Raw genomic sequence first — 57671 nt, forward strand, 5'->3', positions numbered from 1 at the left:
GTGTGTCTGTATTTGGCATGCGCATGACTACGTGAAGGCTGTGTGCGCAGGTAGCGACTCCGTCGGTGCGCGCAGGTAACGACTCCGTTTCCGCGCGGTTTTCCTTCCGGTTCCCCCCTTGACGCCTGCCTTGGTCCGGTCCTACCTTCCTGCCATCCGATAGGAAACCTTCCTAACAGTCATCGTGGAACACCCACCGCCGGTGACCGTGAAAAACTGGGCGACGGAAAGGCAGGTGCAGACCCCCATGGCAGGAACCGCAGGCACGCCAGGCACCCCGCGCGTCCTGCGTGCCATGAACGACCGGGCCGCCCTGGACCTCCTCCTGGAGCACGGGCCCCTGTCCCGCACCCGGATCGGCAACCTCACCGGACTGTCGAAGCCGACCGCCTCCCAGCTCCTCGCCCGCCTGGAGGCCGCCGGTCTGGTCCTGGCCACCGGCACCAGCGAGGGCCGGCCGGGCCCCAGCGCCCAGCTGTACGCGGTGAACCCCGCCGCCGCCCATGTCGCCGGGCTCGACGTCACCCCCTCGGGCATCCGCGCGGCCGTCGCCGACATCACCGGCCGCACCGTCGGACACTTCGAGCTGCCCACACCCGGGCGCGGAACACAGGGTCCCGTCGACCGTGTGCTCCAGGCTCTCGACGGGGCGGTCAAGGACGCCGGTCTGCACCGCACCGATGTGCACCGGCTCGCCATCGGCACCCCCGGCGCCTTCGACCCCACCACCGGCAACCTCCGCTACGCCAAGCACCTGCCGGGCTGGCACTCACCCCGGCTGCTGGAGGAACTGGCCGCCGCACTGGGCCAGATCCCCTTCGAGGTGGAGAACGACGTCAACCTCGCCGCCATCGCCGAACAGCGCATCGGCACGGCACGCGGCCACGAGAGCTTCACCCTGCTCTGGGGCGAGCGCGGCTTCGGCGCGGCGGTCGTGATCGGCGGCCGACTGCACCGGGGCGCCACCGGCGGTGCGGGCGAGGTCGCCTTCCTCCCCCTGCCCGGCGCGCCACTCGTACGCAATGTCGCCCGCAGCAACGCGGGCGGTTTCGAGGAACTGGCCGGCCTGCGGGCCCTGTTGAACCTGGCCCGCGAGCACGGACTGACTCCGCCGCCCGGCGGCAGCCCCGCCGCGAAGGCCGCGGCCGTGGTCGCCGAGGCGGCCCGCGCCACCGACGGTCCTGGCGCGGCCGTTCTCGCCGAGTACGCCACCCGGCTGGCGACCGGACTCGCCGCGATGGTCGCGGTGATCGACCCCGAACTCATCATCCTGGCGGGCGGGGTGATCACGGCCGGCGGAGAACCCCTCCGTGCCCTGATCCAGTCCGAACTCGCCGAACTCGCCGTACCCCGTCCCGCCATCCGGCTCAGCACGATCCCCGACGGGCCCGTGCTGTGCGGAGCCCTGCAGGCCGCTCTCGCGGCCACCAGGGACGAGGTCTTCGACACCACGGATCGCACCCCCTGATCCGCCAGTCCTCCCTCTTGCCCTTCCTCCCCTTCTGACGCTCCCGTCACCACCCGTGCGCCCGCCCTGGCACCGGCATGCCCGCACGCCGAACGTCCGCCATCCCGAGAACACCCGTAGAACACCCCTCTGCCAAGGAGTTCCGTCATGCCCAGAATCAGCCGTGTCTGTCTCGCCGGCGCCCTCTCGGCGCTCGCCCTGACCGCGACCGCCTGCACCGGATCCAGCACCTCCGGCGCGACCGACGACCCGAACCAGAAGACGACCATCACCTTCTGGCACCCCTGGAGCGCCCCCACCGAGGTCAAGGCGATCGAGGCGAACATCGCGGCCTTCGAGAAGGTCCACCCCAACATCACGGTCAAGGTCGTCGGCAACGTCGACGCCGACAAGGTGAACCAGGCGCTGCGCGCCGGCGGTTCCAACGCCCCGGACGTGGTGGCCTCCCCCGAGACCAGCAACGTCGGCAAGTTCTGCTCCTCCGGTGTCTTCGCCGACCTCGACCCGTTCCTGAAGAAGTCGAACGTCGACACCGCGAAGACCTTCCCCAAGCCGATGCTGGACTACACCCAGTTCGAGGGCACCCGCTGCGCACTGCCCCTGCTCGGCGACGCGTACGGCCTCTACTACAACAAGACGGCGTTCAAGGAGGCGGGCATCACCTCCCCGCCGAAGACGCTGTCCGAGTTCAAGGCCGACGCCGTCAAGCTGACCAAGAGCAAGGGCGACAGCTACTCGCAGCTCGGCTGGATGCCGAACTTCCACGGCTACGAGGTCACCGTCCCGCACCTCGCGGCGCAGTGGAGCCCCGAGTACTTCACGGCCGACGGCAAGTCGAACGTCGCCAAGGACCCGGCCTTCAAGGAGCTGATGACCTGGCAGCAGGACATGGTCAAGTCGCTCGGCGGCTTCGAGAAGCTGGAGAAGTACCGCGCCACCTTCGGTGACGAGTGGTCGGCGCAGAACCCGCTGCACACCGGCCAGATCGCCATGAACATCGACGGCGAGTGGCGCGGCGGGATGATGAAGGACGCCGGGGTGAAGTTCGACTGGGGCGTCGCGCCCTTCCCGGTGCCGGACGACCAGGCCGACACCTACGGCAAGGGCTTCCTGACCGGCACGGTCATCGGTCTCGCCAGCACCAGCAGCAAGCAGAACGCCGCCTGGGAGCTGGTGAAGTACATGACCACCGACACCGACGCGGTCGTCTCCTTCGCCAACGCCATCAACAACGTCCCCTCGACGTTCGCGGCGCTGAAGTCCCCGAAGCTCAAGAACGACGCGACGATGCAGGCCTTCGTGAAGATCGCCGAGAACCAGTACAGCAACACCGCGCCCGCCGCGGTCAACGGCAGCGCCTACCAGGAGACCCTGCAGAACCTCGCGTACGACTACGAGTCCGGGAAGACCAAGGACCTGGACGCGGGGCTGAAGAAGACCGCCGCGCAGATCGACACCGACATCAACAAGGCGAAGTAGCCCATGGCCATCCTCTCCGGCCACTCGGCGGCGCTTCGTTCGAAGCGCCGCCGGGAGGGGCTGCGCACGCTGGCGTTCCTCTCCCCCTGGCTCATCGGTTTCAGCGTCTTCTTCGTCTATCCGCTGCTGTCGACCGTCTACTTCTCCTTCATGAAGTACGACGGCTTCAAGCCGCCCACCTTCAACGGCCTGGACAACTGGACGTACGTCTTCACGCAGTACCCCTTCTTCTGGGCCGCGATGCGCAACACCCTGTGGCTCGTGGTGATCATGGTGGCGTGCCGGGTGGCCTTCGGGCTCGGCGTCGGGCTGCTGATCACGAAGATCAAGACGGGCGCGGGGATGTTCCGTACCTTCTTCTACCTGCCGTACCTCGCCCCGCCCGTGGCCGCGACCCTGGCCTTCGCCTTCCTGCTCAACCCCGGTACCGGGCCGGTCAACCAGGTGCTCGGCGACCTGGGACTGCCGCAGCCCGGCTGGTTCAACGACCCGTCCTGGTCGAAGCCGGCGCTGACCCTGCTCGCGCTGTGGGGCATCGGCGACCTCATGGTCATCTTCATGGCGGCTCTGCTCGACGTGCCCAAGGAGCAGTACGAGGCGGCCGAACTCGACGGCGCCGGCTCCTGGAAGCGCTTCCGGTACGTCACCCTGCCGAACATCTCGCCCATCGTGCTGTTCGCCGTGGTCACCGGGGTCATCCAGACCATGCAGTACTACACGCAGCCCCTCATCGCCGGTAAGACGGCCAGCGGTGTCATCGGGGCCGGGGCCGGTCAGATCTACGAGCCCGGCTACCCGGGGAAGTCCACGCTGACGCTCCCCCAGCTCGTGTACACCCTCGGCTTCCAGCGCTTCGACACGGGCTCCGCGTGCGTGGTCGCCCTGGTGCTGTTCATCCTGTCCATGGCGTTCACCGCGCTGCTGATGCGCCGCCGCAGCGGCCTGATCACGGTGGAGGACTGATCCCCTTGACCAACACCGTCACCGCACGTCCCCCGGCCCCCGCCACGCACGGCCCGGCCGCCACGACCGGCCGGAGCCCGGCGGCCCGTGCCGCCCGCCGCAAGGAGCTGCTGCACTGGATCGCCGTGCACTCCCTCGGTATCGCGGCCGCACTGTTCTTCGTACTGCCGTTCGTGTTCATCCTCCTCACCTCCCTGATGGACGATCAGCAGGCGCTGACCAGCGCGCTGTGGCCGCGCTCCTGGAACTGGGACAACTACACGAAGGTCTGGAACGCCCCCGGCTTCCTCACCTGGTGGCGCAACACCCTGCTGTACGCCGGTCTGGGCACCCTCCTGACGGTGCTGTCCAGCGTCCCGGTGGCCTACGCCCTCGCCAAGTTCCGCTTCCGGGGACGCCGGATCGCGATGATGCTCGTCGTCTCCGCGATGATGCTGCCGCCGCAGGTGGTCATCGTCCCCATGTACCTCTTCTGGGCGAAGCAGATGCATCTGACGGGCACCCTGTGGCCGCTGATCATCCCGATGGCCTTCGGCGACGCCTTCAGCATCTTCCTGCTGCGCCAGTTCCTGCTGACCATCCCCGACGAGTACCTCGACGCGGCCAAGGTCGACGGCTGCGGCGACCTGCGCACCCTCGTACGCATCGTGATACCGCTCGCCAAGCCGGGGATCGCCGCCGTCGCCCTGTTCCAGTTCTTCTACTGCTGGAACGACTACTTCGGCCCGCAGATCTACGCCAGCGACAACCCGGCGGCCTGGACGCTCAGTTACGGGCTGGAGTCCTTCAAGGACAATCACCACACGAACTGGAACCTCACGATGGCCGCGACCCTGCTCGTCATGGCCCCGGTGATCGCCGTCTTCTTCTTCGCGCAGAGAGCCTTCATCGAAGGCGTGACCCTGACAGGAGTCAAAGGATGAAACTGGCGGTCGTCGGCGGCGGCTCGACGTACACACCGGAACTGATCGACGGTTTCGCCCGGCTCAGGGACACCCTGCCCATAGAGGAACTGGTGCTCGTCGACCCGGCCGCCGACCGGCTGGAGCTGGTCGGCGGGCTCGCCCGGCGCATCTTCGCCAAGCAGGGGCACAACGGGAAGATCACCACCACCGGCGACCTCGACGCGGGCGTCGCGGGCGCCGACGCCGTGCTGCTCCAGCTGCGCGTCGGCGGCCAGGCCGCACGGCAGCAGGACGAGACCTGGCCCCTGGAGTGCGGCTGCGTCGGCCAGGAGACCACCGGCGCGGGCGGACTGGCGAAGGCGCTGCGCACGGTGCCCGTCGTCCTGGACATCGCCGAGCGTGTCCGCCGTACCAACCCGGACGCCTGGATCATCGACTTCACCAACCCGGTGGGCATCGTCACCCGCGCCCTCCTGGAGGCCGGCCACAAGGCGGTGGGCCTGTGCAACGTGGCGATCGGCTTCCAGCGGAAGTTCGCCGCGCTGCTGGGGGTGACCGCCGCCGACGTCCACCTGGAGCACGTGGGCCTCAACCACCTCACCTGGGAGACGGGCGTCCGCCTGGGCGGCCCCGAGGGCGAGGACGTCCTCCCCCGGCTCCTCGCGGAACACGGCGACGCCATCGCCGACGACCTCCGTCTTCCGCGCCCTGTCCTGGACAGCCTGGAGACGGTCCCGTCCTACTACCTGCGCTACTACTACGCCCACGACAACGTCGTACGGGAACTACGCACCAAGCCCTCCCGGGCGGCCGAGGTCGCGGCGATGGAGGCGGAACTGCTGCGCATGTACGGCGATCCGGCCCTGGACGAGAAGCCGGAGCTGCTCGCCAAGCGCGGCGGCGCCTTCTACTCGGAGGCGGCGGTGGACCTCGCCGCGTCGCTGCTGGGCGGGGGCGGCAGTCCCTACCAGGTGGTGAACACGTACAACAAGGGGACACTGCCCTTCCTGCCGGACGACGCGGTGATCGAGACCCAGGCGGCGGTGGGCCCGAAGGGTGCGACTCCCCTTGCCGTCGCGCCGGTCGACCCGCTGTACGCGGGGCTGATCGCCCATGTCACCGCCTACGAGGAACTGGCCCTGGAAGCCGCTCTGCACGGCGGGCGGAACCGGGTCTTCCGGGCTCTTCTCGCCCATCCGCTGGTCGGACAGTACGACTACGCGGAGACCCTGACCGACACCCTGATCGCGCACAACCGGGAGCATCTCGCGTGGGCATGACCGCACACGTCCTCGCCGTCGACGCCGGCAACAGCAAGACCGACGTGGCGGTGGTCGCCGCCGACGGCGAGGTGCTGGCCACCGCGCGGGGAGGAGGGTTCCGGCCGCCGACCGACGGCCTCGACGTGGCGGTCTCCGGGCTGGCAGCCGCCGTCGACGAGGCCTTCACCACCGCCGGGGTCACCTCCGTCGACCGGGTCTCGGCGTGTCTCGCGAACGCCGACTTCCCCGTGGAGGAACAGCAGTTCACGGCCGCGCTGCGGGCACGCGCGTGGGGTGCGAGTGTCGACGTACGCAACGACACCTTCGCGATCCTGCGGGCCGGGATCACCGAGCCGCGCGGGGTCGCCGTCGTCTGCGGCGCCGGCATCAACTGCGTGGGGATGACCCCGGACGGCCGCACCGCCCGCTTCCCCGCGCTGGGGCGCATCTCCGGTGACTGGGGCGGCGGTTGGGGCCTGTCGGAGGAGGCCATGTGGCATGCGGCGCGGGCGGAGGACGGGCGGGGCGGTCCGACGGCGCTGCTCACCGCCCTGCCCGCGCACTTCGGGCTCACCTCCATGTACGCGCTGATCGAGGCCCTGCACCTGGGGCACGTCGACAACGCGCGGCGGCACGAGCTGACGCCGGTGCTGTTCGCGACGGCGGCGGACGGTGACCCGGTGGCGTGCGCGCTGGTGGACCGGCTGGCCGAGGAGGTGGTCGCCATGGCCACGGTCGCGCTGAACCGCCTCGGTCTCCTCGAAGAGGAGACGCCGGTTCTGCTGGGCGGCGGTGTACTGGCCGCCCAGCACGCCCGGTTGACGGACCGCATCACCGAACTGCTGGCCGCACGGGCGCCCAAGGCGGTCGCGCAGGTCGTCACGGCGCGGCCGGTGCTGGGCGCGGCGCTGCTGGGCCTCGACCACACGAACGCCCCGGCGGAGGTGCACGCGCGCGTACGGAGCTTCTACGAGGACTGAGAGGACCGACACCAGGTCCGATACGAGGTCTGACCCCCTTCGTACGGGAACCGAACAGATTCCGGCGGCGTATTCATGGGCAGAGGGGTGGTGCGGGGAGCGCGGGTATGTCCGAATGCAGGACAGCGCGCCCCCGCACAACGCCTCCGCACTGCAACACAACGCGGCCGCACTGCGATCCGATCAAGATCCAGTGAAGGCCGGTGCGGATTGTCAGTGCCGGGGGCGATACTGGCGGTGACGGATGACCATGGGGGAGGTCACAGTGACATCCACGAGCAGTGCGGCACCACCGGCGCCCAACTCGCCCGGCACAGTGGGCACGACCGGCACGCCCGCCGCCCCGCCCCCACCCGCCGTCCCGGCGCAGGCGGGCGCGGGTCCGGCCCCCGGCGTCCCCCAACCGCCGCGCCGCACCGCCTTCGCCGAGGGCGTCGACCAGCTGCGGGCCGCCGCGACCACCGAGCCGGGCCGGCTGCGGATCATCGGCGCCCTGCTCGCCGCGCTCGTCGTGGCGTTCGGCGCCGTCACCGCCTGGCAGATGACGGACCGTTCGTCCGCCGCCGACGACGTGCTGCACAACAGCCAGCCCCTCAGCTCCGCCGCCGCGGACATCTACAGCTCCCTCGCCGACGCCAACACCGCGGCCTCCAGCGGCTTCCTGGCCGGCGGTGACGAGACGGCGGACTCCCGCGAGCGCTACCAGCGGGACATCCGCAACGCCGCCGCCAAGCTTTCCAGCGCCGCGACCAACTCCGAGCCCGACTCCCCGTCGGCGGCGACCATCGCCAGGCTCAACGAGCTGCTGACGGAGTACACGGGGTACATCGAGCGGGCCCGCGCCAACAACCGGCTGGGCTTCCCCGTCGGCGGCTCGTATCTGCGCCTGGCCAACGAGAAGATGCAGGACGAGATGCTCCCCGAGGCGGAGAAGCTCTACGCCAGGGAGAACCAACGGCTGCGCTCCGACTACGCGGACGCGACCTCGTACCCATGGGCGGCGATCGGGCTCGGTGTCGTCGTGCTCGGCGCCCTGGTCTGGGCCCAGCGGCGCAACTACCGGCGGACCAACCGGGTACTGAACCACGGTCTGGTGGCGGCGACGGCCACCGCGACGGTCGTCCTGCTGTGGCTGGTCGCCGGGCAGAGCTTCGCCCGCTCGGGCCTCAACGACTCCTACGACCACGGCATCCGCTCGCTGAACGTCCTGCACGACGCCCGGATCGCCTCCCTGAAGGCGCGCGGCAACGAGAACCTGACGCTGGTGGCGCGCGGCGCGGAGACGACCGAGCTGAAGGACGGCTCGGTCGTCGACGCCTACGACAACGACTTCCAGGTGGACATGAGGACGCTCGGCAAGGGCCTGGCCGAGGCCGAGCGGCTCGCCGACGACCGGGCGGGCAAGGAGCCGGTCACCACGGCCGTCGGCGGCATGGAGGAGTGGGAGAACCGCCACAGGACCGCGCAGACGGCGTACAAGTCGGGTGACTTCCAGCAGGCGCTCGCCAAGGTCATAGGCGGCAAGGACGACAAGCCGACCGGCGAGTGCTTCGACAACGTCGACACGGCGCTGAAGACGGCCATCGGGCACGAGCAGACGGAGTTCCGGCAGGCCGCCGGAAACGGCCGGGACGCGATGACCGGCCTCCCGGTGGGCGCCGGTGCCCTCGCCGTCCTGGGGGCGGCGGGCGCGGTGCTCGGCATCGGCCGCAGGCTGTCGGAGTACCGCTGATGCGGTCCGACACGGTAGAGATGCGGTACGACGCAGTACAAGGGAGTGCGGCGGCAAGGAAGTTCGGGCGATGAGAGGGGGCGTGACGATGAACGCACAGCGGCTTCTGCGGGGTCCGCGCACCGGTCTCCAGGTCCTGCGGGCCGGTCTCCGGACGCTGCGGGCCGGACTGCGGGGCTGGGGCGGTGTCGGGGCGATGGCGGCCGTCTGCGCCCTCGCGGTGGCCTTCGCGCTGCTGCTCCCGCTGACCCAGTCGTCCGGCGACGGCAGCACGGGCACCGGCGGCCAGGGCGTCGCCGAGGGCATCCAGGCGAAGGCGGAGGCCTGCGTGAACGCGCAGGACCAGAGCCCGCCCCCGTCCGTCCTGGACGGGAAGACGATCGAGGCGATCAAGGCCCGCAAGGGCGAGGACCGCAAGCTGATCGTCGGCGTCGACCAGAACAGCTACCGCTGGGGCTACCGCGATCCGAACGGCGGCCCGGAGGCCTCGCTGGAGGGCTTCGACATCGACCTGGTCCACCGGATCGCGAAGGACATCCTCGGCGACGAGAACGCCGTCCAGTTCAAGGCCATCCCGACCAACCAGCGCATCCCGGCGATCAAGGCCGGCCTCGTCGACATGATCGTCCGCACGATGACGATCAGCTGTTCACGACTGGAGGACGTGTCCTTCTCCGCCCCGTACTTCCTCACCGGCCAGCAGGTCCTCGCGCCCAAGAGTTCCACGATCAAGGGGTACGACAAGACTCTCGACGGCAAGAGGATCTGCTCGGCGGACGGTTCCACGGCGCTGGAGAAGCTGACGGAGGACAAGGCAGCCAAGAAGGCCGCGGTCGCCTCCGCCGACATCGCCACCACCGTCCCCAACCAGCTCGACTGTCTCGTACAGCTCCAACTCGGCCTGGTGGACGCCGTGGTGACCGACGGCGCGCTCGCCGCGAGCCAGGCGGCCCAGGACCCGACGGTGGAACTGAAGGGCGCCACGTTCACCAAGGAGTACTACGGCGTGGCGGTGAAGAAGGGTGCGAACGACCTGGCGGCACGGGTCAATCGCATACTGGAGCAGTACCGCCAGGACGGCGGCTGGCAAACGTCGTACGACAAATGGCTGCTGCCCACCCTGGGCAGTGACTCCCAGTCGGCGAAGCCGCCGGTGCCACGCTACAAGTGACGGGTTCACCAACCAGGTTCACCAACCAACCAACCAACTGACCGCAGGGCCGACTAGTCGAGGTGATCGATGGGCGTCACGGGAGCCACCGGGCCGGTGATGGACCGGGACGAGGTGGACCGTGCGCTGGCGCGGCTCGGCGCGGAGCACGAGGCGATCGAGACCTCGCTCCTCGCCCTCCAGGACCACGCGGGCCGCAGACTCCTCGAAGGCGCCGAGCTGACCGGCACGACCAAGGAGCGCTGGACGTCCGCGGACGCGTCGATCACGCTGCTGTGGGCGTACTTCGACGCGTACTCGGACGCGTTGCGCTCCGCCCGTGAGATCCGTTCCCGCCGCCGCTGGTCCAGCCGCGAGGACCTGGTGGAGCTGACGGAGCTGCTGCGCGGCGAGTGCGTCACGGTCGCGGGCAGCGCGACGGCCACGGCCAACGCGCCCACCCTGCACGGCACCAGCCGGCTCAGCCAGGCGTACTCGCTGGCCGCCCTGGTGGAGCGGATGAACGAGCTGTACGCGAGCTCACTGGACATGGTCGTCACCGCCGACGCCGTCTGGTCGGCCCTGCCCGCGCGGATAGATTTACTGGCCGCGGAGCTGCAGCGCACCCGCCAGCTGGCGCACTCCGTGGGCGTGCGCCCCGGCGAGCACCCGGCGGGCGACGACCTGGAGCGCATCACGCGCACCCTGACCGCCCTGCGCGAGCGGGTGATCTCCGACCCGCTGGCGTTCTGGCTGCCCGCACAGGGCAGTTCGGCGCCCGGCGGCGGCCGTCCGGACACCACGGTCTACGACCGTGAGGCGCGCGCCCTGGAGGACGTCCGCCGGGAGATCGACGCCGTGCTGACGGTCCGCCAGGACGCGGAGGCGCGGCTCGTCAACCTGCGCGACCTGCTGTCCCGCGCGGACCGCACACTCGCCGAGGCGCGCAGCGCGCGCGGTGAAGTGCTGGCGAAGATCGCCGCGTCCGAGGTGCCCGCGGTGAGCGGCCCGCCCACCGCGCTCCAGGAGCAGCTGTCGACGGCCGCCGAGTACCGCCGACACGCCCAGTGGCACCGGCTCTCGCCGCTCCTGGAGTCGCTGGAGGCGAAGGCGGAGGACGAACTGATGCGCGCCCGCGAGTCGTTGACGGCGGTCACCCAGCCGCTGGCGGTCCGCGCGGAGCTGCGCGGGCGGCTCGACGCGTACAAGGCGAAGGTGGCCAGGCACGGCCTCGCGGAGGACCCGCTGCTGATCGAGCGGTACGACGCGGCGCGCCGCATGCTGTGGAGCGCGCCCTGCGACCTGCGGGTCGCGGAGCAGGCCGTGCTGCGTTACCAGCAGGCCGCCGCCGAGTTCTTCGGCGGCCCGCGGGTGCCCGGCCAGGCCGGGCCCAGTGACCGGAGGGGGGACTACTGATGAGCGAGACCGAGAGCGGGACAGAGCAGCAGAAGTGCCAGCGGCCCGACTGCGAGGGCAGTTACGAGGACATGGGCGGCGGCGAGCTGTACTGCGACACGTGCGGACTCGCACCGGTCGTGTCGGCCACCGGCATGGTCGGTTCACCGCCCACCGGGGTCACCGGGGGCGGCAAACGGGGCTCCGGGCGCGGCAGTTCGTCCTCGTCGAGCTCCCGCGCCTCCTCCCGTACCTCTCGGTCCTCGCAGTCCCGCCGCTCGGTCTCCGGGCGGCTCTCGCGAGCCCTGTCGGGGAAGTCGACGGGCCGTTCGGTGTCGGTGCGCAGCTCGGGGTCGACCGCCGGGTCCTCCGGGCGCGGGCGGCTCGGTGTGGGTCTGGTCGAGGTGCCGGGGGTGCCGCGACCCGACCCGCGCGCGATGGTGCTGGAGAACCCGGAGGTTCCCGAACGCAAGCGGTTCTGCTCGCGCTCCGACTGCGGGGCGCCGGTGGGGCGGGCGCGCGGCGAGGGCCGGCCGGGGCGCACGGAGGGGTTCTGCACGAAGTGCGGACACCCGTATTCGTTCGTGCCGAAGCTCGAGACCGGTGACATCGTGCGCGGCCAGTACGAGGTGGTGGGCTGTCTGGCGCACGGCGGTCTCGGCTGGGTCTATCTCGCCGTGGACCGGGCCGTGTCCGACCGGTGGGTGGTCCTCAAGGGCCTGCTGGACACCGGCGACCAGGACGCGATGGCCGCGGCGATCTCCGAGCGGCGCTTCCTCGCGGAGATCGAGCACTCCAACATCGTGCGGATCTACAACTTCGTGGAGCACCTCGACCAGCGCACGGGCTCGCTCGACGGCTACATCGTCATGGAGTACGTCGGCGGCAAGTCGCTGAAGGAGATCGCCAACGACCGCCGCACCCCGGCCGGCAAGCGGGACCCGCTGCCGGTGGAACAGGCGTGCGCGTACGGCATCGAGGCACTCGAAGCGCTCGGTCATCTGCACAGCCGCAACCTGCTGTACTGCGACTTCAAGGTCGACAACGCGATCCAGACCGAGGACCAGCTGAAGCTGATCGACATGGGCGCGGTCCGCAGGATGGACGACGACGAGTCGGCCATCTACGGCACGGTCGGCTACCAGGCGCCTGAGGTCGCGGAGGTCGGCCCGTCGGTGGCGTCCGACCTGTACACGGTCGCGCGCACGCTCGCCGTGATGACGTTCGACTTCCAGGGCTACACGAACGTGTTCGTGGACTCCCTGCCCGACCCCGACCACATCGAGGTCTTCCGCCAGTACGAGTCGTTCTACCGGCTCCTGGTCCGCGCCACCGACCCCGACCCGGCCCGCCGGTTCGCGTCCGCGCAGGAGATGGCGGAGCAGCTGACGGGCGTCCTGCGCGAGGTGGTGTCGCTCCAGACGGGGCGGTCCAGGCCCGCGCTGTCGACGCTGTTCGGGCCCGAGCTGAAGGTCACGGACTCGGAGCTGTTCGGGGCGCTCGACGGGGACGTGTCGCGGCTGGGGGCACGCGTGGTGACGCCGGGCAGAAAGTCCTCGGCGCCGGCCGCTCCCGCCCTCGGTGGCACCACCAGGGCGCTCACCGGCACCCCGCGGCTCGTGAAGGCCATCGCCGCCGGTGCCGCCGCGCTCGCTCTGCCCGTGCCCCGGGTCGACCCGACGGACCCCAACGCGGGCTTCCTGGCCGGGCTGATGGCCTCGGCGGCCGGTGAGCTGATCGCGGCCCTCGCGGTGGTCCCGGCGCAGTCGACCGAGACCCGGCTCCGGCAGGTCCGGGCCCAGCTGGAGAACGGCGACCCAGCGACCGCCCTGGCGTCGCTGGTCGAGCTGGAGGAGGAGCGGCCCGACGACTGGCGGGTGGTCTGGTACCAGGGCGTGGCCGCGCTGGTGACGGGCGATCACGAGAGCGCCGCGCTGTCCTTCGACGCGATCTACGACGCCTTCCCGGGCGAGAGTCCGCCCAAGCTGGCCCTCGGGCTGTGCGCGGAGGTGCTCGGGCAGCTCGACAACGCCGCCGAGTACTACCGCCTGGTGTGGACGACCGACCCTAGCTATGTGAGCGCCGCGTTCGGCCTGGCCCGCGTCCAGCTGGCGGCGGGCGACCGCCGTAGCGCCGTGAAAACCCTGGAGTCGGTCCCGGAGGCGTCGATCCACTACACGGCGGCCCGGGTGGCGGCCGTACGGGCGCGGCTGCGGCAGCGGACGGCCGCACCCGCCGACGCACCCTTCCTGGACGATCTGATCGCGTCCGCCGGGCAGGTGGAGGCGCTCGGCGGCTACGGTCTGGACGCGGTCCGGCGGGAGCAGCTGTCGACGGAAGTCCTCGGCTGCGCGCTGGACTGGATACTCTCCCAGGACCAGGCTTCCGCCCCTCCGGCCGTCGGGGGGCGGGTGCTGCTCGGCAGCGACCTGGACGAGCGTGGCCTGCGCTTCGGCCTTGAGCGTTCGTACCGGACGCTGGCCCGGCTCGCGCAGGGCGGCGAGGAGAGGATCGACCTGGTGGAACGAGCCAACCGTTACCGCCCCCGGACGTGGGTGTAGTTGATGTCCCAGATGCCCCAGCCACCCCAGCCGTCCCAGCCGACGGCCCTGTCCCGGTGCCCGAGCTGCGAGGAGCCCCTCGAATCCGGCGACCGGTTCTGCGGCGCGTGCGGGTACGACCTGTCGGCCGTGCCCCCGCGCCCCGGTGACTCTCCCACCCTCACCCTGAGCGGCGCGCTCGCCGCCGCTCAGCTCCCGCCTCCGGAGGCCGCTTCCGTGGACTGGCCCCGCGCCCCCGAGACCAGCAGCTCCGGCACCCCGGCGCCGGTGCACCTGGCGACCGACCTCCCGGGCTCCGATTCGGGCGAGACCCCGCTCCCACCGCTGCCCGGCGGTCTGCCGCCCACGGGCTCGCCGGTCTCCCCGGCCACGGGCGTCCGGTTCGACCGGCGGGACGGCGGTGAGCCCGACGAGTACCCGCTCCAGGCGCCCGTCCCGCGCCCCGCCGGGGCCTCGACGCCCCCGGCCGGCACCAAGGTGTGCGTGGCCTGCCGGGCGGGCCGTGTCGACCTCGACGGGTACTGCGAGAACTGCGGGCACGCCCAGCCGCGCGAGCGCGACCACATGGAGGACGAGGTCGGCCCGCTCGCCGCGGTCACCGACCGGGGCCTGCGCCACCACCGCAACGAGGACGCGTACGCGATCTCCCACACCACGCTGCCCGACCGCGCGCCCGCGCTGGTCGCGATCGTCTGCGACGGCGTCTCCTCGGCGACCCGCCCCGACGAGGCCTCGCTCGCCGCGTCCCGGGCGGCCGGGGACTCGCTGATGGCGGCCCTGCCCCAGGGCACGCACCCGCAGCAGGCGATGCACGACGCGATCATCGCCGCCTCGCACGCCGTGAACGCTCTCGCGGACGAGCCCGGCGGGGCCCGCGAGCACACCCCGCACCAGAACTCCCCGGCCTGCACCCTGGTGGGCTCCGTCGTCACCCCGACGCTGCTGGTCGTCGGCTGGGTCGGCGACAGCCGCGCCTACTGGGTGCCGCTGGACCGCTCCGCCGCCCCGGCCCGCCTCACGGAGGACGACTCGTGGGCCGCGCAGATGGTCGCCGCGGGCCTGATGAACGAGGCGGAGGCGTACGCCGACGAGCGCGCCCACGCCATCACGGGCTGGCTCGGCGCGGACGCGTACGAACTGGAGCCGCACACCGCTTCCTTCAAGCCGGACCGGCCAGGTGTAGTGGTGGTGTGCACGGACGGACTGTGGAACTACGCGGAGGCGGCGGACGAGTTGGCCGAGATTCTCCCGCCGGACGCCTCCGCGCGCCCGCTGCACGCCGCCCGGGTCCTGGTCGGTCACGCACTGGACGGCGGGGGCCACGACAACGTAACAGTGGCCGTCGTGCCGTTCCCGGCCCCTTCACAGGGGGCAGGATCGGCCTGAGGACACTGACACGGGGGTGTCCTCAGAAGGACCGGAGGGGACCGGTCCGCATCAGTCACCGCCCCACGGAGGTGGGGGTTTTCGAGGGGGAGCGAAGCACGCATGGCCAATTTCTCGAAGTCGAACGTGCCGCAGTTCTCGGTGGACGTCTACCAGAACGAGTACCTGCCCGAGGGCGGCCGTGAGGTCAGCGCGATCGTGACGGTCTCCGCCACCGGCGGCGGCACGGTCGGCACCGCCGTCGCGGCGCCTCACCTGTACTCGCCCGGCCAGGGCCCGGACGCGGCCGTGGCGATCATGGTCGACTGCTCGGGCTCCATGGACTACCCACCGACCAAGATGCGGGGCGCCCGGGAGGCGACGGCCGCCGCGATCGACGCCGTGCGCGACGGGGTGCACTTCGCGGTGATCGACGGCACACACGTCGCCAGGGAGGTCTATCCGGGCGGTGGGCGGCTCGCGGTCGCCGACGCGACCACCCGCGAGCAGGCCAAGCAGGCGCTGCGCCGGCTGAGCGCAGGCGGCGGCACCGCCATCGGCACCTGGCTGCGCCTCGCGGACCGGCTCCTCTCCTCGGTGGACGTCGCCATCCGGCACGGCATCGTGCTGACCGACGGCCGCAACGAGCACGAGTCGGCGGAGGACCTGAAGGCCGCCCTGGACTCCTGCGCCGGCCGCTTCACCTGCGACGCGCGGGGCGTGGGCACCGACTGGGAGGTCAAGGAGGTCACCGGGATCGCCTCCGCGCTCCTCGGCACCGCCGACATCGTCGCCGACCCGGCCGGCCTCGCCGCCGACTTCACGCAGATGATGGAGACGGCCATGGGCAAGGAGGTCGCGGACGTCGCCCTGCGGCTGTGGACCCCGGTCGGCACGGAGATCAAGTTCGTCAAGCAGGTCGCGCCCACCGTCGAGGAGCTGACCGACCGCCGCACCGAGGCCGGCCCGCGCGCCGGCGACTACCCCACCGGCTCCTGGGGCGACGAGTCCCGCGACTACCACGTGTGCGTCGAGGTTCCCTCCGCGAACGTCGGCCAGGAGATGCTGGCCGCCCGGGTCTCCCTGGTGATCCCGCAGCCCGACGGCAGCGCCCAGAACCTCGGCGCACAGGGCCTCGTACGGGCCGTGTGGACCGACGACATGGTGGCCTCGACGTCGATCAACCCCCAGGTCGCGCACTACACAGGTCAGGCCGAACTGGCACAAGTCATCCAGCAGGGTCTGGATGCCCGCAAAGCGGGTGATGTCGACGGCGCAACGGCCAAGCTGGGACGGGCCGTTCAGCTCGCCAGCGCCTCCGGAAACGCGGATACTGCGAAACTCCTTGCGAAGGTGGTGGACGTGGTCGACGCCGCGGCAGGTACTGTGCGACTGAAGGCGAAGGTCGAAGAGGCCGACGAGATGACACTCGAAACACGGTCCACAAAGACTGTTCGTGTAAAGAAGTAGCAACACAAAACGTAGCGAAGAGGAGAGGGGGAAGCGCCGACATGCCGACCTGCCCGAACGGACACCAGTCGGGTTCCGACGACTGGTGCGAGGTCTGCGGTCACCGCATGGCCGGTGCCGTGCCCCCGCCCCCGCCGCCACCCCCGGCGCCCGGTTACGGCTACCCGCCGCCGGGCTCCGCCACCGGCGCGCCCGGCAGCCGCTCGCATCTGTCCGCCGTACCGGACGCCGAGCAGGAGCTGTGCCCGCAGTGCCGTACCCCGCGTGAGGGGGGCGCTCCGTTCTGCGAGGAGTGCCGGTGGAACTTCCTGACGAACACGGCGACCTCGTACACCCCGGCCGCCCCGCGCCCGCCGGCGCCGGGCCCCGGCCAGGGCTTCGGCGGCGGCCCCGGTGGCGCGGGCCCCGGCCAGCGGTACCAGCCCCCGCCGCCCGGACCGTCCTACGGCGGCAGCGGTGACGGGTACGACTACCAGAGCTCGCGTCCGTCGCAGATGAACCGCCCCGCCGAACCGATCCCGCCCTTCGGCGGCGACCCGTCCCGCCCGGTCCCCCCGCCGCCGGGTCCCACACCCGGCGCGCCCGGTGGCCCCGGCAACGGCCCTGGTGGCACCTCCCCCGGCGGGCCGCAGGGCTTCGGTGGATCGCCGGGATACCCGCCTCCCACGTCCGGAGGGCCGCAGGGGTACCCGCCGCCCGGTGGCGGCCCCGGAGGGCCCGGAGGCGCTCCGCAGGCGTACCAGCCGTCCGGTCCGCCCTCCCCGCCCTCGTTCCCGCAGGAGACGGGCCGGCACGGTGGCCCGCAGCCCGGCGGCGGCTTCGGCGGTGACGACGACTGGGTGATCTCCCCGCCGTCCGGCGGCCCGAGCGGACCGCCGCAGCAGCAGGGTGGTGGCTACGGCTATCCGCAGCCCGGTTCGACCCAGGCCCCGCCCGGACCCGGCGGTGGCTACGGCCAGCAGCAGCCGCTGTCCTGGAGCGCGACGATCGGCCCGGACCGCGAGTACTTCATGGCGATGATGCAGCGCTCAGGACCCGAGGCCGCGGGCCTCAACCTGCCCGCGTACTCGCCGGAGCAGCAGCGTGCGCTCACCGGCAACCAGATCACGATCGGCCGCCGCCGCCACTCCACGGGCGAGTCCCCGGACATCGACCTCGCGGTGCCGCCGGAAGACCCGGGCGTCTCGCACCAGCACGCCGTACTGGTCCAGCAGCCCGACGGCAGCTGGGCGGTCGTCGACCAGAACTCGACGAACGGTACGACGGTCAACGGCTCCGAGGAGCCCATCCAGCCCTTCGTCCCCGTACCGCTGCAGGACGGCGACCGGGTGCACGTGGGCGCGTGGACGACGATCACGATCCGCCGGGGTTAGCGGCTCTCAGCCGGGGAGGGGCCAGGCGTACGGACCTGTGGGTTCGTCGAGCCAGGCCCACTCCCGGTCGCCGCTGACGGTGATCCCGTACCTCTCCCGCACCGGCCTGCCCTCGCGCTCCCACAGCGCGTACGCCTCCTGCGGGTCCAGGCTGCCCCGGGTGAGCGCCAGCAGGAACCGGAACAGCTCGTGCTCGCGCGTCCGGCGCGGTAGCGCGCCCAGGTGCGGGAAGTCGGGCTCCGGCCGGGTTCCGCCCCGCAGCGGCACGAAGTAGGCCGACGTGTGCAGGAAGCGGCCCTCCGCGTGCTCGGCGTCATGGACCGTGAGGGCGGCCAGGCCGGTGGCGAACGGTGTCAGGATGCGGGCGCCCGGGCGGCACTGGGCGAGCCAGGCCCGCGGGACCGAGGTGAGCGTGCAGGTCGCGATGATCCGGTCGAAGGGGGCCCGCTCGGGCACTCCACGGGCGCCGTCGCCGGTGACGACGACCGGGTGGTGTCCGGCGGCGGCCAGATGCCGCCGGGCCGACTCGGTGATCTCCGGGTCCAGATCGACCGTCGTGACGAGCGCGTCGCCGAGACGGTGCGCGAGCAGCGCCGCGTTGTATCCCGTGCCGGCGCCGATCTCCAGGACGTGGTGCCCGTCCTCGACCCGCAGCTCGGCGAGCATCACCGCCATGAGGGAGGGCTGGCTGCTGGAGGAGAGCAGCTCGCCGTCGCGCATCCGGGTCGCGAGCGGCGAGTCCGCGTAGGCGCCGCGCACCCAGCGCTCACGTGTGCGCCGGTCCGGGCTCTCGCCCCACAGCCGCTGCTGCCCGGTCACGGAGCCGGCGTAGTAGTACGGCACGAACAGATGCCTGGGCACCGTCTCGAACGCCTCACGCCAGACCGGGTCGCGGTCCCAGGCCCCGCTCGCCTCGATCAGCCGCACGAGTTCGGCCCGCGCCGTGGCGGCGAGGTCGTCGAGGTCCTTGTCCCTGCCCTCGTGGAGAGCGTGCGCGCTCATACATCCACTGTCCTGCGCCCCGGGCCGGGACGCGAGCGCCGATACCGGCCGAAACGGAAGCGGACGCTCAGTACGGCCCGGCAGGGGTCGGTTTGCGGGTGGTCCTAAGCCTTGAGTCCTCGGTCTCCCCGTCTGAGACCATGGTGGGGTGAACGAGATTCCGCGCGGCACGCTTCAGGAGCAGACCTTCTACGAGCAGGTCGGCGGCGAGGAGACCTTCCGGCGCCTTGTGCACCGGTTCTACGAGGGTGTCGCCGAGGACCCGCTGCTGCGGCCCATGTATCCGGAGGAGGACCTGGGCCCGGCCGAGGAGCGGTTCACGCTGTTCCTGATCCAGTACTGGGGCGGCCCCACGACGTACAGCGAGAACCGCGGCCACCCCCGGCTGCGGATGCGCCACGCCCCCTTCGCCGTCGACCGGGCCGCGCACGACGCGTGGCTGAAGCACATGCGGGTCGCCGTCGAGGAACTCGGCCTCTCCGAGGAGCACGAGCGGACGCTGTGGAACTACCTGACGTACGCGGCGGCCTCGATGGTGAACACGGAGGGCTGAGCGGGCCTCCGCCCGGCCGGGGCGTCAGCGGACGCTGACGTCCAGCGACCCGAGCCCGGCCCTGCGTACGGCGATCGATCCGTACGGGGTGCGCAGCCGCAGCCAGGCCCCGGAGGAGACGAGCGCGAGCCGTGTGTCACCGGAGGACTCCGGCCGCAGGAAGCCCAGGGACTGCGCCGCGTGGACGGCCCGTACCGGCAGGTGGGTGTCGCCGACCGTCCTGGTCCAGATCTCCCGCCCGATCCGGTCGAGTTCGGGGCGGGTACGCAGCTCCGGCGCCAACTCCCCCGTACGGGACCGGAATTCGGCGACCGCCGCGGCGACCATCGCCCGCAGCGCGTCCGGTGCGGGCAGGCCCGGCTCCGGTCGCCAGCCGCCGCGCGGGGGCAGTACGCCGGCCCACGGCGGGCCGGTCACCGCGGCTGGGACGGTGAGGGTGGCGGCGGACTCGTCGACCGACTCCAGGAGTTCACCGGCCGACACCGTGACGTCGAGGGCGGCGTCCAGGCCGTTCTCGTACGGCTTGGCGAGGCGGGCCGCCCGGATCGCGAGGACCTCGAAGGACGGGGGCCGTCCGAACACGGCGAGCGCGGTGCCGTGCGCCTGGAGGCGCACCGCCGCCCCACGGTCGTAGTGCAGCAGCCGGCCGAGGAAGGCGGCGAGGTCGGCCGCCTCTCCCTCGTCGGCGAGGTGCAGAACCGTCATGCGGCGACGGCCCCGCCCTCTTCGTCATCCTCGTCGTCCGCGTGCATGTACTCCTCCAGGAACTCCCGCTCCTCGGAGGTGATGCGGCGCGGGCGCTGGGTCGCGAAGTCGAACGGCACGACGACCGTCGAGGCCCGGACGTACACCTGGTCCGGGTCCTTGACCTCACAGGTGAGTGTGAAGGACGCCGCCTTTATGTCCGTGACCCACAGCTCGATGTCCACGGGCGTGTGCCGGTGGACCAACTGCCGTTTGTAGTCGATCTCGTGGCGTGCCACCACCGACCCCTGCTGGAAGTCCTTGTCCGGGCGGAACAGGAAGTCGATACGGGCTTCCTCCAGGTAGCGGAGGAAGACCACGTTGTTGACGTGGCCGTACGCGTCCATGTCCGCCCAGCGCAGCGGGCAGCGGTAGATGTGCCGCAAGATCAGCCCCGGGTCAGCTTCTTGTAGGTGGCGCGGTGCGGGCGGGCGGCGTCGGCGCCGAGCCGCTCGATCTTGTTCTTCTCGTAGGACTCGAAGTTGCCCTCGAACCAGAACCACTTGGACTCGCCCTCGTAGGCGAGGATGTGCGTCGCCACCCGGTCCAGGAACCACCGGTCGTGGGAGACGACCACCGCGGCACCCGGGAACTCGAGCAGCGCGTTCTCCAGCGAGGACAGGGTCTCGACGTCGAGGTCGTTCGTCGGCTCGTCGAGGAGCAGCAGGTTGCCGCCCTGCTTGAGGGTGAGCGCGAGGTTGAGGCGGTTGCGCTCACCACCGGAGAGGACACCGGCCGGCTTCTGCTGGTCCGGGCCCTTGAACCCGAACGCGGAGACGTAGGCGCGGGACGGCATCTCGACCTGACCGACGTTGATGTAGTCCAGCTCGTCCGAGACGACGGCCCACAGCGACTTCTTCGGGTCGATGTTCTCGCGGCTCTGGTCGACGTACGAGATCTTGACGGTCTCGCCGACCTTGATCGAACCGGAGTCCGGGGTCTCGAAGCCCTGGATCATCTTGAACAGGGTCGTCTTGCCGGCACCGTTCGGGCCGATGACGCCGACGATGCCGTTGCGCGGCAGCGTGAACGACAGGTCGTCGATGAGGACCTTCTCGCCGAAGGCCTTGGTGAGGTTGGTGACCTCGACGACGATCGCGCCAAGACGCGGGCCCGGCGGGATCTGGATCTCGTCGAAGTCCAGCTTCCGCATCTTGTCCGCCTCGGCGGCCATCTCCTCGTAACGGGCGAGACGGGCCTTGGACTTGACCTGACGCCCCTTGGCGTTGGACCGCACCCACTCGAGTTCTTCCTTCAGACGCTTCGCACGCTTGGCGTCCTTCTGGCCCTCGACCTTGAGACGGGAGGCCTTGCTCTCCAGGTACGTCGAGTAGTTGCCCTCGTAGCCGATGGCGCGACCGCGGTCGAGCTCCAGGATCCAGCCGGCCACGTTGTCCAGGAAGTACCTGTCGTGGGTCACGGCGACGACGGTGCCGGGGTACTTGGCGAGGTGCTGCTCCAGCCACTGCACGGACTCGGCGTCCAGGTGGTTGGTGGGCTCGTCGAGGAGCAGCAGGTCGGGAGCCTCCAGGAGCAGCTTGCACAGCGCCACGCGGCGGCGCTCACCACCGGAGAGGTTGGTGACGGGCCAGTCGCCGGGCGGGCAGCCCAGGGCGTCCATGGCCTGCTCCAGCTGGGTGTCCAGGTCCCACGCGTTGGCGTGGTCCAGGTCCTCCTGGAGCTTGCCCATCTCGTCCAGCAGCGCGTCCGAGTAGTCGGTCGCCATGAGTTCGGCGACCTCGTTGAAGCGCCTGAGCTTGCCCATGATCTCGGCGGCGCCGTCCTGGACGTTCTCCAGGACGGTCTTGGACTCGTCGAGGGGCGGCTCCTGGAGGAGCATGCCGACCGTGTAGCCGGGCGACAGGAAGGCGTCGCCGTTCGACGGCTGCTCCAGGCCCGCCATGATCTTGAGAACGGTGGACTTACCGGCACCGTTCGGGCCGACCACACCGATCTTCGCGCCGGGCAGGAAGCTCAGCGTCACGTCGTCAAGGATGACCTTGTCGCCGTGAGCCTTACGCGTCTTGCGCATGGTGTAAATGAACTCAGCCAAGAGAAACCGTCCGGCAGCTTGAAATCTGGCAGTGGTGGGTTACACCCCATCTTGCCGTACGGCCACCCTTGCGGGGAAACGAGTACGTCAGCGGCCCCGGGCGCCTGGGCGGCGGGCCGGGGCCGCGTGGATCAGTGGGTCACCGTGCGGTCACACACTGTTGAGTTGTCAAGGTGCGATGTCGCTCGCGCTCACTCCCGGGCGCCTGTTCCGTGCGGCTCCTTCTTGCCGACGAGGAGGACCACTCCGCCGCCGATCACCAGCAGGACGATCGCTATGCCCGCGATCATCGGCGTCGCGCTGGAACCGCCGGTCTCGGCCAGGTTGACGCCCCCGGCGGTGGTGTCGTCACCCGCCAGGGCCGGGCTCGGCTCGCTGAGCGTCTGAACCGAGTCGCCGGTCGCGGCGCCCTGGGTCTCGCAGTCGAGGACGCCCGTGAACCGCTGCTCGAAGCCGTTCGGTCCCTGGATCGTGAAGTCGTACGGCTGGTCCTCCTGCAAGGGGATCGTCACCGTGCGCGACTCCCCGGCCTCGATGGTGTGCTCGAAGCCCATGAGCTGGAAGGTGAACGCCTCGTCGCCCTTGTTGGCGGCCGTGATGTCCACGCCGTTCTCGGCGCAGTTCTTCTGTGCGGACAGCGCGGGGACCGGACCCGTCGCCGCCCAGTTCGCGGTCGCCGTCGCGGAGACCGTGGACTCGCTGGAGCCGGCGAGGATCTGGGTCTGGCTTCTGCTGTCGGAGGTGAAGGCGCGGCCGACCGGGACGCTGGTCGAGGCCTGGACGCTCAGGGCGGCCGAACCGTCCGGCGCGTCCTCGGGCACCTCGAAGAAGACCTGGCCGCCGTCGACCGCGGACGTGACGGGCTTGCCGTCCCGGTCGACCACCCGCACCCCGCTCGTCGCGGCGTCGGCGGGCGGTATCACCGTGACGCTGTCCGCGTCGGTGTGCACGGTGACCGGTCCGAGCCGCTCCCCGGGGTGGCCGGAGACCGCCGGCGGGTCGAGGGTGAGTGAGGCCTCGGGCTCCGCGAGGTTCTCCGCGCTCTTCTCCAGGTAGTCCGCGAGCTTCTCGGCCGCCGGGTCCACGGCGTCCACGTCCGCGCCGTCCGAGTAGCGCCAGATGGCCACCTGGGTGCCCGCCGCCGCGTCCTGCTCGGTGAGGCCGGCCGCGCCCGCCCGGTCGGCCAGCGCCGCGAGGTCGTTCACCTGCGGGTAGGAGTTCTGCAGGATCCAGCGGATCCGGCCCGCGTCCTTGTTGCCGCCCAGGGAGGTGCCGCTCCAGGAGGTCTCCTGGTACTTGGCGTCCTTCTGTGTCGGGTTGTGCAGGTCGACGCAGTACGTCTGGAGCGTGCCGCCGTTGTCGACGGACATCTCGAACAGGCCCGCGGAGATCTGCTCGTCGCCGTCATCCCCGTGGACGACGGCCGCGCCGTACGTCTTCAGCCCGCCTATGGTGGCGGTCGCCCCGCCCTGCTGCTGCGGAGTCCCGTCGGCGACGGCCGTACCGGCGACGGCCAGCGCGCCGGTGACGGCGAGACCGGACACCATCGTCGCGGCGGCGAGCCGGGCCGCCGCCGCTCGCCCGCGCCCGGACAGCGCGGAGAACGAAGAAAACACAGGATTCCCTTTCGAACAGGGCTCGTTGACGTGGGGGGTGCGGTCCCGCCAGCAGCATCAGGAGCCCCCTGAGCTATGCCCGGCATCCTAGGGACGCGGGCGGACCGCATTTCCCAGTCCGGTCATCGGATAACCGATCCGACTCGGAATCGTTATCGCCAAGATCATCCGCGTTCCGGTCAGTTCACCGATAAGCCTCAGTTCGGACCTGAGGTCACGTCACCGCCGCCGGTTCCCGCCGCTGTTGGGTCTCCTCGTCGGCCACCGGTGTCTCCCAGCTGGGTTCCGGACGGGACGGCGCTCCGGCCTCGCCCTTGAGCTGGCCGGCCGAGCGGCGGAACGCCGATGTGCCCCGCGCGAGGTCGTGGCCGATCGCCACCGCGTCGATGTCCGCCGATGTCCAGCTCTGCCCGTCGCGCACCTCCGTGCGCACCTTCAACCGGCCCTGCACGATGACCGGTTCGCCCAGCGTCAGGGACGCACCGACGTTCGTCGCGAGCGCCCGATTCGCCCACACCGTGAAGAAGTTGGTGTGTCCGTCCGTCCACGCGTTCTTCTCGCGGTCCAGGTAGCGCGCGGTCACCGCGACCCTGAACCTCGCCGACGCCCCCGACGCCAGGTCTCGGTAGACCGGCTGCGTCGCCACGTTCCCCACCACGCACACCATCGTCTCGTTCATGCGGACCACCCCTCCCGGTCCCGGCGCACTCGCGCCGGGCGGATACCCGTACGGGCCCGTCCCGTACGGCTGCTTCCGGCACGGCGACCGTGTGTTTCTCCGGTCACCGCCCCGCGTCGATCGCGTCCGTCGTGATCGCCGCGAAGCCAGAATGCATCCGCCGGGCCGAGCCCGCTGAGCGCTGTGGACTACCGGCCGGTTGTGGACAACTCCGTCACCCGACCGAGTGATCCACTTCCCTCTCTCGTCTCACTCCTCCGGGGTTCACCTCCTTTGACCTGCCGTTTTCCAAGGGGCCACCCACTCTCACCCCACCGCCGACCGAGCCCCCGTCACCCGCACGTACTGCTCCCGCACCTCGCGGTACCGCAGCAGTTCGGCCGCCACCGGATCCAGTACCCGGGCCCGGCCGCAGCCGGCCGCCGCCTCCCGCAACCGGCGTTCCGCCTCCAGGCCGTACCGGCGGGCAGGGCCGCGAGCCGCCAGTTTGCAGCTCCACTCCACGCCCGGGCCGCCGACGATGCCCACCGACATCAGCAGCACCGGCACGCCCAGGTTCGGTGCCATGACGCCGACGATCTGGGCCACCAGCCACAGCCCGCCGACGATCTGAAGGAGCGTCATGGACGCCTGCGCCAGTACGGCCACCGGCCACCAGCCCGGCCGGGGCGGTCGTCCCGAGGGCGTCCCCGCCCGGGCCGCCAGTTCGTCCAGCGCCTCGGGCAGGCCCTGGGAGCCGCGTACGGCCGCCTCGCGCACCGCCAGCGCCCATGGCGCGGGCAGTCCGGTCGACGCCCGCTCCGCGACCGTACGCACCGCCTGCTCGACCCGCTGGCGGGCCGTGGCCTCCTCGTCCGGCTGCGTGCGTACGGCGAAGCGGCCGGTGGAGGGTTCGCGGCGGTCCTGGTACCAGCGCCACAGCCGCAGCCACGGGGTGCCGCAGGCGCGGTTGGCGTTGCGCAGCCAGGCGCGTTCGGCGGCCTGTCCCGCGGCGGTGGCGCCCACGGCGTCGGCGAGCCGGTCGGAGAACTCGTCCCGGGCCCGTTCGCTCAGCCCGGCGCGCCGTCCGGTGGCGTACACGGGCCGCAGTTCCCAGGCGGCGGCGTCGAGGTCGGCCGAGATCCGGCGGGCCGCGGCCCCGCGTTCGCCCACGAACTGTCCGAGCGCCTCGCGCAGTTCGCCGATACCGTCCCCGGTGAGCGCGGACAGCGCGAGCACGGTGGCGCCCGGTTCGCCGTACTCCCCCAGGGCGATGCCGTCGTCGTCGAGCAGACGCCGCAGGTCGTCGAGGACCTGGTGGGCGGCTTCCCCGGGGAGGCGGTCCACCTGGTTGAGGACGACGAACATGACCTCCGCGTGGCCGGCCATGGGCCGCAGATAGCGCTCGTGGAGCACGGCGTCCGCGTACTTCTCCGGGTCGACGACCCAGATCACCGCGTCGACGAGCGCCAGGACGCGGTCCACCTGTTCGCGGTGCTGGACGGCCGCCGAGTCGTGGTCGGGCAGGTCGACGAGGACCAGGCCGCGCAGCTGCGCCTCCGCCTCCGCGCTCTGCAGGGGGCGCCGGCGCAGCCGTCCCGGGATGCCGAGGCGGTCGAGGAGGGTCGCGGCGCCGTCGCTCCAGCTGCACGCGATGGGCGCGGCGGTGGTGGGCCGGCGTACCCCGGTCTCCGAGATGGGTACTCCGGCGAGGGAGTTGAACAGCTGGGACTTGCCGCTGCCGGTGGCGCCCGCGATGGCGACGACGGTGTGCTGTCCGGAGAGCCTGCGCCGGGCCGCCGCCTCGTCGAGGACCCGGCCGGCCTCGGCGAGGGTTCTGCTGTCGAGGCGGGTACGGGACAGCCCCACGAGTTCGCGGAGCGCGTCGAGCCGGGAGCGCAGCTGTCCGTCGTACGCCAGGGGCATCACGGGCTGGGGGGTGGCGGTGATCCGGGGCTCGACGACAGGCTCGCGCGGGGGGCCGTCGGTCTCGGTCACGCGGCGTGCGATCAGGCCGTCGTCCCAGGCGCCGGAGGGCCCGGGTTCGGCGCGGGGTTCCTTGGGTGCGGTAGGGGTGACCGAGCCGGAATCGGCGGCCACGCGCGCGTGGTCGTCGCCGTCGGCGGAAGGGACCTCCTCAGGGGCCTCGCTTTCGGGCGCCCCGCCGTCACCGTCCTTCTCCTCCTTCCCTCCCTCCTCCTTGGTCTCCTTCTTGGTCCCCCCCTTCTCTTCCTCCCTCATTTCCTCTGTCCTCCCTTGCTCCTCGGCGTTGTCGCCGTCGGAAGGGCCCTCCTCTGGAGGCACGTTTTCAGCCGAGGCGTCGTGGTGGTCCTGGTCAGTGACGGCGGTCACCGCGGTCACCTCTCCTTCTGCAGTACGGACAGCGCGGCGATGAGTTCGGCCTGGGGCTCCGGATGGACGTCGAGGGCGTCGAGCGGGGCGAGGCGGCGCTCGCGTTCGGTGTGCATGACCCGGTCCAGATGGTCGGCGAGGAGCCGTCCGCCGCGGTCGCGCAGCCGCAGGGCGCCGTGGGCGCCGATCCGTTCGGCGAGGCCCTCACCGGCGGACCGGGCCCGTCGGCCGCCCAGCAGCGCGGTGGCGACGAGCGCGGCGACCGCCTCGACGTCCGGGGCGACACCGCGGTCGAGGTCGCGCAGCTCCTCCTCGGCGTACTCCTCCAGCTCGCGCCGCCACCGTCGTACGGCCATCCCGATGCGGTGTTCGACGCTCTCCTGGGACGGGTCGGGGGCCGTCAGTTCCGGGGCGCCCGCGGCGGGTTCGCGGCGCCAGGCGTCGTCGACGCGTTCGTCGGCGGCGGTGACGGAGCAGAGCAGGAGGGCGCAGAGGCTCTCCACGAGGGCGTCGAGGAGTTCGCCCGCGGTGCAGTCGAGCGGGAAGGCGCGCCACCGCTTGAGCGCGTCACCGGCGAGCACGGCACCGGCCTGCAACCGCCCCCGTACGCGTGCGTGCTCGCTGTCGTAGGCCCCGTCGACGGCCGCGGTGAGCCGGAGGGCGGCCGAGTACTGCGCGGCGGCGGCGCCGGCCAGTTCGGGCATGCGGGACTTGAGGGAGTCCAGGACGCCGTACGCCGTACGGGCCATGGCCTGTTGGCGGCTGGCCGGGTCCTGGGCCTGCTGGGTGAGCCAGGCCTTCAGCGGTGCCACCGCGGTGGCCGGAAGCAGCCCACCACCCCAGGCGGATTCGGGCAGTTCGGGCACGGTGAAGCGGGGGACGTCGCCGAGGCCGGACTTGGTGAGGAGGGCGCCGTACTGCCGGGACACCTCGGACACCACCTGGTGGGGTACCCGGTCGAGGACGGTGACGAGGGTGGCCTGGTAGTCCTTGGCGGTGCGCAGGAGGTGCCAGGGGACGGCGTCGGCGTACCGGGCGGCCGTGGTGACCATGATCCAGATGTCGGCGGCGCAGATCAGTTCGGCGGCGAGGACACGGTTGTCGGCGACGAGGGAGTCGATGTCGGGGGCGTCGAGGAGGGCGAGTCCGCGCGGCATGCTATCGGCGGTCTCGACGCGCAGTACCCGTGCCCCGTCCTCGCCGGGGAGCAGCAGATCGTCGTCGGGGTCGCGGCCGGGCTCCTGTTGGGGCACCCATACGCGCGTGAGGTCGGGCAGTACGCGCATCCCGCTGAACCAGTGGTGGTCCTCGGGATGGCAGACCAGGACCGGTGTCCGGGTCGTGGGCCGCAGGACGCCGGCCTCGCTGACCCGGCGTCCCACAAGGGAGTTGACGAGGGTCGACTTCCCGGCCCCGGTGGACCCGCCGACAACGGCGAGCAAGGGCGCTTCAGGTTCCCTCAGTCGGGGCACCAAGTAGTCGTCGAGTTGCGCGAGCAGTTCGTCGCGGTTGGCACGCGCGCGTGGAGCCCCCGCCAGGGGCAGCGGGAAGCGTGCGGCGGCGACACGGTCGCGAAGGGCGGAGAGTGCGTCGAGCAGCTGAGGCCGTACGTCCAAGGTCACCACATGCGAAGAATGCCCAATTTTAGGGGAATTCTGAAGCATATGGGCATGTCTGCGCGCCGACGGAACACAAGGGACGGAAGGGATGACTGGGACGTAGGCATAGTCCAGGCATAACGAGTGCACAACACCCGATGCGCGAGACGCCAAAAGCGGTGCACGATTCGTACCTGCCTGCGATTATCAGGACCGCTTCACTGAACCTCCACATTGAGCCACGGAGGCGAAGCAACCAGGACAAGGACCCGGGAGCCCTATCCTTGTCCCCGGCAACGTCAAGGACCAGCCCGCACCTGGGCCCACCGCGACCGAGGCCACACACCCGGCCCCCGTAGCTCAGTGGATAGAGCAGGCGCCTTCTAAGCGCTTGGCCGCAGGTTCGAGTCCTGCCGGGGGCGCAAGTCTCAGCTCTCCTTCGGGGAGGGCCTTTTTGCTGGTCAGAACAGGTTTCACTCGTACGCCACAGCCTCGGACACTCCCCCGATGATCAAGGGGCAGGTTCCGGGGCTGTCCGGCTGTCACCGGGTTTTTGCGGGTGGCTGTGTCGAATACGTGTCGAAGTTTTCGGCGAGAAAGCTCAGCCGGCGTCGGGCAGTTCGGGGAGGCCAAGGCCACCGGAGTCCAGTTGTGGCCGATCAGGCAGGAATCCAGCCAGGCCACTGCGGAGGGACGTTGCTCGCAGGGCAGAGGCCGGAGTCGCCTGGATAACCGTCCAGCGTCCCTCTGCTCGCGAAGAACCACCATGCCAGTCCCACCGTCGCAGCAACCACCAGCAGCGTCGACAGCGAGACACGAACCACCCTCCGCGGGCGGCGCACCAGGCGTCGGCCGACGGCCCACGCCACAAGCCCGACAAGTGCTTCAGCTCCCACTACGAGAGGAAGCAGGAAGTTGAGTTCAAAGCGTCCGCCGGAGTCGTAGCCCGCGTCACAGTACGCGCGCGCCCAAACGGTCAGAGACCAGGCGCCGCAGCCGACAGCAGCTCCGAACAGGGCGGAGGCCGCCCAGGGGAGGCATGAGTCGGGTCTCGACTTGGCTGTGTCCACGGGATGACACGACATCGAACACGCCGCATACGGTTCCACGAATGGGCGGGTACCCCTGGAGGACGCCGTCGACATCGTGGCTGAGGCCGGTGGGGGTACAGCGAGGCACACGCGCGCATGGTCGATCGACGCGCCCTCCGTCGTGGCTGGCCTTTCGTCGGCTGGGGTTCAGACGGGCCGCATTTCACTCCGAAACCCCAGCTCAGGTGCCTACGACTACTTGGAATGCCAGCTGCGGACGACAGTCAGGCAAGGTGGGCTGTTTGTCCCCGCCTAGGACGTGCGCCGGAAGTGGATCACGCGCATAGGGTGTCGGGATGTCACTGAGCCGCATAGTCCTCTCGTCTGGTCGTTCGATCGAGCTCATTGAGCTGCGGATGTCGTCGACCTACGGGGGGATGCTGGAGGGTTACCCGTGCAAGCGCGTCAACGACATGACGGTCAGCGGTCTCCAGTGGCAGGCCGAACGCGCGTTTCCCTCCACGCCGTTCCATCTCGTTCAGCCCTCCCGTGAGTACCCAGATCAGACCGTCGGCGCCTTCGGCCCTGTTGAGGTGCTGCCTTCCGTGGCTTGCATCGGTACCTTCGGCTCGACAGCGGTCGCTCCTGAGCTCGACCCTGTGCTGTACCGCTCCGCTCTCGTCGTGGCCTGGTTCCAGGCCGCCCCGGATGTCCCGTCGGGTGAGGATGCTGATGGGTCGCTTGGCAGCATTCGCTGGGAGGAACTGGCCCAGGACTACGAGCTCTAGCCTCGCGCTTTCGCGAGTGGGCTGGTCCGAGTCTTGATCAAATAAATGGAGAGTGCTGCTGACCTGCAACGATGGGACTTGTCGAGGGTCCTGTCATTGCAAGGAAAGAAGCACTCTCCAGGTGAAGGTGCGACACGAGGTCGCGTGTGCTGAGTGGACGCTCTTGGAGAGGGGGTCGGCGGTGACGCCGATGACAGGGTAGTCCCGGGTTCGTGTCCGATGACCCGTCCCCGCCTGGACGTGCGTCGCTGGCAACGGCGGGGTGCGAAGCTCCAGGAAGAAGCCCAAGGACCCCCGTTCCACCCGGGGGTGACAGGCAAGGGGAAGGCCGGACGGGCGAACACCAGTGAACCCTCGATGACGCCTCGTGAGAGAAGCCCCCGCCGGTGGGATGCAGCAGCGGGGTGAAGGGCGGGCCGCTGTGAGGCGGCAGGTGCCGGGCGGATGTTTCACGCTGCCCGGGTGGACACCGCCGCCCCGGGGCATAGAGGGCGCCCACCCCGGCCGCATCTCGCATGCGCGGAACGTGGAAACCCCGACGGAGGCCGCTGCCCTTGGCGGGGCGGCGGTGGGCCGACCGTGAGGAAGGCTGACGTCTCCGGCGGGACAGGACGGCTCAAGAAGCAAATGCCGGTGGGCCGAAAGGCCAGGGGAAACCGGGACAGCAGGTGCAACGGTCTCTCCGTTGCGGTCCTGGCCAACTCGCCGGATACCGGGCCCTGTTGCCCGGGTCCGAAAGGACGCAGACGTGAGCCGGGTGAGCCTGTGGGGAGGGACGATGGCAACAGCGGCAGTACCGAAGGACAAGTTGGACGCCCCGGCGATGGTCGGGGTGAACGGACCGGAGGGCGGCTTCTTCGCGGACTGGGACAGCATCGACTGGGACCGCGTGCAGGAGAACGTACGTCGACTGCGCCAGCGCATCTTCACGGCATCGAGGGACGGGGACCTGGCCAAGGTCAGGAACCTGCAGAAGCTGATGCTCCGGAGCCTTTCCAACACGCTGGTCAGCGTGCGGCGGGCGACGGAGGTCAATGCCGGACGAAAGACAGCAGGGGTGGACGGGCAGGTCGTGCTCACCGCCCCGGGCAAAGCTGAACTGGCGCGCTTCATCCAGCAACGCGCCAGTAGTTGGCGGGCCCGTCCGGTCCGGCGGGTGTTCATCCCGAAGAACGGGGCGGGGCGAAAGCGCCGCCCGCTCGGCATTCCCGTGATCATCGACCGGTGCCATCAGGCCCGGGCGGCGAACGCGCTGGAGCCCGAGTGGGAGGCCCGGTTCGAGGCGAGGTCGTACGGCTTCCGCCCGGGCCGGGGCTGCCATGACGCGATCGGGGTCATCTACAACACGCTGAACGGGAAGAACCCCGGGCGCGTGTGGATCCTGGACGCGGACCTGGCGGCGGCGTTCGACCGTATCGACCACGACCACCTTCTCGCCCAGCTCGGCACCTTTCCCGCCCGGGACATGGTGCGGCAGTGGCTGAAGGCCGGTGTGGTCGAACGAGGCCGGTTCACCCCGACCCAGGAGGGGACGCCCCAGGGCGGGGTGATCAGCCCCGTGCTCCTGAACGTCGCTCTCCATGGGATGGAGACGGCCGCGGGCGTGCGTTACTACCCGACCGGCCCCCGTGCCGGTCAGAGCATGCCCGACAGCCCGGTCGTGGTCAGATACGCCGACGATCTGGTGGCCATGTGCCACAGCCGCGAAGCGGCTGACCAGGTCAAGGCGCGGCTTGCCGCATGGCTTGCGCCGAGGGGGCTGGTCTTCAACGAGGACAAGACGCGCATCGTCCACGCGGAGACCGGCTTCGACTTCCTCGGATTCAACGTGCGCCGCTACCGAAGCGGCAAGCTGCTGATCAAACCGAGCAAGACGGCCGTCAAGCGGATACGGGAACGGCTGCGCGAGGAGGTCCGTGCCCTTCACGGCGCCCCGCCCCTCGCGATGCTGCGGACGATGAACCCGATCGTGCGCGGCTGGTCGGCCTACTACCGGACAGTGGTGTCCAAGGACATATTTGCCTCCCTGGACAGCTACTTGTGGCAGCTCACCTACCGGTGGGCGCTGCCCAGGCACCCGAAGAAGTCGAGGCACTGGATCGTTGACCGGTACTTCGGCCGCTTCAACACGGCCAGGCAGGACCGATGGGTGTTCGGCGACCGGGAAACCGGCGCCTACCTCGTCAAGTTCGCCTGGACGAAAATCATCCGGCACCAGCTGGTCAAGGGCACGGCGTCCCCGGACGACCCCGCCCTGACCGACTACTGGGCCCAGCGGCGACGCAGGACCGCCCCGCTCCCTCTGGACCGGGCGACCCTGCGACTCCTGCAGGAGCAGAAGGGCCGCTGCCAGATCTGCGGCCAACTGCTGCTGCACGCCGACCGGTCTCCGCAGTCCCCGACCGGGTGGGAGCAGTGGCTCCGCACCACCCGGACAGCGATGAAAGCACGTCACATCGCCTATCAGGGAGTAGGAACGCCGGGTGGGGTGCAACTCCGCCTCGCCCACGCCTCGTGCATCCGAAGCAATAATGCGGACAGTGCAAGACATCAGCACACCCGAGAGCCTTCAGGGCTTGCTTGAGCCGAGATGCCCGGAAAGCGGGCACGTCCGGTTCTGAGGGGGCCCTGGTGCAGCAATGCACCGGGGCTACCCGACAAGAGTAGCGGGTCGTACCCGCGTGTCCGTGTCGAGGGCGGCGGCCGTGGAGTTGTTGCCCAGGCCGGGGCCGTGCTGCTGGTCGAGACGGTCCGCAAGTCCGGTCTGGACACCGTGATATCCGCTGCGCTGGCGCCGTGGCGCAAGCCGCGGGCCGTGCACGATCCGGGCAAGATCCTGCTGGATGTGGCCCTGGCCGTCGCACTCGGCGGCGACTGCCTGGCCGACGTCGGCATGCTGCGCGCCGAGCCGGACGTGTTCGGCCCGGTGGCCTCCGATCCGACCATTTCCCGCTTCGTCGACGCGCTCGCCGCGTCCGGCCCGAAAGCTCTTGCGGCGATCCAGGGCGCACGTGCCGAAGTGCGACAGCGAGTCTGGGAGTTGGCCGGGGCAAGCAGTCCGGCCGCCGACGGCCAGGTGACCGTGGACATCGACGGGGTGCTGGTCCTCGCGCACTCCGAGAAGCAGGACGCCACCCCGACCTGGAAGAAGACCTTCGGTCATCACCCGCTCGTCGCCTTCGTCGATCACGGCCAGGACGGGTCCGGGGAGCCGGTGGCGGCCCTGCTGCGGCCCGGCAACGCGGGCTCCAACACCGCCGCCGACCACATCGAAACCGCCCAACTCGCCCTGGCCCAGCTACCCAAACGCCTACGGCGGGGACGGCAGACGCTGATCCGCACCGACTCCGGCGGCGGCACCCACGCCTTCCTCGACTGGCTCTCCCGGCGCGGCCGGTGGCTGTCGTATTCCGTCGGAATGACCATCACCGACGCCATCCACCAGGCCGTGCTGAAGATCCCGAAGAAGGCGTGGACGCCGGCCTACGACGCGGGCGGCACCGAACGGCCCGGAGCCTGGGTCGCCGAGATCACCGACATGCCCGACCTGAGTACCTGGCCCACGGGCATGCGACTGATCGTCCGCAAGGAACGCCCGCACCCCGGCGCCCAGTTGCGCTTCACCGACCTCGACGGCCTGCGGCTTACCTGCTTCGCGACCAACACAAAAGGCGGCCAGCTCGCCGACCTCGAACTGCGTCACCGGCGTCGGGCCCGCTGCGAGGACCGCATCCGAGGCGCCCGCGCCACCGGCCTGCGCAACCTGCCCCTGCACGACACAGCACAGAACCGGATCTGGCTGGAGATCATCTCCCTCGCACTCGACCTCCTCGCCTGGATGCCGATGCTCGCCCTGACCGGCCAAACCCGCTGCTGGGAACCCAAGAAGCTCCGGCTGCGACTGTTCTCCGCCGCCGCGCAACTCGTGAACACCGGCCGCCGCCACTGGCTCCGCCTGCCCGCCCGATGGCCCTGGACCGACGTCATCAGCCACGCGATTCTCAGGCTCCACGCCCTGCCAAACCCGGACTGACCAGCCACATCGACTGTCCCGACGACCCGCACCACCACACCGGTGAACTGGAACCCGGCGCCCATCCGACGCGAGAGCCGGGCCCTCGTCCTGCCCCAGCCCCGGAAAAACCGCACCACACAAACACAGAGTCCCCGTCAGCAAACCAACGAGGACTCATGAACGATCAAGGCTAGCTGCCGAACAGACCGAGGGGTGATCAGTCTGTGTCTGAATCGTCTACGCCGACTTGTCAAGGAACTCGTAGGCCCTGACATCAGTGCCTGACACCAACAGGCACGGACAGCAGCGGTCGGAGCCGGACCGCAGCGAACCATCCCACTAGGTACAGAGACGGTTGACCGAAGGCGACGACGCCCCGTGATCGACCTGATAAGGATGAGGCCAAACCTCAAAGCTGGACACCACGCGGGGCGTCACCGGCAACCGATGGGCGGCGTCCCGCCGGCTTGACTCGGCCATTGAGACTCCGCCGACCGCGTGAACATCGCAATCCAGAGTTTCCGCGTAACTACTCTGGGCTTAGGTATAAGATCAGGAAGAGGGCGAGTTGGTTCGCCCATCACGAATATTCAAACAATGCAAAGTGGCGGCCACTACCGGCCAATTGATGCGCGCAAGGTGACGCTCTACGCTAAAGCGCTCAACGAGACGGTCGACCAGGGAGTCAACCCAGAGATGATCACTCCAGCGACGGCCACTAAAGATGAATGAGCGCCGCACAAGAACCTGAATGTCGATCTGTACCTTGAAAGCATGCACCGAGAGAGGGTCAGCTCCTACATAATGCGCCAAGTAATCGAACGGCATTGGTGACCCTGTACCCCTAAATTGCACCGAGATCTTCATTTGGAAGGCGGGTCCGGAAATTACGAGATTGGAATTATCTTCCCTCCTAAGGGTACTCCCCGTCGGTAGCGTGAGCTCGAAGTGATGGAAGTATCCGCCTGGCCCAGTTTGCATGACTACGCGCCCGCCATCTGGGGGGTCATCGTCGAAGCGAAACGCATCTCTATCAGCCATGTCTCGCGAGAAGAGCTCTAGGAACCGATTAGCCAGAAGTACGTCCGGCAAGTCATTCCTCTCGTAGGTGCGCAAGTCCTCCTCCCGCCCGGAGTAACCATTAAAATAGTCCGCCAGGTGAGTGGTAACATCCTCCAATATGGCATATTCGTAAACTTCGCGAATCAATTTAGCGCTGGCGACGCTCCGGATATGCATCTGACCATTCACCCGTTGCCGCATTGATTCCAGCGGTTCACGCTCCCACTGTCGACGCAATGCCGGGTTTTCCGCAAAGGCCCCTTCGAAATGTCGAGCGACAGTCTCGGATGCATTATATTTGGGGATGGGGACCATCTTGTGATCACCATCGATGATGAACGTCGAATTGATGTCGGCATTCAATCTGCGATCGCGAGTATGTCTCATGAAAATATAAACCAGACAAAGCAGCGTGCATGCCGCCGACGCTACAGCAACGGTTCTGTTGCTAAGCCATTCCATGGAGAGAGAGGAGAAAACTCCGATTGAGAACGCAAGGGCAGTCGCCAGCACCACAATTTCGAGTACACCCCATTTCGCTTCCTGTAGGCGCTCAAGCAGTTTTCCTTGACGGTCCATGGCGATCCCTCCCGTGCGTTGACCAGGCTGATTGTGCCGTAGCTCGAGCACCTATGTGGTGTGGATGAGGGGTACGGAGGCGCCGTCTAGCATGTCCGGCTCGACGAGTGGCGGGAGTCGACGAGTGATTGCCGCTGGGCCGTCTCTGGGCGTCCGAGGCTGCTCAATGACGACCGAAGGCGACCACTGGCGACCGTCGTCGTAGGCGACAGTCCTAGGTCACCCATGTCGATCTGCGACCCTGGACGGGGATATGCCTGCACCCGAAGAGCTGACGTGGCCTGATCCCGCGCACCGGGAGCCGTACCAGGCGGGTGTTTATCTGCGTGACAACGCCGACGTACAGCGGCGGACGAGCACGGACGTCTGCGGACCATCAGCGCAGGCAGGGGCACACCGGCCCGCGGCAGAGCCCTCCCTCAAGTTGCTTCGGGACAAAGCGGTCAACGCGGAATCGCCTTGGAGCCTGAGTCATGGTGGCCGTAAAGTCGCGCCGTCCCGACAACAGGTGCCCCGGGGCGCCCGAGGCGAAAGCCGAACCGGTGGGAGTAAGAGGCGGCTCACGGGGTGGCCGTACGAGCGTGGCGCGCGATCGGCGTCCTGAGTAGTCCCCTCGGACCCGGATTGTACAGCAGAGAAGTACAGCAACCACAGCAACTGACCATGGCCAACAGTGCCCATCAACTCCCGTTGAGCAACCTGTATGACCCTCAACGCCCGATCTTGTTTGAGCTACGGATCAAAAGGTGTGGCCGTGGTCTGCGCACCATGGCCACACCACAAGCACACCAGATCGAGCGGGGAATCACGGTGCAAGCGGCCCACCCTCGCGAGGCCTCACTGTGACCGTCCACTCAGGTCAGCGCCAGAACAAACCGCAAAAGCTCGCAGCTTCCCAAGCTGAGGTCCCCTCGTGAAAGCGAGTCTCGCTGTCAGACCTGCACTGTACGGTCCGCTCCATGGCTGAGAGACCAACAACGAACTGGCGCGAGGGCATAGCCCAAGAGGCCGCGGAGCTTGCCGCCGGCACCCTGGATCCGGGCTGCGCGTGCATGGGCGAACTGTTCCCCGACGGGCTCTTGCTGGAGACCGACGCCGCCCTCGACACGTTCGAAGCTGAGTTGCCCACGCTCGCCCAAGGGCACGACGCACAGATCTTCACCACGGTGGAGCGTGTCGTCCTAGCCCTGAACGCGGTGAACGAAGCTCACGACGAATCCGCCTTCGAGACCGACGAACGCGAGCAGTTGTGCGCCTACATCGATGAGGCCCTTACCGAGCAAGGAATCGACGTTGCAGCCCTGACCGCCAGGCACGGGCTCGGTCGGTACGCGCTCACTGACCGGTGGCGAGACTGGTGAACAACCCCTCATCGCGAGTCAGGTTGGCTGTGGTCCGTCTCAGTTTCCGTCTCATTCAGTCCAGTTCACCGACGTTCAGCCAAGACCAGAAGCCGAGACCCACCTGACGACGGACCACCGATGAACGCAGGTGAACGGCCCTGTACGAGCGCCAACACCCCACCACCACAGTTGGAAAGCATGTTGGCGTAGGAGCAGGGCCTGTACTGCACCCGGTCTGCGATGCGTGATCAGCTTGGGGTGTGGAGACCATCACCGCCAGTGCCATAGCCGTCCTTGGAACCTTGCTCAGCTCGGGGCTCACACCCTGGCGTTTCAGCAGCACACCACCGACAAGGGGCACCAGTTCACCCGCCGTGAGAGGCTCCGGCAAGAGCGACTCGACGCCTACTCCACCTACGCTGGCGCGCTCATCAACTACCGCCGCTGCCTGGTGCATCTCTGGTTCTGCGAGCACGAACAACCACCACCCGAGGACCCCAACAAGGTGCGAATCCGCGCCTACGACCTGCGCTCCAACGCCCAAGAGGCCCTCTTCCGGGTGCAGATGCTCACCGATGACGAGGCCTTGAGCCAGGCGGCAGAGGCCGTACTTGCGGACGTCACAGCGCTGTCCAGGACGGATAGCAGGACCGATCTTGACCAGCGCAGAATAAAGACCCGTGACGACATCAGCCGACTGGTCAGAGCATCCAATCGCCATCTCTGAGACGCTTTTCAACGCGCCTGCTCGCACGGCCGGTGTGTCGGAGCCACGCGGGGAAGGCCGCACCACAAGCGCACCAGATCCAGCGGGGAGCAGAGGGGAACCACGGGGAAAGCAGCCGTGCCCGACGAAGCCCTAACCCGGCCATTTGCCCAGGTCAGCGCTCTAGCAGGCCGCAAATGATCGCAGCTTCCCAAGCTGAGGGCTCTGAATCTGTGATCGCGGTGCGGCCATCGCAGTTTGCTCTGGTCGACGACAGACACCGACAGCGTGGCTGAGGTCCGTGGGGGGTGCAACGAGGCACACGCGCACCTGATCAGTCGGGACACCCACGAGCCACGGGTGATTCGCTGCGCCTTGGCCGGCTCGTCACCTCAAGCCGAGCACGTCGCCTACCAGACGCCACTTCCGTGTTTGAGATGTGAACGGTTTCCAATCCGACGAAACCAGCGCGCCGCCAAGCAACGGCCGAAGCCAGACACGTTGCAGTGCAACCGCACAAGCAGTCGGCGCCAATGGCTCACGTTCCACGAGCATCGATCGACGAGTAAATGCCCTATCGTGGCTACGTGACCGACAACGAATCCAGGCAAATGTCACATATCGACGAAGATATCCTCACCGCCGAGGAGAAGGAGGAGTTGGCCACGGCGGAGCCACAGGCGGCGCCAATCACGTACACGGGATCCGACTTCGATGTACGCGGTCTAGTCGATCGGATGACACGTGGGGATATCATCATCCCTACTTTCGGATCGAGTGATAGCTCGCCAGAGATGGCCGGGTTCCAGCGTGACTTCGTATGGAGTCGCGCGCAGATGGACCGGTTTATTGAGTCTCTCCTTATGGGTTATCCGATCCCGGCAATCATGCTAGTTCAGCAGTCTGACCGCAGGTACTTGGTCCTCGACGGGCAACAGAGGCTGCGCACTCTGCGCGCCTTCTACGAAGGCGCGTTCGCCGATCCGGGATTCTCGCTCGAAAATGTTTCTGATCAGTTCAGAGGGCTTAGCTACAGGACACTCTCAGCCGACCAAAGAAGGATGCTGGACGACACATTTATCCAGGCAACGATTATCAGAACAGATGGAACAAACGAATCACTCGAGGCGATCTATCAGATTTTTGAGCGGATTAATTCTGGAGGTACGGCACTAACACCCCATGAGATCCGTGTCGCTCTATACCCAGGCGCACTCGTGGAGTTCATCTCGCGCCTTAACGAGAGTGACAACTGGCGACATCTTTACGGAGGACACTCGCTGAGACTGCGGGACCACGAGCTGATCCTGAGGATCATGGCTCTGTACTACAACGCACCCGCTTATCGGCGACCGCAGAAGGTATTTCTGAATATTTTCCTCAGCGAGCATCGAGAGCTGGACCAAGTTGATGTCAATAGATTTGAGTCCCTGTTCTTTCAGGCATGCAACCTATTGCTGAGTTCGGTAGGCAGGCAAGCCCTTCGCCTCCGAGGGCAGCAGATAAATTCTGCGTTTGCCGAGGCGCTATTCGTTGGCCTTATGCGCCGATTGGAGAACGGCACCGAGCCGCCTCAACAGGTAATCGTCGAAGCGATTGAAGGCCTCCACTCTGACCGCGAATTTACCGCTACTGTATCCGGGTCGACCGGAAGCGAGGAAAGTGTCCGAAGGCGAATTGAAATCGCGACTCACCACTTTTCCAACCTCTAGGGGTGTCGATGGCTTCCTCGTGGCCTCCTCGAAACATAACACCCCTTCGACAGTCCCTAGATCCTCTTGCGGAGTGGGTTAAGAATCCACCCCCAGGAAGAACGGATGACGAAAGAATCTGGCTTGTCAGGTTCTTCCTTGTCAGGACGTGCGGGTACCTTGAACAAGTAGTCAACGAAGTAGTCAAGGCTTATATCCACGAGAGATCTGGTGGGCTAGTTAGGACCTTTGCTAATTCCTGGTTAACCAAGAGCAAAAACCCCTCACCCGATAACATGATCGATCTGGTTGGGCGTTTTGATGGTGCCCTGCAGGCCGATTTGATGACCCTTCTAGACGCGGAAGACCAGCGTCTAAGGAGAGAGATCTCCCTTTTGATGGATAGGAGGCACAAGATCGCGCACGGACTGAATGAAGGATTGACGGGATCAAAGGCTTACAACCTATACGAGTCCGCCATGGAAATTGCCGATTGGTTCTTGAATAATTTCAACCCTCACCCCCCGATCCGGAAGCAGTGAGACCCCAGCCGGCCGGCAGATGTCGCTTAGCAGCATCTACTCCTGGTCGTGCCTCCCCCAGGGCTCTCACCGCACCTCAAGCGCACCAGATCGAGCGGGGGGGGGTAGCGGGGAGCCACGGTTGAGACGCGCCGACACGCCGAGCCTCATTGCGGCCATTCGTGCTGGGTCAGGCCGAGAAGTCGCTCCAGAGTTCCGCAGCTTCCCAAGCGGATGGCAGTGGCGCGAACGGGTCGAGGTTAAATGGTGTTTTGTGCAGCCCTGGGCGACGGAGACACTTCGAAGACCTTGAGGCCCTTGGCCAAGGCCCGGAACTCCATACTTGCGTCCACGCAGGCGAGAGTGACTTCGCCGGTCACCATCTGCTGGATTTTGATGGCCTGGCGGATGATCTCGTCGTCGGGGATGGACAGGCGCTGATGGCCTTCATCATCAAGGAGTACCTCAATGGTCACCTTGTCCCGGACCGGGGCGGGAAAGATCTGCCCAGCGGCACGATGCTTTTCTCGGAGGCGCTTGAGAACCTTGCGTGCCTTGTCACCAGCGGTGGTATTGCCTGTGTCCTTGAGCTTGTCAAGCTCCTCGACCACGATGATTGGGACCACCAGCCGCACGGGCCCCTTGATGCCCATCTTCGTCGGCCATGCGAAGTCGGTGAAGATCTCCCCCTGAATGAAGGCCGAGGTGTCGGTTACGACGATGGCGCCCGGATGGCTGGCGAACTCCCGGATGCGAGCGATCTGTACGAGGGCAGCGTCGATGCGGCGGACTTGGTTGTCGACCTCGCCATGTATCAGAGGGTACGGACGTGGCGTGGCTTGGACGATCCTGCGGATTTCCCAGTAGGCCGCTGTGTAAAGGCCATCCGTCATAATGTCGTCGGCAAACAGGCTACGAAAGTGCCGCTCCGCGTCCTCGACCCAGGACAGGTAGCCGTCCCTGGCCGATACGACCGCCGTCGTGTTGACGATGCTCTGACACTTGTTCTTCAGTTGCATGAGGGTCAGTTCGGCAGTATCCGACAAGCTGACATCACCAAGTCGCATGCCTGCACCCTGTCAGCTCAGAGAACGGTCTGCACCTGAGATAGAGGGATGCCGGGGAGAGAGCTCGGGCCGTCCCTGGGCCGTCCGAGGTCACTCAGCAGTGGCCAACAACGACCAATGATGACCCCTCAAGCGCATACGCTCACTGCCCTGACCAGCGAAAACCCAGCTCGCCAAGGTCGGTAGCAAGACCCAGGGCAAGAAGAAGTAGGTTCACAGCTGTGAGCCCCCGAGTTGAGCGACTGCCGGACCTCAACCGCCGTTCGAAGCCAGGGCTGTTCATCGCTTGACACGGCCGCGGACGGCCAAGACGGTGAGGCCGAGGAGGGCAGGTTCCACGAGACGGGTGGTCATCTCGATCCAGGAGCCCGGAACCGTGAGGCTCTGCCCCGAAGAGCGGAAGACCACGGAGTTGAAGACGATCGGAGTGGCCTTGCCGATTCTGTCCCAGGTGATGCGCTGGCCATAGGGCAGGCTCAGTCGTGGGTCAGGCGTGTCAGTAGCCAACTGCAACTGCTGTCCGGCAGCTGGCAGAGTCCCGGTCGTCTTCGCCTTCGGGGAGTCGTCGGGAAGGCCCCAGAGAGCGAGTGCAAAGACGCTCGCCGACATCAGGATCAGCAGGGAAGCAATCGCTCGGGAAGGGCGAAGTCCGTATCCGGAGACGGCCCAGTACAGCCAGAGCAGCCGACGTACCCAGCGACTGGTATTGGTGACGTCGTGTCGGCGCATCTCCATCTCGCCGTAGTAAAAGTCCGCCGCGCCTGGCTCGTCCTTCGCGTCTTCCAGGCCCTTCCGCAGCTGCCGGTAAAGCGCGGACACGTCTTCAGTTCCGGGTTCGTTCTGGACCGCGGAGGGGGGAACGCGGGGTTGCCACTCTGGCCAGTTCAGTCTGCGCCAGTACTGCTCCTCCGCAAGCGTGCGACGTCCGGTCCAGCGGTAGAGCCCACGACGGCCGCCAAACCTCCAGCCAGCCGGGGGCTGGGCAAACCAAGTCCGGCCCCGCAGCTGAAGCTGATCTAGGTGGAAGGCACCCGTGAACCGGCATGAGGTCAGGTCAGCGTCGGTCAGCACCACGTGCGTGGCGTCGACGCCACGCAGCGAGGCTATCTTCGGATACGTGCTGTCCGTGGGGTGAGCCGCGATGAGCGTGCTCTCCGCGGTATTGGTTCCTCCCCAGGGTATCGGCGCATGCGTGATGGCGAACGGGCTGACCAGGCTCGCTTCCTCAAGATGAACGGTCGCGTACCGGAGGAGCAGCGACGCGGACGAGTCGAAGATGGTGCGCTCGCATCGCACTAGGTGGACCGCCGCCTTGATGGTCACAGAAGCATGGAACCGGGCTTCCACAAGGTTTAGCGCCTGCGTGCAGACAATCGGGCCAAGCTCCCTCGCCGCCTCGAAGGTGGATGCCGCGAAGATCGCGTCCTCGAAGACCGTGCCGTGGAACTCGGTGATTCCCTTGAAGACGCACCGGCTGAAGCGGCCGACGGCCTGGAACTTGGCGGATTGGAACAACGCCTGTTGCTCAAATACGGACTGGTCGAACTCTGCCGTAGCCGCGAAACCTGCCCTACGGAACTCGGCGATCTTAGTGAACACCGTACGGCGGAACGTCGCCGAGTCGCCCTGCCCACGCGTGAACTTGGCGTCGGTGAACCGAGCCGTATGCAGGAAGACGGCGTCCGTAAAGTCGCCGCCTGTACAGAACTCCGCATCGGCGAAGACGGCTCTTCCAGTGAAGTCCACGTCCGAGAAGTCAGCTGAGTCGGTGAAAATCGACTGCTTAAAGGTGGCCTTGCCGACCGTCGCCCGGCCTGTCCTGGCGTCGGTCACGGCATCCCGTAGGGCCGACAGGTCAGCCCGGCTGATCAAGGTCCCGCTGTGATCAACGTCCGCGCCCGAGCTAAGGCTCGCGAAATAAGCCGCCTTCTCCGTCGCGCTCGCGTGAGCCATGCACCTCCCGGACGCAGGCAGCTGTCGCCCGCGGCAGGCGTCGGCCGCCGCATCGCACACCGGATAGCCAGGGTTCACCAGCAGATCGTTAAAGGTGGTGGTGGCCACGCCGTACTCCGCATCGAGGAGGGTGAGTCGCGCCGCAGGCAGCGCCGCGAACCGGCACCATATCGGGATCTGAACCGGGCACTGCGAAGAGCTCCGCTGGTCTGGGGCGAAGGAGAAGTCCACCACAACGGCATCGCGGCCGGAACTCGTTGACCCCGCCGAGCTGATCGCGGATCTGTACTCGGTGACGTGCTCCTCGTTCTAGGACTCAGGGCGCCGGTAGGCCGCCTGATCTAGCCCGTCAGACAGGGGTCAGGCCCCGTGGACTATCTGTGGACTGGCCGCAGCCAACCCGATCACGGTGATGCCCTGACCAGCAACATTGCCCAGGACTCAACGGGCCTCCGGAGCCGTTGCGCTGCCGCAAGCGGACCTGTAAGCGCGTTTCCGTAGCCGCTGGGAACCCTACCGATCAAGGCGACCGATCAGCAACAATCGGAGGGTGGACGTCACGAGCATCATTGCTACTGCCTCTTCCACCGTGGTTGGCATAGGTGGAATTCTGGTGGGCTACCGAGGCATGCGGCTGGCGCGGGAATCTACTGAGGCTGTTGCAAGAATGAACGTCACTAGCCAGAAACGCTTGGCCGAAGAGGCACTCCGGCAGCGACGGACCGAAGAAGCTGCCGATCGGCTCCTGAGCGCGCTGGAAGGCGGAGAAACGCCAGCCACGGCCCCGGACCGGGAGTGGCCAAGCCGCCTGCGATGGACCGCTTGTTACAGCGATCGCACCGCTCACTTGGTCGACCAGTGGTATAAGGAACAAGACCCTGAATTGATCAACTACTTGGCGGAACAACTGCGCAAGCAGCTCCAGAGGGAGTTCAAGGGAGAGGGAGAGAATTCCTCTTAGTCGCTAGCAACCCTCCCGACAAATGCTGGCCGACCGACTCGGTAGTCAGGTGGGGCGCATTTTGAGTGCGCCTCGACAACCGCCCTGCGCCAGGTCGCGTCGAAGGTCGTGCTGCTCATGGCCTTTGCGGTGGTCAGACAGTAGTCGGTGAGCGCAACGATTCCCGCTCGGCTGGTCTGGGTATCGCTGAGGGTGCCCCGACGGGGCGAGCCGTCTGAGTGCAGCTTCGAAGGTTACGTGAGTACAGGTGGGGGACTCGTGGCGCGCCGCAAGACCGTGATGCAAGTGCTCGCTGAAGCGTACAAAGCGAAGCAGCAGGCGAAGGCTGCGGAGTTGAAGCGTGCCCAGCAGAAGGAGCAGAGGGCAGCGAAGGCTGCTGAGGAGCGTCGGCGCAGTCAGAAACGGGAGGCCGCCAAGGCCGAGGCCGAGCATGCCCGTCTGGTAGCCGCAGGGGAGAAGCACCTCGAACGGGAACAGGCTGCCCAGGCGCGTGAGGTTGCTCGTATCGAGCGGGAGTTGGCCAAGCGCGAAGCCGAGCGCGAGCGTGCTGCCGAACAGCAGGAGCGGGAGCAGGCCCGCGCCGAAAAGGAACGCCAGAAGCAGGCGCGTGAGACTCGCTTGGCTCACTTGAAGGATGATGCAGAGCAACGCACGCTCCAGGCCCAGGAGCGCATGGCGGCGTTACAGGCTGTGCTGACAGACCGGCCCAGAAGACTGCAGAGTTGGCACCCGTATGTCGAACAGACATTCGCTGAGCAGGGTCCGCAGGCCGTGGCAGACGCCGTGGAGGAAGTACTTCGTGGCTCGCCAGTGCCTGAGGGGTGCCGAGCGGGTGCGGGAGCAGCCTATGTTCCGGAGGCTCAGCGGCTCCTCATTGAGGTCGAACTGCCGCAGCACGAAGTGGTGCCGGCCGTGACGGCGTACCGAGTCGTGGCACAGCGAGTCGAGATCGTCGCCCAACCGCGAAAAGAGGCGGAGTCCAAAGAGGCATATCGCACTCTGGTTGCCCGCCTGGCCCTTCGGGCACTGGACGAGGCGTTTTCAACCACCCCACCTGGGCTCGTCACGACTGTGGTGTTCAACGGGCATGTGAGTGCGAAAGATCGCGCAACCGGGCGGCCAGTAAGGCCTTGCCTTGTGAGTGTGGTCGCCCAGCGCGAGGCCTTCGACGAACTCGTCCTGGACGAGCCCGAGCTAGATCCACAGCGTGGCCTCAAGTACCTCGGCGCCGTCGTCTCCCGCCATCCCCACGACCTCGAACCTGTGCCCCCAGTCGTGGAGATCGACCTGTCGATGTACCGCATCACTGCAGATGCTGGCGCCGTGGCAGGGCTCGACAGCCGACCCGACCTCCTGCAGATGGATCCCTACGCCTTCGAGCGTCTCGTACGCGAACTGTTCGAAGCGATGGGCTTCGAGACCTGGCGTACCCAGGGTTCTCGGGATGATGGCGTGGACGCCGTCGCTGTAAAGCGTGACCCGGTGGGGATCACGGTCTTCGCCATCCAAGCAAAGCGGTCGAAGAACGCGGTACCCGTTGAGACGGTCCGCGCGTTGGCAGGAGTGATGCACGACAAGGCCGCAAGCCGCGGAGTACTCGTAACAACCTCATGGTTCGGCAAGGCAAGCGATGACTTCGCTCACCGAACAGGCAGGATGCAGCTCATCAACGGACGCAACCTGAAGGCTCTACTCAAGGAGTACCTGAACATGGACGTCCTGATCGGCCTCCCGAAGACCCCTCCCGGTTGGCAGCCCTCAGACGTGCAATGAGCCGTTCAGACAGCTGGCAGTAGCAAGCCGCAGCCCTGCACCACAACGCACCAGTATGACGCCAAAGAGAGAGGAACCCGGATTCCCGTCCGAGTCCCTCTCCCAGCGCAGGTTGAACGGGAGGCTGTACCAGCGCCCGCCTTGCCGGCCGTTCCCCTTAGATGCGGTGAGGTCCGCTCGCCTCCAGGAGGTGACCGCGGCTGGTAGCCACACGAAGTACGTCTCGCAGGGCTTCGGTCAGTTCCTTCGCCAGGAGCTGCATGTCCTCCAGGCTGGCGTGCTCGTCGCCGAGGGTTTCCGCGGCCTGCTGCAGAAGTTCGGCCGCCGTCCCGAGTTGCACCGATTCGATGTTGTCGGCCAGGCGGGACATGTAGCCGTCCCTGTCGTCTGTGCTCAGGAAGCAGGGCTTGCCCTCCGGTCCCGACCATGGGAGAAGCCGCAGCTCGTTCTGTGTCGTCATCCTTGCGTCTGCCTCTCGTCGATCACGTGGTGGGTGGTGAAGACGGCGTCAACGCGATCCCCCGGGAACACCAGAAGCGCGGCCTCGACCACGCGCCCGGCGGCGTCGGCGGCAACGCGTGTGATCGCGAGCACCGCCAAGGTGGGGTTGATCCGGAGGGTGGACGCCTCATCTGGTGTGGGGAGGCGGGCGGAGACCGTCTCCCGGACCTCCGACGACAGAGGGCTCAGCACAGCAAAGCTCTCTTCTGTCCGCACGTATGAGGGGCAGTCACCGAGTGCTTCGGTGGGCTCCAGGTCGCGCGGGATATAGATGCGGGCCAGGCTGTGCGGGGACTCTCCCTGGTAGCTGATGCTGAGGAACTCGGTCAGCGGGCTGCCGTTTGGAACTCGCAACAGGGCTGCCAGATGCCCGTGCGCCTCGATCGCAGTGGCGCGGTCCGTGACGCGCAGAGCCGTTTCAGCGGCTGTCCACGGGTCCAGCGTCCCCCAGCCGCCGACATACATGATCTTGCGGAGGCGGTGGCGGACGAAGTTCCCCTTGCCGTGGATCTTCTCGACGAGGCCTTCCCCTTGAAGCACCGCGAGAGCGCTCCGCAGCGTCGCCGTGCTGACTTTGTACTGGCCGGCCAGCCCGACTTCAGACGGAAGGCGTTCGCCGGGCTTGATGTGACCGGTCGTGATCTGACGCCTGAGGTCATCGGCGATGTCGTGATGGCGAGAGGGCACGGTCTGTGTCACCGCCTTCTCAGCATCCACACGGCGAGGAGCCGGGTCCGTGTGTGCATGGTCAGCAACTCGCCCGACTCGAACAGCAGTTGCTTGGCGCCTTGGGGCAGCTGGAAGAGGTTGCTCACCCGGCATGCCCGGCCACCGACTTGGATGACGTCGCCGCGCTGCACAGTGGTCGAGGTGATCTCTACGGGCTGGGAAATCAGCGCGCCGGTGAACGCCCGTTGCCTCACTGCTGCACCTCCGCAGGCGTGGACTGGTTGGGCGCCGCGTGGCACGGGCAGTCGCACACCTCGTAGATCACTGGCAGGTCGACCGGCGCCACCGTCGGGGAGGACTCCGCGCAGGTGGGGTGAGTGCCGATTCGGCATGCAACCGATCGGTAGGGGGCGGGCGAGGCGTCCGTGATGTGAGGCTGTCTGCGAGGAGGCATCAGCGGACTCCCGCGAGGGCCGACCAGGCTTCGGCCGGCAGATGGGGCGCCATGACCATCGAACGCCGCGGCCGTGCGCGCTTCTCCCAGGCCAGTACGTACGGGCGGACGAGCGCGATGTCTTCACCCGTGGGCGAACCCGCGAGGTTCGCCGGGACTGGGCCCCGCCGCAGGACGGCCGTCGACCCTTCCGCGGGCGCAGGGGGTGCATAGGACGGCGACGGCCTGGTGGACGTTAAGGGGCGGCGGTGCCTGCCCTTGGGGAAGAGCCGCTCTCTGGTGAGCGAGACGGCACGGCGGATACGGTTGAGCACGCTGCTCAGCTCCTATCGCTGGTGGCTCGGTCCCCCGACATCGCCCGTCGTGGGGACCGCTTTGCGTACGACCGCCCAGAGGGTGCGGTCGTTCAGGCTGGTGGCGAGGAGACCGAAACGATCGGCGTCGGCCACTACTTGGAGCGCCTCCCGCCATAACTCGGCGTCGAGCGATTCCGGGACCTCTGCTTCGACCGTCGTGTGTAAGGCGTGCTCCTCCATGCGCACGGCGAGCCCGAGGGCGGACAGTCGGGCGGCGAGGGCCTCCGCGCTAACTCCCGAAGCGGGCACAGGACAGCCTCCGTCACCAGCGATCACTTTCAGTAAAGCTAGTTAACTAGTTTAGAGCTAGTGGACTAGATTTTCTACATGCCTGAGAAACCGCCCTATCTCCGCACCGCCGACGAACTCCGGCGTCGGATCGCGGAGCACGTGTGGGAGCCGGGAGACCGCCTGCCCTCCCGCGCCCAGATCGGCCAGGAGTGCGGCGTGGGCGAGAACGTGGTCCGGCGGGCGCAGGAGTTGCTGATCTCCCAGGGCGTGCTGGAGGGACGTGCCGGATCAGGCACGTACGTTGCCGAGCCCCGGCAGCGAGTGCGAGTGGTCCGTTCCTCGGCTCGCGAGCAGCCCAACGGGTCACCCTTCCGTGCGGACATGAAGGCTGTCGGCAGGCAAGGCGATTGGGAGAGCCGGACCGATGCCAAGGTGCCGTCACCGGCGGAGATCGCGGCACGGCTGGGCATCGCCGAGGGCGAGTTGTGCGTCCGTACGACGTACGAGTTCCTGGCGGACGGCAGGCCCGTGCAGCTGTCGACGAGTTGGGAGCCGTACGACCTCACGGCCGGCACTCTCGTCGTCCTGCCCGAGGGAGGGCCGCACGCCGGAGCGGGCGTCGTGAACCGCATGGCCGCGATCGGCATCACCGTCAGCCACGCCGTGGAACAGCCGGAGCCGAGGCAGGCCACCGCCGAGGAAGCATCGCTTCTCGGCATCCAGAAAGCCGCCCTCGTCACGCACATCCGGCGGACGTACTACAGCGACGACGGGCGGCCGGTGGAGACGGCAGACATCGTGGTGCCCGCCGCTCACTGCGAGATCGTCTACGAGATCCCGATCAACCGTCACTAGCTCCAGTGCATCGTCAGCTTGAAGCGCAAGGGCCGTAACGGCGAACGCCTGCCCGGCCTCAACCGGAAACCCTACAAACGGCGCACCCCTGTCGAACGCTGCATCTAAGGAGCAGCCGGCTCACGAGCGCAGGCATTCTCCCTGCGGGTCGTAGCAGACGAGTCCGCGCTCGCGAGCCAGCGAAGCGGCGTACTCAGACACTTCCTCAGCTGCGCTGAAGGACATGAGCAGGTACACGATCGGCCCTGAGGCCTCGTCGATGACCGGTGGCGAGGCCCAAACGACACTCCCGTCGGTCTCGTCGGGGTAGCGCTCGACGAGCGCCTCGACGTAGGCCGCGATGCGCGGTGCCGGAGACACGACGCCCTCGTCCGACTCAAGGTAACGCGCATAGAGCTCGTCGTAGACGGAGCCCGCTTGGATGTCGTCCCGTGGACGCTCGCCATCCCACACAGCAAGGTCATAGCTCACAAGTGAATCGTCGCAGCTGCCGCTTCGGCCGCAGTGAGCAGGCCCGGAGTCGAGCCAGCAGCCAGGTGATTCGTAGAGATCTCCCAGCTCTCACGCCTGTCGAATGCGTGTCGAGGGCCGGTCGATGAGGCGCCAAAGACGGGAATAGGAGCAGGTCAACAGACGGGCGACACGCAACCTGCCAAGCGCCTTCTAAGCGCTTGGCCGCAGGTTCGAGTCCTGCCGGGGGCGCACATACCCTCTCCCTGCGGAAACGCGTGAGGGGTTCTTTGCTGTCCGGATGCACATCGCTGTGAGACCAAGCGCCTTGACTGTCCACGACCGTGGATACATACCCCGACATCGGGGTTGCAGTTCGCGCCGACGGATGTCTGGCTACCGCTCCTCGTCCAGTACCTGGGCAGCCGCGCGTGGGTCCATGAGGTTGGACCACGCCTGTTCGGCCGGGAGCAGGTCCCGCTCTGGCAGGGCGTACTCCGGATACCAGCCCTCAGCCTCGCAGCCGGGGACGTTGCGCAGGATCAGCACGGTCAGGTTCGGCGGTACGGAGCCGGTGATCCGGACGGCGAGGTAGGTCTCGTGGCCGTCGTCCGCACACACCTGGAGGCCAAGGGTGAAGGTGTCGAACTCGCGTGTGTGCTCACGGCCGTCGCGCAGCGTGGCGTGCGCCAGGTCCACCAGAGTCCCCCGCAGGCGGCGCACGAAGCGGACGCCGGCCTCGGCGCGGTACCGGACATGGTCCTCACGTGCGGGCAGGAGGTGAGCGGTGTGTGTCGCGGTCTTCAGCCCGTCGGAATGTTCCGCGTTGTAGCGAGCCCGGGCGGCGCAGCCGTCGGCCTCCAGGGCTGCATAGAAGTCATCGCCCGAGCCGTCCTCGCGCCGACCCGCCGCGACCAGCCATGGCAGATCGGCGTCCAGCCATACCGCGCCGCGCCATCGCTGCACCTTGACCTTGAACAGCACCTGGTCGTCCACGGACCGGATGCGTTCGTGCTTGCCGTCCTCGTCCGCGAACTGCTCGGACGCCTTGGCCAGCACCGGGTGGTCGATCTCGTCCAGCGGCACCGTGACCGGCGGCACTGCGAGGCACAAGTCCTCGCGTAAGCAGCGCAGCGTCGGGCGGGCCGGGCGCAGTGGGCCGGGCCCGCTCATTCCTCGATTCCCCCGACCGCGTCGATCTCCTCCGCGGTCAGCCCGGTCAGCAGCATCACATCCGATTTCAGCGACCCGTCCAGCACACTGAGCGCCTCCACCATCCCGGACCGCAGATCCTCACGGCGCTGCTCCAGATACACCCGGACCGCCTCGGCCACCAGGTCCTTCTTCGTCAGCCCCAGGAAATGAGCGCCCTGGCTGATCAATTTGTCCGTCGCCGGGTCCACCTTCAGCGGGGACTGGCGTACCGACTTCGCCGCCGTCGTCATCGTCAACACCTCCGCCGCCATAGTACCTAAATACCTCACGGTGTAGTTGTTCCAGCGTCACCGCTGTCGAACGCCCTGGCTCCGGCCGACGGCACACGCCTTCGCTACCCGAGACGACCATCGAGCAGGCATCCCGGAATCGACAGCAAGCGCTTTGACGATTTTCGTTCGTGGGCGACCTGCGAACACGCAGGTGAGCACATCGCTTAGACCCGCGCACCTTCAAAGCGCTTGGCCGCAGGTTCGAGTCCTGCCGGGGGCGCACATACCCTCTCCCCCGCGGAAACGCGTGAGGGGTTCTTTGCTGTCCGGATGCACATCGCTGCGAGGGCAGGCGTCTGGACTGTCCGGTCTCGCGCGTGTACTCACGGCCGTCGCGCAGCGTGGCGTGCGCCAGGTCCAGCAGAGTCGCCCGTAGGCGGCGCACGAAGCGGACACCGGCCTCGGCGCGGTACCGGACATGGTCCTCACGTGCGGGCAGGAGGTGAGCGGTGTGCGTCGCGGTCTTCAGCCCTCCTCGCCGCGCGCCTGGGCACCGATCTCCTCGACCAGCGCCTCGGTGTCCATGATCATGCCCACCGGCCCGGAGGGGGTGCCGTACAGGGAATACCCGTCGGGAAGCTGCTGCTCGACGAGTTCGGTGACCGGGACAAGCCGGGCAGCGAAGTTTCCGACCGCGCGGTAGTACGTGGGCGAGGTGAAGACCGGGACCACCGGCTCGTCCTCCGCCGACCGCACGGCCAGCGAACCGCCGTCGGGCGCGGTGAGCACGGCGACCTGGGCGGCAGCCGGCGTGCGCAGTACGGCCACGCTGGGCCCGTGTCCCGTCACGGCCGGCTGGATCGCGGAATCGATCGGATCGTCGGGTGTGGGCCAGCCGCGGGCCTCCGGGGAGGGGCGGCACTCCTCGTTGCCCTCCCACTCCACGATCTCGCCCGTGGGACCCGTCCGCCAGCGGCCGGGGATCGCCCAGTCCGGCGGCACACCCCCGTTCTCGTCCGCGCTGTCACCCTCGCCCGACCAGGCAGGATCGGGCACGCTCGCCAAGTGGTCGGGCAGGTGCGGGGCGGCCTCGACGACCTCCGCGGGCGGTTCGGGTATCTCCGGGTTTCCCTCCCATACCGTGCTCCTGACGCTCAACAGGCGTACGTCCCTTCGTGGCCGGACACGCTGGATTCTCCCCGGGGCAATTCGGCTCTTGCCCGCCGAGGTCACCTCACACGGTGAACCTGACGGCTTCGAGCCACAGGTCGTTGCTGAGGGTTCCGCCGAAGATCAGGTTCTCCCCGCCGGGTTCGTCGCAGCCCATGTTGTGCCAGCCCTCGTTGTGGACGTGCGAGGTCTGGCAGATGACGCTCTTGCTGTTGTCGACGCTGATGGCGAAGCCCAGCATGTCCGGGGCGCTGTTCTTGGCGCTGCCGATGTAGAGATCGATGCCGTCGACCGCGCCCTTCCACGGCGCGTTGTAGTGGCCCTTGCCGTCGGTCGAGTTCGGGTTGCGGACGAAGGCGGTGGCAGCCGTGCCGTTGGTGCCGGACACCGCGATGTTGAGCGCCTTGACCGGCCTCTCCTGGCCCACCGTGCCGGCGGTGGCGCCGTCGCACACCGCGGCCTGCCAGCCGAGGTTCTCCACATAGACCCGGTAGCAGACGTGCCGGCCCGGATCCCGGGTGGCCAGCGCCTGTACGGCGGTCGCCGCGGTCTTCACCTGCGGCTTGGTCACCTCTTTCTCCGTGCCGCCCCCGGATCCCGCACCGGCGGCCGGCGCCGACGTGACCGGTGCGGCGGACGGGGTCTCCGGTATGACGGCGGCCGGAGGGTTCTGAACCTCTGCCTTGGGGGTGGGGGTGGGGGTGGCCTTGGTCCGGGTGGGCGTGGGTGTGGGCGAAGGGGTGGCAGTGGGGCTGGGGGTGGGTGAAGGCGTGGGTGAGCCCGGGATGGCCTCGGCTGCTGTCACCTTGTCGCTGTCCTCCGAGGTGAGCGCGTCACCGCCGATGAGCGGAACGCCGAGGGCGACGACGGCGACCGCGACCCCACCCCAGCCCAGACTGATCCAGACCCGCCGCCCGGGGACGAGACCGCGGGGCGAGCGGGCGGGCTTGCGGGCGAACGCCTCCGAGAAGCCCTTCGGCTGCTTGTTCGGCTGCTTCGGGGATTTCGAGGGCTTCGGTGACTGCGTGGGCATCGGGATTGCTCCGGGGAGTCGTGGCATGTGAGTCGGGTATCGCCTTCGGTATGTCGCCAACGCCTTGCAGGCGGGGTGGGTTCAGGGCACCGTCCATTTCTGGGCCGCGTTGCCCGAGCACCAGGCGATCTGGAGCGGGGAGCCGTCGGCCGTGCTGGCGTTGGCGACGTCCAGGCACTTGTCGGCGGCGACGTTGACGATGTCGTAGGCGCCGCTGACCCGCCACTGGGTGACCGTGGTCGAGTCGCAGGCGGCCATGACGACCCGGGTGCCGTCGTTGGTGGAGCGGCCGGCGAGGGACAGACAGCGGCCGCCCTTCTGGAGGGTGCCGTTGGCGGCGAACGTCCACTTCTGGTCCGAGCCGCCGTCGCAGCCGTACAACTTGAGGGCGCTGCCGACGAGTTGGACGCACTTGCCGACAAACCCGTCGTAGTGGCCCGAGATCTGGCCGACGGGGCGGGAGAAGTCCTGAGAGGGAGTCGATGCGGCGGTGGCCTTGGGCTGGGCGGCGGCGGTCTTCTTCGCGGCGGGGGCCTTGGCCTTCGCGGTGACGGTGGCGACCGTGCCCGGGTTGGCCGGGGCCTGGGGCGCGGCCGGGTTCGCGGCCTTCTGCGGGGTCTTCGCCGGCGTCCTGGCGGGGGGCGCTGACTTCGGGGACAGCGTGGGCGTGGGCGTGGGGGTGGGGGTGGGCGTGAGCGACGGGGTGGGCGGCGCGACCCGGACGCTGCTCGCGGCGGGCACCTCGTCGTCTCCCGAGGCGAAGACTCCGCTACTGGCCAGGGAGACGACGAGGGCGCAGACGCCGGCCAGGGCGCCGCCCCAGCCGAGACCGGCCCAGACCCGGCGCCCGGGGACGAGACCGCGGGGCGAGCGGGCGGGCTTGCGGGCGAAGGTCTCCGAGAAGCGCTGCGGATGTTTCGAGGGCTCCGGGGGCTTCGAGGGCATGGGGGCTGCTCCGGGGAGTCGGGAGTGGGGGCCGTAGGACGGACAGGGGCCGGTCAGACGGGTGTGGCGGACTGGGGCAGGTCCTGCTCGTCCAGCAGCACGAGTTGGGCCGCCTCGGGCGCGGTCAGCTCGGCGACCCGCATGGCCTGACGTTCCGTCATGCGCTGGAAGAGCTGGCGGGCCGTGCGGCCGTTGCCGAACTGGGCGCCTCGCGGGATCAGTTCGACGTGCTCGGTCAGCGCCTTGCGGGCGGCCGTGCTGAGTTCGTACTGGTGGCGCTGGGCGTGGTGCTCGACGATGCTGACCACTTCGGCCGTGGAGTAGTCGGCGAAGACCAGGCTGCGGGTGAAGCGTGAGGACAGGCCGGGGTTGGAGCCGATGAAGCGGTCCATGTCGTCCGGGTAGCCGGCGGCGATGACGACGACCTCGTCCCGGTGGTCCTCCATCAGCTTGACCAGGGTGGCGATCGCCTCGCCGCCGAAGTCGTTCGCGGCCCCGGCCGGGGCCAGGGCGTACGCCTCGTCGATGAAGAGGACGCCGCCCCGGGCGCGGTGGAAGGCCTCGGTGGTCTTCGGGCCGGTGTGACCGACGTACTCGCCGACGAGGGCGCTGCGGTCGACCTCGACCAGGTGGCCGCGGGCGAGCAGGCCGAGCGCCTTGAGGAGGCGGCCGTAGAGGCGGGCGACGGTCGTCTTGCCGGTGCCGGGGTTGCCGGCGAAGACCAGGTGGCGGCTGAGCGGCGGGGCGGGCAGGCCCGCCTGCTCGCGCAGCCGTACGGTCTGCATCAGCTTGACCATGCCGCCGACGTCGCGTTTGACGCCGTCCAGGCCGACGAGTTCGTTCAGCTCGGCGAGCAGGTCCTCCAGGGTCTCCGGCTCGGGTTCGGGCTCGCCCTGCTGGCCGAGTCCGGGGGTGCCGGCGGCCGGTTCGGCGGGGGTGGTCGGGATGCCCGCGGGTGTGCGGGGCGTGGCCGGGGCCGTGGGCAGGTCCGAGAGCGTCGGGAGCAGGGCCGTGCCGACCCGGATCGCGGCGCAGTCCTCGAACACCGGCTCGGCGCCCTCGGCGAGTTGCGCGTCGTGGCCGCAGTCGAAGACCCGGCAGCCCCGGAAGCGCGGGGTGGCGCCCCGGGCCATGTGCAGCGCGGGGAACGCGGTGGCCGTCACGTCGCAGTGGTCGAAGGTGCCGCCGGACTCCTCGCCGACGAGGATCCCGTTCTTGCCGGTGCCCTCGATCCGTACGCCCCGCACCTCGGCCTGTGCCTTGCGTCCCAGGACCAGTCCGCCGGCCCCCGCCCCGGACACCCCGCCGCCGTCCATCCTCAGCCGGGCCCCGGTGTCGACGGTCACGCCCGCGCCGCCCACCTCGGCGATCCGGGTGCCGCGCAGCACGGCGACCGCGTCGGCGGTCAGCTCGATGCCGCCGCGCCGCTGCCCGGTCACCGAGCAGTCCAGGAGTTGCGACTCCCGGCCGGAACGCACCCGTACGCCCGTCTCGCCGTCCTCCACGCGTACGGCGGCCAGCGCCACCTGCGCCTCGTCCTCCACCTGGACACCGCACGCCCGGGCGCCGGCCAGTGTGGTCCGGGTGACCTCGGCCTGTGCGTCGCCGGCCATCGCCAGGGCGTGTTCCCCGCTGCCTGACACCCGGCAGCCGGTCACCACCGCGACCGCCCGCTCGTCCAGGTGCAGGGCCGAGCCGCCGGTCCGGGCGAACAGCGAGTCGGCCAGCGTCACCGTCGTACCGCCGGCCGCCAGCAGGCCGTGGCCCGCCGGGTCGAGGACGTGGCAGCCGTGTGCCGTGATGTGTGCTGTGTCGCCGGCTTCCAGGCCGTGGCCGCCCGCCCCGGTGATCCGGCAGTCGGTCAGCTCGGCCCGTGCCTCGTGCGAGACCTGGACACCGGAGCGGGCCACGCCCTCGATCCGGCAGTCGGTGAGCAGGGCCTCGGCGGTGTCCTGGACGAGGACGCCGTTGCGTCCGGCGCCCACCAGGCGCGCGTCGCGCAGCAGCAGCCGGGAGCCGCCGCGAACCCGTAGCGCGGACCCGGAGTTCTCCTGGATCCGCAGCCGCTCGGCGAGCAGCACGGCCGTGCCGGACAGCACGACGCCGATGCCGTCGACCGACTCGATCACCGTGTCCTCGACGCGGGCGCGGGCGTCCCCGGCGAGATGCAGCGCGGTGTGCTGGGCGCCGCTGAGCCGGGTCCTGCGCAGCACCAGTACGCCGCCGCCCAGCGGGTCCGCCAGTTCGGCGGCGAGATCGCTGTCGAGGTCCAGGGAGGCGTTGGCGACGGCTCCGGAGCCGTCCGGGGAGCCGAGCACCTCGACCCGGCCGTGGCCGAGCCGGCAGTCCTCCAGGCTGAGCCCGGCCGCGTCCTCGACCCGGACCAGCGCCTCCGTGGGGCCGGCGCCGCGCAGCACCAGGCCGGTCAGCAGGCACTCCGGGGCGGTGACGGTGAGGGCGGTCCCCCAGGGAGCCCGCAGGACGACCGAACCGGGGCCGTACTCCGGTTCCAGCGTGACGCGCCGGTCGAGCCGCAGGATCTCCTCGTACTCGCCGGGCGCGACGGTGACGACCGCGCCGGCGGGTGCGGCGGTGAGCGCCGAGGCGATGCTGCGGTGGGTGCCCCGGCCCTTGGGCGCCACCCTGATGATCTGGTCCGTCATGAGTAGCCCCCGCCGTTCCAGCCGTTGCCGCCGACGACCGAGTCGCGGACGATACCGCTCAAGTACATGTTGGAGAAGATCTTGTCGACCAGCTTGCCCATCCCCGCCACCACGAAGATGTCGAAGAAGCCCTGGCGGTGGTACCAGCGCCCGGCGATGTTCTGGGTGATGATCGTCCGGGCGAGGCCGGTGGTGACGCCGCCGACCACACCGGCCGCCGCACCGGCCGCGCCCACCAGCAGCGCGTCGGTGCCGTACAGATGGACGGTGTTGCCGTCCTTGTCCTTCACGCCGAAGATCGCCGCGCTCGCGCTGCCGCCGATGAATCCGGACAGGGCGCCGCCGAAGATGCCGACACCGAAGTCGTACGTGCCCGAGCGCCAGCGGGTGACCTTCTCGTTGCCCGCGAACTCGCCCTGCCAGCCGTCGTCGTTGGGGCGCCGGGAGTAGGGCTGGCCCATGTCCATCTGGCCGAGGCCGGTCTTCCAGGGGCCGCCCCGGAAGGTGGCGAGGTGTCCGGCCGAGATGGTGCCCTTGACGCCGGCGCTGACGGTCGCGCCGAAGGCCGCCTTGGCGACGTCGTTCCAGCCGAACTCGCCGCCGGTGGCGGCCGCGACGATGCCGTAGACGACCAGGTTCATGCTGAAGTCGAGCAGCCACTCCTGGCCCATCTCGACGGCCAGCATCTGGGCGGCCTTCCCGGCGAACGGGGTGTACACGGCCTCGCCGCCGACGCTGCGGCCGAAGT

The 57671-nt window shown here is 68.7% G+C and carries 48 protein-coding genes and 1 tRNA gene (1 of these 49 running past the window's edge); 25 read left to right on the forward strand and 24 right to left on the reverse strand.

The features are described from left to right. The first annotated feature begins 247 nt into the window (after window positions 1-247). From ACWCRB_RS19155 to ACWCRB_RS19215, 13 genes are all read left to right on the forward strand, one after another. On the forward strand, window positions 248-1468 hold the full coding sequence (locus ACWCRB_RS19155; RefSeq protein WP_450997169.1) for an ROK family transcriptional regulator: 1221 nt from the start codon (window positions 248-250) through the stop codon (window positions 1466-1468). Between the two features lie 147 nt (window positions 1469-1615). Continuing rightward, window positions 1616-2947, forward strand: coding sequence for an ABC transporter substrate-binding protein (locus ACWCRB_RS19160; protein ID WP_450997170.1), 1332 nt, complete (start codon window positions 1616-1618; stop codon window positions 2945-2947). A gap of 3 nt (window positions 2948-2950) precedes the next feature. Continuing rightward, entirely contained in the window at window positions 2951-3910 is a 960-nt protein-coding gene (locus ACWCRB_RS19165; RefSeq protein ID WP_450997171.1) for a carbohydrate ABC transporter permease, read from the forward strand. Window positions 3911-3915: 5 nt separating this feature from the next. Continuing rightward, entirely contained in the window at window positions 3916-4833 is a 918-nt protein-coding gene (locus ACWCRB_RS19170; protein ID WP_450997172.1) for a carbohydrate ABC transporter permease, read from the forward strand. Further along, entirely contained in the window at window positions 4830-6095 is a 1266-nt protein-coding gene (locus tag ACWCRB_RS19175) for a 6-phospho-beta-glucosidase (RefSeq protein ID WP_450997173.1), read from the forward strand. Before ACWCRB_RS19170 ends, ACWCRB_RS19175 begins: the two co-directional genes overlap by 4 nt. After that, window positions 6086-7057 (forward strand): N-acetylglucosamine kinase, encoded by a 972-nt coding sequence (locus ACWCRB_RS19180; protein WP_450997174.1) that lies wholly within the window; start codon window positions 6086-6088, stop codon window positions 7055-7057. Before ACWCRB_RS19175 ends, ACWCRB_RS19180 begins: the two co-directional genes overlap by 10 nt. A gap of 250 nt (window positions 7058-7307) precedes the next feature. Next, window positions 7308-8789, forward strand: coding sequence for a hypothetical protein (locus ACWCRB_RS19185; protein ID WP_450997175.1), 1482 nt, complete (start codon window positions 7308-7310; stop codon window positions 8787-8789). A gap of 88 nt (window positions 8790-8877) precedes the next feature. Then, entirely contained in the window at window positions 8878-9960 is a 1083-nt protein-coding gene (locus ACWCRB_RS19190) for a glutamate ABC transporter substrate-binding protein (protein ID WP_450997214.1), read from the forward strand. A gap of 69 nt (window positions 9961-10029) precedes the next feature. After that, window positions 10030-11355, forward strand: a complete 1326-nt coding sequence (locus ACWCRB_RS19195) for a hypothetical protein (protein WP_450997176.1) — start codon at window positions 10030-10032, stop codon at window positions 11353-11355. Beyond that, complete coding sequence (locus ACWCRB_RS19200) at window positions 11355-13895, forward strand: tetratricopeptide repeat protein (RefSeq protein WP_450997177.1); 2541 nt, start codon at window positions 11355-11357, stop codon at window positions 13893-13895. The genes ACWCRB_RS19195 and ACWCRB_RS19200 overlap by 1 nt, the downstream gene beginning before the upstream one ends. Then, complete coding sequence (locus ACWCRB_RS19205; RefSeq protein WP_450997178.1) at window positions 13896-15281, forward strand: PP2C family serine/threonine-protein phosphatase; 1386 nt, start codon at window positions 13896-13898, stop codon at window positions 15279-15281. It abuts the gene before it with no gap. Between the two features lie 102 nt (window positions 15282-15383). After that, window positions 15384-16730 carry a vWA domain-containing protein gene (locus ACWCRB_RS19210; RefSeq protein ID WP_450997179.1) on the forward strand — a complete coding sequence of 449 codons (1347 nt, stop codon included), beginning with the start codon at window positions 15384-15386 and terminating at the stop codon, window positions 16728-16730. 41 nt (window positions 16731-16771) lie between these two features. Beyond that, the gene (locus ACWCRB_RS19215) at window positions 16772-18103 is read left to right on the forward strand and encodes an FHA domain-containing protein (protein ID WP_450997180.1); all 1332 of its coding nucleotides are present in this window, start codon (window positions 16772-16774) and stop codon (window positions 18101-18103) included. A gap of 6 nt (window positions 18104-18109) precedes the next feature. Here the strand turns inward: ACWCRB_RS19215 and ACWCRB_RS19220 are convergent, their stop codons facing one another. Next, window positions 18110-19105, reverse strand: a complete 996-nt coding sequence (locus ACWCRB_RS19220; RefSeq protein ID WP_450997181.1) for a methyltransferase domain-containing protein — start codon at window positions 19103-19105, stop codon at window positions 18110-18112. A gap of 148 nt (window positions 19106-19253) precedes the next feature. Here ACWCRB_RS19220 and ACWCRB_RS19225 point away from each other — a divergent pair, with 148 nt between their 5' ends. Next, entirely contained in the window at window positions 19254-19658 is a 405-nt protein-coding gene (locus tag ACWCRB_RS19225; protein ID WP_235479066.1) for a globin, read from the forward strand. 24 nt (window positions 19659-19682) lie between these two features. On the opposite strand, the gene ACWCRB_RS19230 is transcribed toward ACWCRB_RS19225, so the two are convergent. The 7 genes from ACWCRB_RS19230 to ACWCRB_RS19260 form a co-directional block, all read right to left on the reverse strand. After that, the gene (locus ACWCRB_RS19230; RefSeq protein WP_450997182.1) at window positions 19683-20363 is read right to left on the reverse strand and encodes a hypothetical protein; all 681 of its coding nucleotides are present in this window, start codon (window positions 20361-20363) and stop codon (window positions 19683-19685) included. Further along, window positions 20360-20788, reverse strand: coding sequence for an acyl-CoA thioesterase (locus ACWCRB_RS19235; protein ID WP_450997183.1), 429 nt, complete (start codon window positions 20786-20788; stop codon window positions 20360-20362). Before ACWCRB_RS19235 ends, ACWCRB_RS19230 begins: the two co-directional genes overlap by 4 nt. A gap of 2 nt (window positions 20789-20790) precedes the next feature. Next, on the reverse strand, window positions 20791-22455 hold the full coding sequence (ettA, locus tag ACWCRB_RS19240; RefSeq protein ID WP_450997184.1) for an energy-dependent translational throttle protein EttA: 1665 nt from the start codon (window positions 22453-22455) through the stop codon (window positions 20791-20793). 191 nt (window positions 22456-22646) lie between these two features. Beyond that, a complete protein-coding gene (locus tag ACWCRB_RS19245; protein ID WP_450997185.1) occupies window positions 22647-24071 on the reverse strand; it encodes a Cys-Gln thioester bond-forming surface protein in 1425 nt (474 codons plus the stop codon). Between the two features lie 214 nt (window positions 24072-24285). Continuing rightward, complete coding sequence (locus ACWCRB_RS19250) at window positions 24286-24750, reverse strand: single-stranded DNA-binding protein (RefSeq protein ID WP_450997186.1); 465 nt, start codon at window positions 24748-24750, stop codon at window positions 24286-24288. 306 nt (window positions 24751-25056) lie between these two features. Continuing rightward, complete coding sequence (locus tag ACWCRB_RS19255) at window positions 25057-27081, reverse strand: GTPase (RefSeq protein WP_450997187.1); 2025 nt, start codon at window positions 27079-27081, stop codon at window positions 25057-25059. Between the two features lie 5 nt (window positions 27082-27086). Further along, window positions 27087-28706 (reverse strand): dynamin family protein, encoded by a 1620-nt coding sequence (locus ACWCRB_RS19260; RefSeq protein ID WP_450997188.1) that lies wholly within the window; start codon window positions 28704-28706, stop codon window positions 27087-27089. 322 nt (window positions 28707-29028) lie between these two features. Here ACWCRB_RS19260 and ACWCRB_RS19265 point away from each other — a divergent pair. The 4 genes from ACWCRB_RS19265 (at window position 29029) to ACWCRB_RS19280 (ending at window position 34531) form a co-directional block, all read left to right on the forward strand. Next, a tRNA-Arg gene (locus tag ACWCRB_RS19265) sits at window positions 29029-29101 on the forward strand. Between the two features lie 965 nt (window positions 29102-30066). Continuing rightward, the gene (locus tag ACWCRB_RS19270) at window positions 30067-30498 is read left to right on the forward strand and encodes a hypothetical protein (RefSeq protein WP_450997189.1); all 432 of its coding nucleotides are present in this window, start codon (window positions 30067-30069) and stop codon (window positions 30496-30498) included. A 778-nt stretch (window positions 30499-31276) separates the two neighbouring features. Next, window positions 31277-33082 (forward strand): group II intron reverse transcriptase/maturase, encoded by a 1806-nt coding sequence (gene ltrA, locus ACWCRB_RS19275; protein ID WP_450997190.1) that lies wholly within the window; start codon window positions 31277-31279, stop codon window positions 33080-33082. A 33-nt stretch (window positions 33083-33115) separates the two neighbouring features. Continuing rightward, the gene (locus ACWCRB_RS19280) at window positions 33116-34531 is read left to right on the forward strand and encodes an IS1380 family transposase (RefSeq protein WP_450997215.1); all 1416 of its coding nucleotides are present in this window, start codon (window positions 33116-33118) and stop codon (window positions 34529-34531) included. Between the two features lie 534 nt (window positions 34532-35065). On the opposite strand, the gene ACWCRB_RS19285 is transcribed toward ACWCRB_RS19280, so the two are convergent. Continuing rightward, window positions 35066-36154, reverse strand: a complete 1089-nt coding sequence (locus tag ACWCRB_RS19285) for a hypothetical protein (protein WP_450997191.1) — start codon at window positions 36152-36154, stop codon at window positions 35066-35068. A 959-nt stretch (window positions 36155-37113) separates the two neighbouring features. On the opposite strand from ACWCRB_RS19285, the gene ACWCRB_RS19290 reads away from it, so the two are divergent. The 4 genes from ACWCRB_RS19290 (at window position 37114) to ACWCRB_RS19305 (ending at window position 40436) form a co-directional block, all read left to right on the forward strand. Beyond that, complete coding sequence (locus ACWCRB_RS19290) at window positions 37114-37515, forward strand: hypothetical protein (protein ID WP_450997192.1); 402 nt, start codon at window positions 37114-37116, stop codon at window positions 37513-37515. Between the two features lie 226 nt (window positions 37516-37741). Further along, window positions 37742-38224 (forward strand): hypothetical protein, encoded by a 483-nt coding sequence (locus ACWCRB_RS19295; RefSeq protein ID WP_450997193.1) that lies wholly within the window; start codon window positions 37742-37744, stop codon window positions 38222-38224. A 566-nt stretch (window positions 38225-38790) separates the two neighbouring features. After that, window positions 38791-39915, forward strand: coding sequence for a DUF262 domain-containing protein (locus ACWCRB_RS19300; protein ID WP_450997194.1), 1125 nt, complete (start codon window positions 38791-38793; stop codon window positions 39913-39915). A gap of 8 nt (window positions 39916-39923) precedes the next feature. Then, window positions 39924-40436, forward strand: coding sequence for a HEPN domain-containing protein (locus ACWCRB_RS19305; RefSeq protein WP_450997216.1), 513 nt, complete (start codon window positions 39924-39926; stop codon window positions 40434-40436). A gap of 239 nt (window positions 40437-40675) precedes the next feature. Here ACWCRB_RS19305 and ACWCRB_RS19310 read toward each other — a convergent pair whose 3' ends face one another. Continuing rightward, window positions 40676-41482 (reverse strand): PIN domain-containing protein, encoded by an 807-nt coding sequence (locus tag ACWCRB_RS19310; RefSeq protein WP_450997195.1) that lies wholly within the window; start codon window positions 41480-41482, stop codon window positions 40676-40678. Window positions 41483-41761: 279 nt separating this feature from the next. Continuing rightward, the gene (locus ACWCRB_RS19315; protein WP_450997196.1) at window positions 41762-43543 is read right to left on the reverse strand and encodes a pentapeptide repeat-containing protein; all 1782 of its coding nucleotides are present in this window, start codon (window positions 43541-43543) and stop codon (window positions 41762-41764) included. Between the two features lie 442 nt (window positions 43544-43985). On the opposite strand from ACWCRB_RS19315, the gene ACWCRB_RS19320 reads away from it, so the two are divergent. Together ACWCRB_RS19320 and ACWCRB_RS19325 are read left to right on the forward strand one after the other, a co-directional pair. Next, complete coding sequence (locus ACWCRB_RS19320; RefSeq protein ID WP_450997197.1) at window positions 43986-44396, forward strand: hypothetical protein; 411 nt, start codon at window positions 43986-43988, stop codon at window positions 44394-44396. A gap of 258 nt (window positions 44397-44654) precedes the next feature. Beyond that, window positions 44655-46169, forward strand: a complete 1515-nt coding sequence (locus ACWCRB_RS19325; RefSeq protein WP_450997198.1) for a restriction endonuclease — start codon at window positions 44655-44657, stop codon at window positions 46167-46169. Window positions 46170-46326: 157 nt separating this feature from the next. On the opposite strand, the gene ACWCRB_RS19330 is transcribed toward ACWCRB_RS19325, so the two are convergent. From ACWCRB_RS19330 to ACWCRB_RS19350, 5 genes are all read right to left on the reverse strand, one after another. After that, window positions 46327-46629, reverse strand: a complete 303-nt coding sequence (locus tag ACWCRB_RS19330; protein ID WP_450997199.1) for a hypothetical protein — start codon at window positions 46627-46629, stop codon at window positions 46327-46329. After that, window positions 46626-47369 (reverse strand): GntR family transcriptional regulator, encoded by a 744-nt coding sequence (locus ACWCRB_RS19335; protein ID WP_450997217.1) that lies wholly within the window; start codon window positions 47367-47369, stop codon window positions 46626-46628. The genes ACWCRB_RS19330 and ACWCRB_RS19335 overlap by 4 nt, the downstream gene beginning before the upstream one ends. Next, window positions 47366-47593, reverse strand: coding sequence for a hypothetical protein (locus tag ACWCRB_RS19340; protein WP_450997200.1), 228 nt, complete (start codon window positions 47591-47593; stop codon window positions 47366-47368). Before ACWCRB_RS19340 ends, ACWCRB_RS19335 begins: the two co-directional genes overlap by 4 nt. Before the next feature lie 199 nt (window positions 47594-47792). After that, window positions 47793-48107: a hypothetical protein gene (locus ACWCRB_RS19345; protein WP_450997201.1), complete on the reverse strand. Its 315-nt coding sequence runs from the start codon at window positions 48105-48107 to the stop codon at window positions 47793-47795. A 12-nt stretch (window positions 48108-48119) separates the two neighbouring features. Further along, window positions 48120-48398 (reverse strand): hypothetical protein, encoded by a 279-nt coding sequence (locus ACWCRB_RS19350; protein ID WP_450997202.1) that lies wholly within the window; start codon window positions 48396-48398, stop codon window positions 48120-48122. A 78-nt stretch (window positions 48399-48476) separates the two neighbouring features. Between ACWCRB_RS19350 and ACWCRB_RS19355 the strand changes: the two genes are divergently transcribed. Further along, window positions 48477-49235 carry a GntR family transcriptional regulator gene (locus ACWCRB_RS19355; protein ID WP_450997203.1) on the forward strand — a complete coding sequence of 253 codons (759 nt, stop codon included), beginning with the start codon at window positions 48477-48479 and terminating at the stop codon, window positions 49233-49235. Between the two features lie 120 nt (window positions 49236-49355). Here the strand turns inward: ACWCRB_RS19355 and ACWCRB_RS19360 are convergent, their stop codons facing one another. The 8 genes from ACWCRB_RS19360 to ACWCRB_RS19395 all read right to left on the reverse strand — a co-directional run. Continuing rightward, window positions 49356-49706 (reverse strand): hypothetical protein, encoded by a 351-nt coding sequence (locus tag ACWCRB_RS19360; protein ID WP_450997204.1) that lies wholly within the window; start codon window positions 49704-49706, stop codon window positions 49356-49358. Window positions 49707-50081: 375 nt separating this feature from the next. Next, window positions 50082-50858 carry a hypothetical protein gene (locus ACWCRB_RS19365; RefSeq protein WP_450997205.1) on the reverse strand — a complete coding sequence of 259 codons (777 nt, stop codon included), beginning with the start codon at window positions 50856-50858 and terminating at the stop codon, window positions 50082-50084. Beyond that, complete coding sequence (locus ACWCRB_RS19370) at window positions 50855-51130, reverse strand: hypothetical protein (RefSeq protein ID WP_062648491.1); 276 nt, start codon at window positions 51128-51130, stop codon at window positions 50855-50857. The genes ACWCRB_RS19365 and ACWCRB_RS19370 overlap by 4 nt, the downstream gene beginning before the upstream one ends. Before the next feature lie 507 nt (window positions 51131-51637). Then, window positions 51638-52270 (reverse strand): type VII secretion system-associated protein, encoded by a 633-nt coding sequence (locus ACWCRB_RS19375; RefSeq protein WP_450997206.1) that lies wholly within the window; start codon window positions 52268-52270, stop codon window positions 51638-51640. Window positions 52271-52346: 76 nt separating this feature from the next. Beyond that, window positions 52347-53315: a hypothetical protein gene (locus ACWCRB_RS19380; RefSeq protein ID WP_450997207.1), complete on the reverse strand. Its 969-nt coding sequence runs from the start codon at window positions 53313-53315 to the stop codon at window positions 52347-52349. An 81-nt stretch (window positions 53316-53396) separates the two neighbouring features. Then, window positions 53397-54260: an RICIN domain-containing protein gene (locus tag ACWCRB_RS19385; RefSeq protein ID WP_450997208.1), complete on the reverse strand. Its 864-nt coding sequence runs from the start codon at window positions 54258-54260 to the stop codon at window positions 53397-53399. A 53-nt stretch (window positions 54261-54313) separates the two neighbouring features. After that, on the reverse strand, window positions 54314-56923 hold the full coding sequence (locus tag ACWCRB_RS19390) for a right-handed parallel beta-helix repeat-containing protein (RefSeq protein WP_450997209.1): 2610 nt from the start codon (window positions 56921-56923) through the stop codon (window positions 54314-54316). Further along, window positions 56920-57671 carry the 3' portion of a hypothetical protein gene (locus ACWCRB_RS19395; RefSeq protein WP_450997210.1) on the reverse strand. 7897 nt of this gene lie beyond the right edge of the window, so only the last 752 of its 8649 coding nucleotides appear in the window; its start codon lies off the right edge, out of view; it ends in the stop codon at window positions 56920-56922. The genes ACWCRB_RS19390 and ACWCRB_RS19395 overlap by 4 nt, the downstream gene beginning before the upstream one ends.

It is taken from the genome of Streptomyces sp. NPDC002156, assembly GCF_053593675.1.

Bases quoted from the DNA above. Each gene is read 5' to 3' on its own strand.
- ACWCRB_RS19155 (WP_450997169.1), top strand. From the start codon at position 248: ATGGCAGGAACCGCAGGCACGCCAGGCACCCCGCGCGTCCTGCGTGCC.
- ACWCRB_RS19160 (WP_450997170.1), top strand. From the start codon at position 1,616: ATGCCCAGAATCAGCCGTGTCTGTCTCGCCGGCGCCCTCTCGGCGCTC.
- ACWCRB_RS19165 (WP_450997171.1), top strand. From the start codon at position 2,951: ATGGCCATCCTCTCCGGCCACTCGGCGGCGCTTCGTTCGAAGCGCCGC.
- ACWCRB_RS19175 (WP_450997173.1), top strand. From the start codon at position 4,830: ATGAAACTGGCGGTCGTCGGCGGCGGCTCGACGTACACACCGGAACTG.
- ACWCRB_RS19185 (WP_450997175.1), top strand. From the start codon at position 7,308: ATGGGGGAGGTCACAGTGACATCCACGAGCAGTGCGGCACCACCGGCG.
- ACWCRB_RS19190 (WP_450997214.1), top strand. From the start codon at position 8,878: ATGAACGCACAGCGGCTTCTGCGGGGTCCGCGCACCGGTCTCCAGGTC.
- ACWCRB_RS19195 (WP_450997176.1), top strand. From the start codon at position 10,030: ATGGGCGTCACGGGAGCCACCGGGCCGGTGATGGACCGGGACGAGGTG.
- ACWCRB_RS19200 (WP_450997177.1), top strand. From the start codon at position 11,355: ATGAGCGAGACCGAGAGCGGGACAGAGCAGCAGAAGTGCCAGCGGCCC.
- ACWCRB_RS19210 (WP_450997179.1), top strand. From the start codon at position 15,384: ATGGCCAATTTCTCGAAGTCGAACGTGCCGCAGTTCTCGGTGGACGTC.
- ACWCRB_RS19215 (WP_450997180.1), top strand. From the start codon at position 16,772: ATGCCGACCTGCCCGAACGGACACCAGTCGGGTTCCGACGACTGGTGC.
- ACWCRB_RS19220 (WP_450997181.1), bottom strand. From the start codon at position 19,105: ATGAGCGCGCACGCTCTCCACGAGGGCAGGGACAAGGACCTCGACGAC.
- ACWCRB_RS19230 (WP_450997182.1), bottom strand. From the start codon at position 20,363: ATGACGGTTCTGCACCTCGCCGACGAGGGAGAGGCGGCCGACCTCGCC.
- ACWCRB_RS19250 (WP_450997186.1), bottom strand. From the start codon at position 24,750: ATGAACGAGACGATGGTGTGCGTGGTGGGGAACGTGGCGACGCAGCCG.
- ACWCRB_RS19270 (WP_450997189.1), top strand. From the start codon at position 30,067: ATGTCACTGAGCCGCATAGTCCTCTCGTCTGGTCGTTCGATCGAGCTC.
- ltrA (WP_450997190.1), top strand. From the start codon at position 31,277: ATGGCAACAGCGGCAGTACCGAAGGACAAGTTGGACGCCCCGGCGATG.
- ACWCRB_RS19285 (WP_450997191.1), bottom strand. From the start codon at position 36,154: ATGGACCGTCAAGGAAAACTGCTTGAGCGCCTACAGGAAGCGAAATGG.
- ACWCRB_RS19290 (WP_450997192.1), top strand. From the start codon at position 37,114: ATGGCTGAGAGACCAACAACGAACTGGCGCGAGGGCATAGCCCAAGAG.
- ACWCRB_RS19305 (WP_450997216.1), top strand. From the start codon at position 39,924: ATGGCTTCCTCGTGGCCTCCTCGAAACATAACACCCCTTCGACAGTCC.
- ACWCRB_RS19310 (WP_450997195.1), bottom strand. From the start codon at position 41,482: ATGCGACTTGGTGATGTCAGCTTGTCGGATACTGCCGAACTGACCCTC.
- ACWCRB_RS19330 (WP_450997199.1), bottom strand. From the start codon at position 46,629: ATGACGACACAGAACGAGCTGCGGCTTCTCCCATGGTCGGGACCGGAG.
- ACWCRB_RS19355 (WP_450997203.1), top strand. From the start codon at position 48,477: ATGCCTGAGAAACCGCCCTATCTCCGCACCGCCGACGAACTCCGGCGT.
- ACWCRB_RS19365 (WP_450997205.1), bottom strand. From the start codon at position 50,858: ATGAGCGGGCCCGGCCCACTGCGCCCGGCCCGCCCGACGCTGCGCTGC.
- ACWCRB_RS19370 (WP_062648491.1), bottom strand. From the start codon at position 51,130: ATGACGACGGCGGCGAAGTCGGTACGCCAGTCCCCGCTGAAGGTGGAC.
- ACWCRB_RS19380 (WP_450997207.1), bottom strand. From the start codon at position 53,315: ATGCCCACGCAGTCACCGAAGCCCTCGAAATCCCCGAAGCAGCCGAAC.
- ACWCRB_RS19385 (WP_450997208.1), bottom strand. From the start codon at position 54,260: ATGCCCTCGAAGCCCCCGGAGCCCTCGAAACATCCGCAGCGCTTCTCG.
- ACWCRB_RS19390 (WP_450997209.1), bottom strand. From the start codon at position 56,923: ATGACGGACCAGATCATCAGGGTGGCGCCCAAGGGCCGGGGCACCCAC.